The organism is Streptomyces sp. RPA4-2 (assembly GCF_012273515.2).
Lineage (GTDB): Bacteria > Actinomycetota > Actinomycetes > Streptomycetales > Streptomycetaceae > Streptomyces > Streptomyces kaempferi.
Genome location: NZ_CP050975.2, coordinates 2,236,158 through 2,293,828, shown reverse-complemented (window position 1 = coordinate 2,293,828; position 57,671 = coordinate 2,236,158). Strand labels below are relative to the sequence as shown.

General features: G+C 70.7%; 48 protein-coding genes, 3 rRNA genes and 1 pseudogene (2 of these 52 cut by a window edge). 38 read left to right on the top strand and 14 right to left on the bottom strand.

What is annotated here, in order from left to right:
• Positions 1 to 86: the start of a YbhB/YbcL family Raf kinase inhibitor-like protein gene (locus HEP85_RS09725; protein WP_168527420.1), read on the bottom strand. Its footprint begins 448 nt before the window's first position; only the first 86 of its 534 coding nucleotides appear in the window; its start codon is at positions 84 to 86; its stop codon lies off the left edge, out of view.
• 39 nt (positions 87 to 125) lie between these two features.
• Positions 126 to 911: a sporulation protein gene (locus HEP85_RS09720; protein ID WP_168527419.1), complete on the bottom strand. Its 786-nt coding sequence runs from the start codon at positions 909 to 911 to the stop codon at positions 126 to 128.
• Positions 912 to 1,096: 185 nt separating this feature from the next.
• Between HEP85_RS09720 and HEP85_RS09715 the strand changes: the two genes are divergently transcribed.
• The 6 genes from HEP85_RS09715 to HEP85_RS09690 all read left to right on the top strand — a co-directional run bounded on the left by HEP85_RS09715 (position 1,097) and on the right by HEP85_RS09690 (position 10,074).
• Positions 1,097 to 1,738, top strand: a complete 642-nt coding sequence (locus HEP85_RS09715) for a DNA-3-methyladenine glycosylase (RefSeq protein ID WP_168527418.1) — start codon at positions 1,097 to 1,099, stop codon at positions 1,736 to 1,738.
• Positions 1,739 to 2,369: 631 nt separating this feature from the next.
• Positions 2,370 to 3,894 (top strand): 16S ribosomal RNA (locus tag HEP85_RS09710).
• 315 nt (positions 3,895 to 4,209) lie between these two features.
• Positions 4,210 to 7,333 (top strand): 23S ribosomal RNA (locus HEP85_RS09705).
• 136 nt (positions 7,334 to 7,469) lie between these two features.
• Positions 7,470 to 7,586, top strand: a 5S ribosomal RNA gene (rrf, locus tag HEP85_RS09700).
• Together the 16S, 23S and 5S rRNA genes form the textbook arrangement of a ribosomal RNA operon.
• A gap of 179 nt (positions 7,587 to 7,765) precedes the next feature.
• Positions 7,766 to 9,250, top strand: coding sequence for a hypothetical protein (locus HEP85_RS09695; RefSeq protein ID WP_369658115.1), 1,485 nt, complete (start codon positions 7,766 to 7,768; stop codon positions 9,248 to 9,250).
• On the top strand, positions 9,142 to 10,074 hold the full coding sequence (locus HEP85_RS09690; protein WP_211118207.1) for a tetratricopeptide repeat protein: 933 nt from the start codon (positions 9,142 to 9,144) through the stop codon (positions 10,072 to 10,074). Before HEP85_RS09695 ends, HEP85_RS09690 begins: the two co-directional genes overlap by 109 nt.
• A 65-nt stretch (positions 10,075 to 10,139) precedes the next feature.
• Here the strand turns inward: HEP85_RS09690 and HEP85_RS09685 are convergent, their stop codons facing one another.
• Positions 10,140 to 11,432, bottom strand: a complete 1,293-nt coding sequence (locus HEP85_RS09685) for a DUF1015 family protein (RefSeq protein WP_168527416.1) — start codon at positions 11,430 to 11,432, stop codon at positions 10,140 to 10,142.
• An 86-nt stretch (positions 11,433 to 11,518) separates the two neighbouring features.
• On the opposite strand from HEP85_RS09685, the gene HEP85_RS09680 reads away from it, so the two are divergent.
• From HEP85_RS09680 to HEP85_RS09665, 4 genes are all read left to right on the top strand, one after another.
• A complete protein-coding gene (locus HEP85_RS09680; protein WP_329286804.1) occupies positions 11,519 to 12,547 on the top strand; it encodes an HAD hydrolase-like protein in 1,029 nt (342 codons plus the stop codon).
• Positions 12,548 to 12,710: 163 nt separating this feature from the next.
• Complete coding sequence (locus HEP85_RS09675; RefSeq protein ID WP_168527415.1) at positions 12,711 to 13,754, top strand: iron ABC transporter permease; 1,044 nt, start codon at positions 12,711 to 12,713, stop codon at positions 13,752 to 13,754.
• A complete protein-coding gene (locus HEP85_RS09670) occupies positions 13,751 to 14,794 on the top strand; it encodes an iron chelate uptake ABC transporter family permease subunit (RefSeq protein ID WP_168527414.1) in 1,044 nt (347 codons plus the stop codon). The genes HEP85_RS09675 and HEP85_RS09670 overlap by 4 nt, the downstream gene beginning before the upstream one ends.
• 11 nt (positions 14,795 to 14,805) lie before the next feature.
• Complete coding sequence (locus HEP85_RS09665; protein WP_168527413.1) at positions 14,806 to 15,669, top strand: ABC transporter ATP-binding protein; 864 nt, start codon at positions 14,806 to 14,808, stop codon at positions 15,667 to 15,669.
• Positions 15,670 to 15,673: 4 nt separating this feature from the next.
• On the opposite strand, the gene HEP85_RS09660 is transcribed toward HEP85_RS09665, so the two are convergent.
• Complete coding sequence (locus tag HEP85_RS09660; protein ID WP_168527412.1) at positions 15,674 to 16,021, bottom strand: SCP2 sterol-binding domain-containing protein; 348 nt, start codon at positions 16,019 to 16,021, stop codon at positions 15,674 to 15,676.
• Positions 16,022 to 16,063: 42 nt separating this feature from the next.
• Between HEP85_RS09660 and HEP85_RS09655 the strand changes: the two genes are divergently transcribed.
• The 6 genes and pseudogenes from HEP85_RS09655 to HEP85_RS09630 all read left to right on the top strand — a co-directional run bounded on the left by HEP85_RS09655 (position 16,064) and on the right by HEP85_RS09630 (position 23,040).
• A complete protein-coding gene (locus HEP85_RS09655) occupies positions 16,064 to 16,381 on the top strand; it encodes a hypothetical protein (protein ID WP_168527411.1) in 318 nt (105 codons plus the stop codon).
• A 55-nt stretch (positions 16,382 to 16,436) separates the two neighbouring features.
• Positions 16,437 to 17,252 carry a TlyA family RNA methyltransferase gene (locus HEP85_RS09650; protein WP_168527410.1) on the top strand — a complete coding sequence of 272 codons (816 nt, stop codon included), beginning with the start codon at positions 16,437 to 16,439 and terminating at the stop codon, positions 17,250 to 17,252.
• A complete protein-coding gene (locus HEP85_RS09645; protein WP_168527409.1) occupies positions 17,249 to 18,154 on the top strand; it encodes an NAD kinase in 906 nt (301 codons plus the stop codon). The genes HEP85_RS09650 and HEP85_RS09645 overlap by 4 nt, the downstream gene beginning before the upstream one ends.
• A 469-nt stretch (positions 18,155 to 18,623) precedes the next feature.
• Positions 18,624 to 20,342 carry a DNA repair protein RecN gene (gene recN / locus HEP85_RS09640; protein ID WP_329294771.1) on the top strand — a complete coding sequence of 573 codons (1,719 nt, stop codon included), beginning with the start codon at positions 18,624 to 18,626 and terminating at the stop codon, positions 20,340 to 20,342.
• A gap of 485 nt (positions 20,343 to 20,827) precedes the next feature.
• Positions 20,828 to 21,559: pseudogene (locus HEP85_RS09635) on the top strand (hypothetical protein); the annotation flags it as partial.
• A gap of 344 nt (positions 21,560 to 21,903) precedes the next feature.
• On the top strand, positions 21,904 to 23,040 hold the full coding sequence (locus HEP85_RS09630; RefSeq protein WP_369657663.1) for a glycosyltransferase family 4 protein: 1,137 nt from the start codon (positions 21,904 to 21,906) through the stop codon (positions 23,038 to 23,040).
• A 241-nt stretch (positions 23,041 to 23,281) separates the two neighbouring features.
• Here HEP85_RS09630 and HEP85_RS09625 read toward each other — a convergent pair whose 3' ends face one another.
• Together HEP85_RS09625 and HEP85_RS09620 are read right to left on the bottom strand one after the other, a co-directional pair.
• A complete protein-coding gene (locus HEP85_RS09625; protein ID WP_329286790.1) occupies positions 23,282 to 24,922 on the bottom strand; it encodes a PucR family transcriptional regulator in 1,641 nt (546 codons plus the stop codon).
• A 212-nt stretch (positions 24,923 to 25,134) separates the two neighbouring features.
• Positions 25,135 to 26,937: a glycoside hydrolase family 15 protein gene (locus tag HEP85_RS09620; RefSeq protein WP_168533484.1), complete on the bottom strand. Its 1,803-nt coding sequence runs from the start codon at positions 26,935 to 26,937 to the stop codon at positions 25,135 to 25,137.
• A gap of 496 nt (positions 26,938 to 27,433) precedes the next feature.
• Here HEP85_RS09620 and HEP85_RS09615 point away from each other — a divergent pair, with 496 nt between their 5' ends.
• The 12 genes from HEP85_RS09615 to HEP85_RS09560 all read left to right on the top strand — a co-directional run bounded on the left by HEP85_RS09615 (position 27,434) and on the right by HEP85_RS09560 (position 41,717).
• Positions 27,434 to 29,101 carry a CTP synthase gene (locus HEP85_RS09615; protein ID WP_168527408.1) on the top strand — a complete coding sequence of 556 codons (1,668 nt, stop codon included), beginning with the start codon at positions 27,434 to 27,436 and terminating at the stop codon, positions 29,099 to 29,101.
• A gap of 110 nt (positions 29,102 to 29,211) precedes the next feature.
• Positions 29,212 to 29,838, top strand: a complete 627-nt coding sequence (locus tag HEP85_RS09610; protein WP_168527407.1) for an NUDIX hydrolase — start codon at positions 29,212 to 29,214, stop codon at positions 29,836 to 29,838.
• Between the two features lie 237 nt (positions 29,839 to 30,075).
• Positions 30,076 to 32,157 carry a tetratricopeptide repeat protein gene (locus HEP85_RS09605; RefSeq protein ID WP_329286788.1) on the top strand — a complete coding sequence of 694 codons (2,082 nt, stop codon included), beginning with the start codon at positions 30,076 to 30,078 and terminating at the stop codon, positions 32,155 to 32,157.
• Positions 32,158 to 32,318: 161 nt separating this feature from the next.
• Positions 32,319 to 33,443: an alanine dehydrogenase gene (gene ald / locus HEP85_RS09600; RefSeq protein WP_211117891.1), complete on the top strand. Its 1,125-nt coding sequence runs from the start codon at positions 32,319 to 32,321 to the stop codon at positions 33,441 to 33,443.
• A 424-nt stretch (positions 33,444 to 33,867) separates the two neighbouring features.
• Complete coding sequence (locus HEP85_RS09595; RefSeq protein WP_168527405.1) at positions 33,868 to 34,995, top strand: ParA family protein; 1,128 nt, start codon at positions 33,868 to 33,870, stop codon at positions 34,993 to 34,995.
• Positions 34,980 to 35,561, top strand: coding sequence for a hypothetical protein (locus HEP85_RS09590; RefSeq protein ID WP_329286784.1), 582 nt, complete (start codon positions 34,980 to 34,982; stop codon positions 35,559 to 35,561). Before HEP85_RS09595 ends, HEP85_RS09590 begins: the two co-directional genes overlap by 16 nt.
• 18 nt (positions 35,562 to 35,579) lie before the next feature.
• Positions 35,580 to 36,857 (top strand): ScpA family protein, encoded by a 1,278-nt coding sequence (locus tag HEP85_RS09585; protein ID WP_211117884.1) that lies wholly within the window; start codon positions 35,580 to 35,582, stop codon positions 36,855 to 36,857.
• Positions 36,854 to 37,510: an SMC-Scp complex subunit ScpB gene (gene scpB / locus HEP85_RS09580; RefSeq protein WP_168527403.1), complete on the top strand. Its 657-nt coding sequence runs from the start codon at positions 36,854 to 36,856 to the stop codon at positions 37,508 to 37,510. Before HEP85_RS09585 ends, scpB begins: the two co-directional genes overlap by 4 nt.
• A complete protein-coding gene (locus HEP85_RS09575) occupies positions 37,479 to 38,708 on the top strand; it encodes a pseudouridine synthase (RefSeq protein ID WP_248001882.1) in 1,230 nt (409 codons plus the stop codon). The genes scpB and HEP85_RS09575 overlap by 32 nt, the downstream gene beginning before the upstream one ends.
• A gap of 445 nt (positions 38,709 to 39,153) precedes the next feature.
• Positions 39,154 to 39,915, top strand: a complete 762-nt coding sequence (locus tag HEP85_RS09570) for an NUDIX domain-containing protein (RefSeq protein ID WP_248001881.1) — start codon at positions 39,154 to 39,156, stop codon at positions 39,913 to 39,915.
• Complete coding sequence (locus HEP85_RS09565) at positions 39,915 to 40,940, top strand: ADP-ribosylglycohydrolase family protein (protein ID WP_168527402.1); 1,026 nt, start codon at positions 39,915 to 39,917, stop codon at positions 40,938 to 40,940. The genes HEP85_RS09570 and HEP85_RS09565 overlap by 1 nt, the downstream gene beginning before the upstream one ends.
• Before the next feature lie 6 nt (positions 40,941 to 40,946).
• Positions 40,947 to 41,717 carry a nucleotidyltransferase domain-containing protein gene (locus tag HEP85_RS09560; RefSeq protein WP_168533480.1) on the top strand — a complete coding sequence of 257 codons (771 nt, stop codon included), beginning with the start codon at positions 40,947 to 40,949 and terminating at the stop codon, positions 41,715 to 41,717.
• Here the strand turns inward: HEP85_RS09560 and HEP85_RS09555 are convergent.
• The 4 genes from HEP85_RS09555 to HEP85_RS09540 form a co-directional block, all read right to left on the bottom strand.
• On the bottom strand, positions 41,622 to 42,386 hold the full coding sequence (locus tag HEP85_RS09555; RefSeq protein WP_168527401.1) for a nucleotidyltransferase domain-containing protein: 765 nt from the start codon (positions 42,384 to 42,386) through the stop codon (positions 41,622 to 41,624). The genes HEP85_RS09560 and HEP85_RS09555 overlap by 96 nt on opposite strands.
• A 22-nt stretch (positions 42,387 to 42,408) precedes the next feature.
• A complete protein-coding gene (locus tag HEP85_RS09550; RefSeq protein WP_168527400.1) occupies positions 42,409 to 42,834 on the bottom strand; it encodes a Rieske (2Fe-2S) protein in 426 nt (141 codons plus the stop codon).
• Complete coding sequence (locus tag HEP85_RS09545) at positions 42,831 to 43,415, bottom strand: DUF6529 family protein (protein WP_168527399.1); 585 nt, start codon at positions 43,413 to 43,415, stop codon at positions 42,831 to 42,833. Before HEP85_RS09545 ends, HEP85_RS09550 begins: the two co-directional genes overlap by 4 nt.
• Positions 43,416 to 43,515: 100 nt before the next feature.
• Positions 43,516 to 44,190 (bottom strand): hypothetical protein, encoded by a 675-nt coding sequence (locus HEP85_RS09540; protein ID WP_168527398.1) that lies wholly within the window; start codon positions 44,188 to 44,190, stop codon positions 43,516 to 43,518.
• A gap of 177 nt (positions 44,191 to 44,367) precedes the next feature.
• Here HEP85_RS09540 and HEP85_RS09535 point away from each other — a divergent pair, with 177 nt between their 5' ends.
• The 6 genes from HEP85_RS09535 to der all read left to right on the top strand — a co-directional run bounded on the left by HEP85_RS09535 (position 44,368) and on the right by der (position 49,450).
• Positions 44,368 to 44,787 carry a YidB family protein gene (locus HEP85_RS09535; protein ID WP_168527397.1) on the top strand — a complete coding sequence of 140 codons (420 nt, stop codon included), beginning with the start codon at positions 44,368 to 44,370 and terminating at the stop codon, positions 44,785 to 44,787.
• 121 nt (positions 44,788 to 44,908) lie between these two features.
• Positions 44,909 to 45,271, top strand: coding sequence for a chorismate mutase (aroH, locus tag HEP85_RS09530; RefSeq protein WP_168527396.1), 363 nt, complete (start codon positions 44,909 to 44,911; stop codon positions 45,269 to 45,271).
• Positions 45,268 to 46,353 carry a prephenate dehydrogenase gene (locus HEP85_RS09525; protein WP_168527395.1) on the top strand — a complete coding sequence of 362 codons (1,086 nt, stop codon included), beginning with the start codon at positions 45,268 to 45,270 and terminating at the stop codon, positions 46,351 to 46,353. The genes aroH and HEP85_RS09525 overlap by 4 nt, the downstream gene beginning before the upstream one ends.
• A gap of 164 nt (positions 46,354 to 46,517) precedes the next feature.
• Complete coding sequence (gene cmk / locus HEP85_RS09520; RefSeq protein WP_168527394.1) at positions 46,518 to 47,213, top strand: (d)CMP kinase; 696 nt, start codon at positions 46,518 to 46,520, stop codon at positions 47,211 to 47,213.
• Positions 47,171 to 47,884, top strand: coding sequence for a 1-acyl-sn-glycerol-3-phosphate acyltransferase (locus tag HEP85_RS09515; protein WP_168527393.1), 714 nt, complete (start codon positions 47,171 to 47,173; stop codon positions 47,882 to 47,884). The genes cmk and HEP85_RS09515 overlap by 43 nt, the downstream gene beginning before the upstream one ends.
• Positions 47,885 to 47,962: 78 nt before the next feature.
• Positions 47,963 to 49,450, top strand: coding sequence for a ribosome biogenesis GTPase Der (der, locus tag HEP85_RS09510; RefSeq protein ID WP_168527392.1), 1,488 nt, complete (start codon positions 47,963 to 47,965; stop codon positions 49,448 to 49,450).
• A 77-nt stretch (positions 49,451 to 49,527) separates the two neighbouring features.
• Here the strand turns inward: der and HEP85_RS09505 are convergent, their stop codons facing one another.
• Together HEP85_RS09505 and HEP85_RS09500 are read right to left on the bottom strand one after the other, a co-directional pair.
• Positions 49,528 to 49,938, bottom strand: a complete 411-nt coding sequence (locus tag HEP85_RS09505) for a hypothetical protein (RefSeq protein WP_168527391.1) — start codon at positions 49,936 to 49,938, stop codon at positions 49,528 to 49,530.
• Positions 49,939 to 50,144: 206 nt separating this feature from the next.
• Entirely contained in the window at positions 50,145 to 50,918 is a 774-nt protein-coding gene (locus HEP85_RS09500; protein WP_329286767.1) for a hypothetical protein, read from the bottom strand.
• A 548-nt stretch (positions 50,919 to 51,466) separates the two neighbouring features.
• Here HEP85_RS09500 and HEP85_RS09495 point away from each other — a divergent pair.
• The 4 genes from HEP85_RS09495 to HEP85_RS09480 all read left to right on the top strand — a co-directional run bounded on the left by HEP85_RS09495 (position 51,467) and on the right by HEP85_RS09480 (position 55,073).
• A complete protein-coding gene (locus tag HEP85_RS09495; protein ID WP_168527390.1) occupies positions 51,467 to 52,168 on the top strand; it encodes a transglycosylase family protein in 702 nt (233 codons plus the stop codon).
• Positions 52,169 to 52,517: 349 nt separating this feature from the next.
• Positions 52,518 to 53,384, top strand: coding sequence for a hypothetical protein (locus HEP85_RS09490; protein WP_329294765.1), 867 nt, complete (start codon positions 52,518 to 52,520; stop codon positions 53,382 to 53,384).
• 103 nt (positions 53,385 to 53,487) lie between these two features.
• Positions 53,488 to 54,525 (top strand): YafY family protein, encoded by a 1,038-nt coding sequence (locus HEP85_RS09485; RefSeq protein WP_168533478.1) that lies wholly within the window; start codon positions 53,488 to 53,490, stop codon positions 54,523 to 54,525.
• A gap of 332 nt (positions 54,526 to 54,857) precedes the next feature.
• Positions 54,858 to 55,073 carry an I78 family peptidase inhibitor gene (locus HEP85_RS09480; protein ID WP_168527389.1) on the top strand — a complete coding sequence of 72 codons (216 nt, stop codon included), beginning with the start codon at positions 54,858 to 54,860 and terminating at the stop codon, positions 55,071 to 55,073.
• 315 nt (positions 55,074 to 55,388) lie between these two features.
• On the opposite strand, the gene HEP85_RS09475 is transcribed toward HEP85_RS09480, so the two are convergent.
• Complete coding sequence (locus HEP85_RS09475; protein WP_329286763.1) at positions 55,389 to 56,432, bottom strand: phosphatase PAP2 family protein; 1,044 nt, start codon at positions 56,430 to 56,432, stop codon at positions 55,389 to 55,391.
• Between the two features lie 240 nt (positions 56,433 to 56,672).
• Positions 56,673 to 57,671, bottom strand: partial view of a glycosyltransferase family 39 protein gene (locus HEP85_RS09470; RefSeq protein ID WP_248001880.1) — the 3' portion only. 171 nt of this gene lie beyond the right edge of the window; only the last 999 of its 1,170 coding nucleotides appear in the window; the start codon falls outside the window, past its right edge; it ends in the stop codon at positions 56,673 to 56,675.

Here is a 57,671-nt window from a genome sequence, read left to right as displayed (position 1 = left end):
GACGCCACGTCCTCACTGGTGACCGTGAAAGCCGGTACGGGCGGATGGAAGTCGTGCGGGAGCGGCGCCCTTTTGAGCTCGGTCACGTCAGTACCTCCTGAACGGCGGAATCTCTCGGTCCGAGCCTAGAACCAGCTGCGCTTGCTGCCGACCTCGGACAGCCACTGGTTCAGGTACGCGGCCCAGTCCGTGCCCTGGAAGTCGTGCAGGCCCACCTCGAAGGAGCGGTACGAGTCGCTGCCCTCACTGAAAAGGCCCGGCTTCTTGTCCATCTCCAGGATGACGTCCATCGCGCGGTCGTCCGCGACGAAGCTCAGCTCCACCTGGTTCAGCCCGCGGTACTGCGAGGGCGGGAAGAACTCGATCTCCTGGTAGAACGGCAGCTTCTGCCGGGTGCCCCTGATGTGGCCGCGCTCCATGTCCGCGTTCTTGAAGCGGAAGCCCAGCTGGATGAAGGCGTTCAGGATGGCCTGCTGCGCCGGGAGCGGGTGCACGTTGATGGGGTCGAGGTCCCCGGAGTCCACGGCACGCGCGATCTCCAGCTCCGTGGTGACACCGATGTGCATGCCGCGCAGGCTCTGCCCGTCGATCGTGGTGATCGGGGTCTCCCACGGAATGTCGAGCCCGAAGGGAACGGCGTGCACGGCACCGGCCTGCAGTTCGAAGGCCCCGCCGAGCCGCAGCTTCGCGAACTCGATGTCCTGCTTGTACTCCTGGTCGTCGTGCCCCTCGACCTCGACCTTGGCCTGGAGCCCCACCGACAGCCCCTCGATGGCCTGGTTCACGGATCCGCCCTGGATCCGCACCTCACCCTGCACGACACCGCCCGGAACGACGTTGACCTCGGTCAGCACCGTCTCGACCGAAGCCCCACCGGCTCCCAGGCTCGCAAGCAGCCGCTTGAACCCCATGTCTCAAACCTCCCCAGGCAACGCCTGTGCTCCGTAGTACTGCGTCTGGATTCCTGATCCCTACAAACGCGATCCGACCGCGGCCGGTTCCGCGTTCTCACCCTTACAAGGGGAACGCTCCTTGACCACCCGTCGGCACCCACACGTACCCACGTGTCCGTGTCGCTCGACTACGCTCGTACGCCATGATCGCGGCCCCTGACCGTACGCCCCTGACGCGTGAGTTCTTCGACCGCCCCGTACTGGAGGTCGCCCCCGACCTCCTGGGGCGGGTCCTCGTGCGCACCACACCGGATGGTCCGATCGAGCTCCGCCTCACGGAGGTCGAGGCGTACGACGGCCCGGACGATCCCGGCTCCCACGCGTATCGCGGACGCACGGCCCGCAACGGCGTGATGTTCGGTCCGCCCGGGCACGTGTATGTCTACTTCACCTACGGCATGTGGTTCTGCATGAACCTGGTGTGCGGTCCGGCGGGCAGGCCCAGCGGGGTCCTGCTGAGGGCCGGCGAGGTCGTCGAGGGCGCGGAGCTCGCTCGCAAACGTCGACTCTCGGCCCGGAACGACAAGGAACTGGCCAAAGGGCCCGCTCGCCTGGCGACGGCGCTGGACGTGGACCGGTCCCTCGACGGCACCGATGCCTGCGCCCCCGAGGGGGGTCCGCTGACCATGCTGACGGGGGCACCCGTCAGCTCCGACCAGGTACGCAGCGGTCCACGTACCGGGGTGTCCGGCGACGGGGGCGTCCACCCGTGGCGCTTCTGGGTCGCCAACGACCCCACCGTGAGCCCTTATCGGGCCCATACGCCCCGCCGCCGCTCAACTTGACTCGCCTCTGGGGGGTCCGTAATGTAGCCCGAGCCGCTTGACCCGGGTACGGCGTTCAGCCTGCAGCCGGAAGTGGCCAACCCACTACCTACGACCTCCCCTCAGCGGGGGCGAATTCGGCGTGTCCGCATGCCTGAATTCAATCTCGCGGTGCTCGATTATGAGTTGCGGAGGGAATCGGCTAGCGTAGTGAATGTCGAAAGGCCAAGAGACGAAAGAACTCAAAGCCGAAAGACAAACCCACCGACTGGGAATCAGGCCCGAAAGGATCTGATAGAGTCGGAACCGCCGGAAAGGGAAACGCGAGAGCGGAAACCTGGAAAGCACCGAGGAAATCGGATACGGAAACGGTCTGATAGAGTCGGAAACGCAAGACCGAAGGGAAGCGCCCGGAGGAAAGCCCGAGAGGGTGAGTACAAAGGAAGCGTCCGTTCCTTGAGAACTCAACAGCGTGCCAAAAATCAACGCCAGATATGTTGATACCCCGTCTCCGGCCGATCGGTCGGGGCGAGGTTCCTTTGAAAAAGTCCTGCCCCTTGGGGTAGGCGCACAGCGAGGACGCTGTGAACCGGGAGGATTATTCCTCTTCCTGGTTCCGCTCTCGTGGTGTCGTCCCGATTACGGGAAAACATTCACGGAGAGTTTGATCCTGGCTCAGGACGAACGCTGGCGGCGTGCTTAACACATGCAAGTCGAACGATGAAGCCCTTCGGGGTGGATTAGTGGCGAACGGGTGAGTAACACGTGGGCAATCTGCCCTTCACTCTGGGACAAGCCCTGGAAACGGGGTCTAATACCGGATAATACCTGCCTGGGCATCTGGGTGGGTTGAAAGCTCCGGCGGTGAAGGATGAGCCCGCGGCCTATCAGCTTGTTGGTGAGGTAGTGGCTCACCAAGGCGACGACGGGTAGCCGGCCTGAGAGGGCGACCGGCCACACTGGGACTGAGACACGGCCCAGACTCCTACGGGAGGCAGCAGTGGGGAATATTGCACAATGGGCGAAAGCCTGATGCAGCGACGCCGCGTGAGGGATGACGGCCTTCGGGTTGTAAACCTCTTTCAGCAGGGAAGAAGCGAAAGTGACGGTACCTGCAGAAGAAGCGCCGGCTAACTACGTGCCAGCAGCCGCGGTAATACGTAGGGCGCAAGCGTTGTCCGGAATTATTGGGCGTAAAGAGCTCGTAGGCGGCTTGTCACGTCGGTGTGAAAGCCCGGGGCTTAACCCCGGGTCTGCATTCGATACGGGCTAGCTAGAGTGTGGTAGGGGAGATCGGAATTCCTGGTGTAGCGGTGAAATGCGCAGATATCAGGAGGAACACCGGTGGCGAAGGCGGATCTCTGGGCCATTACTGACGCTGAGGAGCGAAAGCGTGGGGAGCGAACAGGATTAGATACCCTGGTAGTCCACGCCGTAAACGGTGGGAACTAGGTGTTGGCGACATTCCACGTCGTCGGTGCCGCAGCTAACGCATTAAGTTCCCCGCCTGGGGAGTACGGCCGCAAGGCTAAAACTCAAAGGAATTGACGGGGGCCCGCACAAGCAGCGGAGCATGTGGCTTAATTCGACGCAACGCGAAGAACCTTACCAAGGCTTGACATACACCGGAAACGGCCAGAGATGGTCGCCCCCTTGTGGTCGGTGTACAGGTGGTGCATGGCTGTCGTCAGCTCGTGTCGTGAGATGTTGGGTTAAGTCCCGCAACGAGCGCAACCCTTGTTCTGTGTTGCCAGCATGCCCTTCGGGGTGATGGGGACTCACAGGAGACTGCCGGGGTCAACTCGGAGGAAGGTGGGGACGACGTCAAGTCATCATGCCCCTTATGTCTTGGGCTGCACACGTGCTACAATGGCAGGTACAATGAGCTGCGAAGCCGTGAGGCGGAGCGAATCTCAAAAAGCCTGTCTCAGTTCGGATTGGGGTCTGCAACTCGACCCCATGAAGTCGGAGTTGCTAGTAATCGCAGATCAGCATTGCTGCGGTGAATACGTTCCCGGGCCTTGTACACACCGCCCGTCACGTCACGAAAGTCGGTAACACCCGAAGCCGGTGGCCCAACCCCTTGTGGGAGGGAGCTGTCGAAGGTGGGACTGGCGATTGGGACGAAGTCGTAACAAGGTAGCCGTACCGGAAGGTGCGGCTGGATCACCTCCTTTCTAAGGAGCATCTAGGCTGCCAGGCTTGCCTGGTGGTCCAGGGCCATTACGTCGGCAAATGTTCGACGGTGGTTGCTCATGGGTGGAACGTTGATTATTCGGCACACTTGATCGTCTTCTCCTTCGAGTACTGTCCTTCGGGGCGTGGAAAGAATGAGGGAAGCGGGGAGTGTGTCGGGCACGCTGTTGGGTGTCTGAAGGTACGGCCGATTGTTGGCTGCCTTCAGTGCCGGCCCCAGTGAACTCCGGTGTGAACCGGGGGTGATGGGTGGTTGGTCGTTGTTTGAGAACTGCACAGTGGACGCGAGCATCTGTGGCCAAGTTTTTAAGGGCGCACGGTGGATGCCTTGGCACCAGGAACCGATGAAGGACGTGGGAGGCCACGATAGTCCCCGGGGAGTCGTCAACCAGGCTTTGATCCGGGGGTTTCCGAATGGGGAAACCCGGCAGTCGTCATGGGCTGTCACCCTTGCCTGAACACATAGGGCAAGTGGAGGGAACGCGGGGAAGTGAAACATCTCAGTACCCGCAGGAAGAGAAAACAACCGTGATTCCGGGAGTAGTGGCGAGCGAAACTGGATGAGGCCAAACCATATACGTGTGAGACCCGGCAGGGGTTGCGTATGTGGGGTTGTGGGATTTCTCTTTCACGGTCTGCCGGCCGTGAGACGAGTCAGAAACCGTTGATGTAGGCGAAGGACATGCGAAAGGTCCGGCGTAGAGGGTAAGACCCCCGTAGTCGAAACATCAACGGCTCGTTTGAGAAACACCCAAGTAGCACGGGGCCCGAGAAATCCCGTGTGAATCTGGCGGGACCACCCGCTAAGCCTAAATATTCCCTGGTGACCGATAGCGGATAGTACCGTGAGGGAATGGTGAAAAGTACCGCGGGAGCGGAGTGAAATAGTACCTGAAACCGTGTGCCTACAAGCCGTGGGAGCGTCGCGCATTGAGTTTACTCAGTGCGTCGTGACTGCGTGCCTTTTGAAGAATGAGCCTGCGAGTTTGCGGTGTGTTGCGAGGTTAACCCGTGTGGGGAAGCCGTAGCGAAAGCGAGTCCGAATAGGGCGATTTAGTAGCGCGCTCAAGACCCGAAGCGGAGTGATCTAGCCATGGGCAGGTTGAAGCGGCTGTAAGAGGTCGTGGAGGACCGAACCCACCAGGGTTGAAAACCTGGGGGATGACCTGTGGTTAGGGGTGAAAGGCCAATCAAACTCCGTGATAGCTGGTTCTCCCCGAAATGCATTTAGGTGCAGCGTCGTGTGTTTCTTGCCGGAGGTAGAGCACTGGATAGGCGATGGGCCCTACCGGGTTACTGACCTTAGCCAAACTCCGAATGCCGGTAAGTGAGAGCGCGGCAGTGAGACTGTGGGGGATAAGCTCCATGGTCGAGAGGGAAACAGCCCAGAGCATCGACTAAGGCCCCTAAGCGTACGCTAAGTGGGAAAGGATGTGGAGTCGCACAGACAACCAGGAGGTTGGCTTAGAAGCAGCCACCCTTGAAAGAGTGCGTAATAGCTCACTGGTCTAGTGATTCCGCGCCGACAATGTAGCGGGGCTCAAGCGTACCGCCGAAGTCGTGTCATTGCAGCAATAGGGCCAACGCCCGCTGTGATGGGTAGGGGAGCGTCGTGTGCCGGGTGAAGCCGCGCCGGAAGGCAGTGGTGGACGGTTCACGAGTGAGAATGCAGGCATGAGTAGCGATACACACGTGAGAAACGTGTGCGCCGATTGACTAAGGGTTCCTGGGTCAAGCTGATCTGCCCAGGGTAAGTCGGGACCTAAGGCGAGGCCGACAGGCGTAGTCGATGGATAACCGGTTGATATTCCGGTACCCGCTGTGAAGCGTCAAACATTGAACCAGGCGATGCTAAGTCCGTGAAGCCGCCCCGGAGCCTTCGGGCAAAGGGGAGTGGTGGAGCCGACGGACCAGACCTGTAGTAGGTGAGTGATGGGGTGACGCAGGAAGGTAGTCCATCCCGGGCGGTGGTTGTCCCGGGGTAAGGGTGTAGGCCGTGTGATAGGTAAATCCGTCGCACATCAAGGCTGAGACCTGATGCCGAGCCGATTGTGGTGAAGTGGATGATCCTATGCTGTCGAGAAAAGCCTCTAGCGAGTTTCATGGCGGCCCGTACCCTAAACCGACTCAGGTGGTCAGGTAGAGAATACCGAGGCGTTCGGGTGAACTATGGTTAAGGAACTCGGCAAAATGCCCCCGTAACTTCGGGAGAAGGGGGGCCATCACTGGTGATCCGATTTACTCGGTGAGCTGGGGGTGGCCGCAGAGACCAGCGAGAAGCGACTGTTTACTAAAAACACAGGTCCGTGCGAAGCCGTAAGGCGATGTATACGGACTGACGCCTGCCCGGTGCTGGAACGTTAAGGGGACCGGTTAGTCACTCTTCGGGGTGGCGAAGCTGAGAACTTAAGCGCCAGTAAACGGCGGTGGTAACTATAACCATCCTAAGGTAGCGAAATTCCTTGTCGGGTAAGTTCCGACCTGCACGAATGGCGTAACGACTTCTCGACTGTCTCAACCATAGGCCCGGTGAAATTGCACTACGAGTAAAGATGCTCGTTTCGCGCAGCAGGACGGAAAGACCCCGGGACCTTTACTACAGTTTGATATTGGTGTTCGGTTCGGCTTGTGTAGGATAGCTGGGAGACTTTGAAGTCATGGCGCCAGCCATGGTGGAGTCGTCGTTGAAATACCAGTCTGGTCGTGCTGGATGTCTAACCTGGGTCCGTGATCCGGATCAGGGACAGTGTCTGATGGGTAGTTTAACTGGGGCGGTTGCCTCCTAAAGAGTAACGGAGGCGCCCAAAGGTTCCCTCAGCCTGGTTGGTAATCAGGTGTTGAGTGTAAGTGCACAAGGGAGCTTGACTGTGAGACCGACGGGTCGAGCAGGGACGAAAGTCGGGACTAGTGATCCGGCGGTGGCTTGTGGAAGCGCCGTCGCTCAACGGATAAAAGGTACCCCGGGGATAACAGGCTGATCTTCCCCAAGAGTCCATATCGACGGGATGGTTTGGCACCTCGATGTCGGCTCGTCGCATCCTGGGGCTGGAGTCGGTCCCAAGGGTTGGGCTGTTCGCCCATTAAAGCGGTACGCGAGCTGGGTTTAGAACGTCGTGAGACAGTTCGGTCCCTATCCGCTGTGCGCGTAGGAATATTGAGAAGGGCTGTCCCTAGTACGAGAGGACCGGGACGGACGAACCTCTGGTGTGCCAGTTGTCCTGCCAAGGGCATGGCTGGTTGGCTACGTTCGGGAGGGATAACCGCTGAAAGCATCTAAGCGGGAAGCCTGCTTCGAGATGAGTATTCCCACCCCCTTTGAGGGGTTAAGGCTCCCAGTAGACGACTGGGTTGATAGGCCGGATCTGGAAGGCGGGCAACCGCTGGAGGTGACCGGTACTAATAGGCCGAGGGCTTGTCCTCAGTTGCTCGCGTCCACTGTGTAGTTCCCAGACAACGAACGGTTGTGCTGGCTGAACAGTTTCACTAATGAATTGAATAGTGTGCTTGTTCGCTGCCCGTTCGAGGTCTCGTTGAAAAACGAGATGTCTGACAGGGTTTCGGTGGTCATAGCGTGAGGGAAACGCCCGGTTACATTCCGAACCCGGAAGCTAAGCCTCACAGCGCCGATGGTACTGCAGGGGGGACCCTGTGGGAGAGTAGGACGCCGCCGAACAATCTTTGAGGACCTCTGGTCCCAGCGACTCGCTGGGACCAGAGGTCCTTTTTTGTTTTTAGGAAGCGCGCCGGGTACCCGGCTGCGCGAGAATGACTTGCGGTACCGAAGACAGGAGTCACCCATGTCCACCAACTCTCCCGATGAGCGACCGGAGCGCGATCAGCGACGCCAGGACAGTGGTGACCGCGGCGGCTACCGCGGGGGCCCGCGCCGTGACAACGACCGGCGCGACAACGACCGCGGTGGCTCCGGCCGACGTGACGACCGCCGCGACGACCGCGGTGGGGATCGTGGCGGTGACCGTGGTGGGTTCCGTCGTGATGACAACCGTGGCGGCGCCGGCGATCGTGGTGGGTTCCGTCGTGATGACAACCGCGGTGGCGCCAGTGGTGGCCGTCCGCCGTTCCGGCGTGACGACCGCCCCACCGGTGGCCCGCGTCGTGACGACCGGCCGAGCGGCCCGCGCCGTGACGACCGCGGCGGTGGCTTCCGCCGGGACGGCGACCGTCCCTCCTTCAACCGCGACGACCGGCCGAGCGGCCCGCGTCGTGACGACGACCGTCGCGACGACCGCCGTGACGACCGCGGTGGTGATCGCGGTGGTGATCGCGGTGGGTTCCGACGTGATGACAACCGTGGCGGTGGCGGCGATCGCGGCGGCTTCCGCGGTCGTGACGACCGTCGTGATGACCGCGGCGGGGATCGCGGTGGTTTCCGTCGCGACGACAACCGTGGCGGCGCCGGCGGTGGTTTCCGTCGTGACGACAACCGTGGTGGTACCGGCGGTGGTTTCCGTCGTGACGACAACCGTGGTGGTACCGGCGGTGGTTTCCGTCGCGACGACCGCAACGACTTCCGGCGCGATGACAATCGTGGCGGCGCCGGCGATCGCGGTGGTTTCCGCCGTGACGACCGCCGTGACGACCGTGGTGGCGACCGTCGGGGCGATGACCGTGGCTTCCGTCGGGACGGGGACCGTCCCGCCTTCCGCCGTGACGACCGTCCGACGGGCGGCCCGCGTCGCGATGACGACCGCGGCGGTTTTCGTCGCGACGACCGTCGTGATGACCGCGGTGGGGATCGTGGCGGTGACCGCGGTGGGTTCCGTCGCGACGACAGCCGTGGTGGCAGTGACTTCCGTCGCGACGACCGTCGGGACGACCGCGGTGGCGACCGTGGTGGGTTCCGCCGTGACGACCGCAACGACTTCCGGCGTGACGACCGTGGGGACCGTCGCGAGGGAGACCGTCCCCCCTTCCGCCGTGACGACCGGGGTGGCGACAACAGGGGACCCCGGCGTGACGGAGACCGTCCTCCGTTCCGGCGTGATGAGCGTTCCGGTGCTCCGCGTCGTGATGACGACCGTGGTGGGTTCCGTCGCGACGACAACCGCGGCGGCGGCAGTGGTGGCGGCTTCCGTCGTGACGACCGGGGCGGCCGTCCCGGCGGCTTCCAGGGCCGTGACGACCGTCGGGGTGGCGACAGCCGGGGCGGCGGCTTCCGTGGCCGCGACGACCGTGACCGCGACCGGGACCGTGAGCCGATCAAGCGGCTGCCGATCCCGGACGACGTCACCGGCGACGAGATCGACAAGGACGTCCGGCAGGAGCTCCAGAGCCTGCCGAAGGGACTTGCCGAGGAGGTCTCGAGGAACCTGGTGATGGTCGCCCGGCTCATCGACGAGGACCCCGAGGGCGCGTACGCCTACTCCAGGATCGCGCTGCGTCTGGCGTCGCGGGTCGCCGCCGTGCGCGAGGCGGCCGGATTCGCCGCCTACGCGAGCCAGAAGTACAGCGAGGCGCTCGCGGAGTTCCGTGCGGCGCGTCGGATGACCGGCAACGTCGACCTGTGGCCCGTCATGGCGGACTGCGAGCGGGGTATGGGCCGGCCCGAGAAGGCGCTGGACATGGCTGGCGCGCCCGACGTGCAGAAGCTGGACAAGGCCGGTCAGGTCGAGATGCGGCTGGTCGCCGCCGGGGCGCGGCGGGACATGGGGCAGCTCGACGCCGCCATCGTGACCCTCCAGAGCCCCGAGCTGGCCTCGCACTCCGTGCAGCCCTGGACCCCGCGACTGCGCTACGCGTACGCTGACGCGCTTCTCGCCGCCGGTCGTGAGGACGAGGCGCGCGAGTGGTTCGCCAAGGCTGTCGAGTCCGACAAGGACGGCAGCACGGACGCCTCGGACCGGCTCGCGGAGCTGGACGGTGTCGAGTTCGTCGACGCCCTGGTCGAGGACGAGAGCGAGTCCGAGGCGGACTCCGGGACCGGGGCCGAGCCCACGTCCGTACGTGAGGCCGACCGGGTGATCCAGGCCGAGATCGATGAGGTCGATGAGGTCGACGAGATCGACGACGTCGATGACGAGGACCTCGCCGACGATGACCTCGATGACGCCGAGGACGAGCGCGACGAAGAGCGGAACGAAGAGCGCGAGGACGAAGGTGACGATGACGACGGCCACGACGAGGGCGCGCCTCGCGGCTGACGCCTGAACCACGCGGTGAGAACACGAGCGGCGGGACTCCGGAAGGGGTCCCGCCGCTCGGCGTCTCAGTCGGCGAGCGCCCGCAGTACCAGTCCCGACGCCGGCTTCGGGCCGAACGACGTCGACTTGCGGGGCATCGTGACGCCCTGACGGGCGAGGTCGCGTACGACCTCCTCGTGCACCGGGTGCAGGAGGACCGCCGTGCCGCCGTCGAGCTCCGCCTTGGCGACCGTGGCCTCGGTGTCGTGGATGTAGGCGATGTGGGCGGGCGAGTCCTCCGGGATGCCCCAGACGTGCGCGAGGAGCGTGGCGTGCAGGACGGTCGCGTCCAGGGTGCGCCAGGCCTCGGGATGGTCGGCCGGGATCGTACGGGTGAGGAGGTCCGGGTCCGGGCGGTCGACCAGGTGGAACGAGCCGTCGCCCGCGAGGAGGAAGGCGTTGCTCTCCGCGGCCGCCGAGGCGAGGGCCTCCAGGGCCTTCGCGAGGGGAACGTCGAGGTGGCGGACCCGGAACGAGTCCGTGAGCGCCGCCAGCGCCTCCGAGACCGGCAGCCCGTGCAGCAGACGGTGGATCGCGCGGACGCGCAGCGGATAGCGCGCGGTGTCCACCAGGAGGACGAGACCGAAGTCCCAGGGGCTGGGCGAAGGGTGCTCCGAGCGCAGACGCAGATAGGTCGCCCAGCGGTGGTGCCCGTCCGCGATGAGCGCCTGGTGGTGGCCCAGGTCCGTCTGGATCTCGGCCAGATCGGCGGCATCGGTGATCGCCCAGAGACGGTGGCTCAGACCGTCCTCCGTGGTGGTGGACAGCAGTGGCTCGCGCTCCGCCGTGCGCTCGATGACCGCGGCCGTGCCGACCCGGGAACCGGTGCCCCGGTAGGTCAGCAGAAGGGGTTCGAGGTTGGCGGAGGTCGCCCGCATCAGGGCCGCGCGGTCCGCGACGATGTGGGGCATGACGTCCTCGTGCGGAAGGACGACACCGTCGGCCGGCTCCGACAGGCGCAGGGTGCCGATGATGCCGCGCTGCAGCATGTCGTCGTCGCGCTGCTCGTAGACGTACAGGCCCGGCTCGGGGTCGGTGGTCAGGACACCCTTGGACAGCCAGGCGTGCAGGGTGTCCGCCGCCTGGCGGTTGCGGGCGTGGGGAGTCGCGTCCTGGGGGAGGATCAGCCGGACGATGTTGTGCGGATCGGCCGATTCGAGGTGCAGCAGACCGTCCGGCCGGACGATGACGTCGTACGGCGGGGATGTCACGGCGGCGAGGCTGCCGACCCGGTCGGGGTCATAGCGCACGCCCCGGAACGGGGCCAGTTCGAGGCCGCTGCGCACCGGGGTTTCCTCCGCGGGACCTGCAGTGTTCATTGACGCATCGTAAGTGTGATCGTCAGTACGTGCCGATGCCATGCGCGATGATCGAGGGAAAGAGCTAGAACGAGGAGCGATGTGCAATGAGCCAGACCGCCAGGACGCGCCCCGAGGGCAGCGAGCAGGCCCTGAGTGAGGCGTACGACACGGCGCTGCTCGATCTGGACGGGGTGGTGTACGCGGGCGGGAACGCGATCGCCCACGCCGTGGAGTCGCTCGGCACCGCCCGCTCCGGCGGGATGCACCTCGCGTATGTCACCAACAACGCGCTGCGGACGCCCGACGCCGTGGCCGAACACCTTGGCGAGCTGGGCATTCCGACGGACGCCGGTGACGTCATCACCTCCGCCCAGGCGGCGGCCCGGCTGATCAGCGAGCAGGTGCCGGCCGGCGCGCGTGTGCTGGTCATCGGCGGGGAGGGGCTGCGGGTCGCGCTGCGCGAGCGCGGGCTCGAACCGGTCGAGTCGGCCGACGACGATCCGGTGGCGGTGGTGCAGGGTTACGGGGGTCCCGACCTGCGGTGGGCACGGTTCGCGGAGGCCTGTTACGCCATCGCGCGGGGTGTGCCGTGGTTCGCGTCCAACACCGACCTGACCATTCCGAGCGCCCGCGGTATCGCGCCGGGCAACGGCGCCGCGGTGGAGGTCGTACGGATCGCCACCGGCGCCGAGCCGCAGGTGGCGGGCAAGCCGCTGCCCCCGATGCACCGCGAGACGATCCTGCGGACCGGGGCGAAGCGGCCGCTGGTGGTCGGCGACCGCCTGGACACGGACATCGAGGGCGCGTTCAACGGCGAGGTGGACTCGCTGCTCGTGCTCACCGGTGTGACGGACGGCGCGCAGCTCCTCGCCGCCCCGCCGCAGCACCGGCCGACGTATGTCGACGCCGATCTGCGAGGTCTGCTGACCGGTCAGCCCGCGATCGGCCAGGAGGGTGACGGGTTCCGGTGCGGAGGGTGGACGGCGACGGCCGGGAGCGAGCGGCTTGAACTGGCGGGCGAGGGTGAGGCGCTGGACGGGCTGCGGGCACTGTGCGCGGCGGCGTGGACGGCGGCCGGGGACGGGACGTGCGCGCTGGACGGCGCCAAGGCGCTGGCGCGGCTGGGACTCTGACGGCGCGTCCCGGGGCCGGCCGGCGGCTCACTCGGGCTCGGTGGCGGCGCCTGCGGGCTCGGGGGCGGTTCCCGCGAGGTCGTCGCGCGGATGCGAGGGCGTAGGGGGTGCTGAGCGGTGGCCGGGGAACCAAGTGGCAGCGAGGGTAGGCTAACCTAACCACGTGTTGGTCGACAGTCCCCCTCAACAGCGCGCGGAAACCGCCCCCGCGCCCCCGAACCGCTGGGCGATTCGTGCCGTCGGGCTCGTCGTGTCCGCGGCCGTCCTCGTGCTCGTCGCGCTGGCGAGCATCGCGATCGGTGCGAAAGCGCTGCCGTTGGACCAGGTCTGGCACGGCCTGTTCCACGACTCGGGGACCTACGCCGACGTCGTCGTGGGCGACCGGCTCTCGCGTACCGTCCTCGGACTGCTCGTCGGCGCCGCGCTCGGGCTGTCGGGTGCCGTCCTGCAGGCGCTCACCCGCAACCCGCTGGCCGATCCCGGACTGCTCGGGATCAACGCGGGCGCGTCCGCCGCGGTCGTCACCGCCATCACGTACTTCGGTGTCACCAGCCTGAGCGGATACGTCTGGTTCGCCTTCTTCGGCGCCGCCGCGGTCGGGGCCCTGGTCTGGTTCCTCGGCGGCAGCCGGGGAGCGACCCCGGTGCGGCTCGCGCTCGCCGGCACCGCGATCAGCGCCGCCCTCTACGGCTATCTCCAGGCCGTGATGATCATGGATGACGCGGCGCTGGGCAAGATGCGCTTCTGGACGGTCGGTTCGCTGGCCTCGGCGACGGACTCGACCATCAGGCAGGTGCTGCCGTTCCTGGTGGCCGGCACGGTGCTCGCGCTGGGCCTCGCCCGGCCGCTGAACGCCATGGCCATGGGCGACGACACCGCCCGCGCGCTCGGCGCCAACCTGAACCGCACCCGTGCGCTGTCCATGGCCGCCGCCACCGTGCTGTGCGGCGCCGCGACGGCCGCCTGCGGGCCGATCGTCTTCGTCGGGCTGATGGTCCCGCACGTCGTACGGTCCTTCACCGGCCCGGACCTGCGCTGGATCCTGCCGTACGCGACCGTGCTGTCGCCGGTGCTGCTGCTCGGCGCCGACGTGCTGGGGCGGATCATCGCCCGGCCCGCGGAACTCCAGGTCGGCATCGTCACCGCGGTCCTCGGCGGCCCGGTCTTCATCTACCTCGTACGACGGCGGAGGACGGCCCAGCTGTGAGCACGACACGTACCCGATCCCTACGCGCGCGCGGCGGTCTGTCGGTCCGGTTCGACGTGCGAGCGCTCGTCGTCGTCGTCCTGCTGCTGGTGGCCGCGCTCGCCGCGAGCGTGGTGCTCATCGGCACCGGCGACTTCCCGATCCCGGCCGCCGACGTCCTCAGGACGCTGGCCGGCGACGGGAACGCGGGCCAGGAGTTCATCGTCAACGAGCTGCGGCTGCCCCGGGTGCTCGTCGGCCTCCTGGTCGGGGCCTCGCTCGGGCTCGGCGGGGCGATCTTCCAGTCCGTCTCCCGCAACCCGCTGGGCAGTCCGGACGTCCTCGGCCTGGGGCAGGGGGCGACGGCCGGCGCGCTGATCATGATCGTGCTGTTCTCGGGGACCGCGAACCAGGTCGCTCTCGGGGCGTTCGTCGGCGGCCTGGTGACCGGAGTCGCCATCTATCTGCTCGCCTGGAAGCGCGGCGTGCACGGATACCGGCTGGTCCTGGTCGGGATCGGCGTCTCCGCGATCGTCACCGCGGTCAACGGCTACCTGCTGACCAAGGCGGACCTCGTCGACGCGGCCCGCGCGGTCGTCTGGATGACCGGCTCCCTCAACGGCCGTGACTGGGCGCAGGTGTGGCCGCTGCTGGCGATGTGCGCCGTGCTGGTGCCGCTCGTCCTCGGCAACGCGCGGGGGCTGCGCATGATGGAGATGGGTGACGACGTGTCGTACGCACTCGGTGTGCGGGTCGAGCGCGTCCGCCTGCTGCTGATGCTGTCCGCCGTCCTGCTCACCGCGGGCGCCACCGCCGCGGCCGGCCCGGTCGGCTTCGTGGCGCTCACCGCGCCGCAGCTCGCCCGGCGCCTGACCCGCTCACCGGGACCCAATCTGGTGCCGTCGATGTGCATGGGCGCCGCCCTGCTGATCGTCGCGGACTGGGCCTCGCAGCGCGCCTTCGGAGCCGACCAGCTGCCCGTGGGCGTCGTCACCGGAGTCCTCGGCGGCATCTATCTGCTGTGGCTGCTCGTCACCGAGCGCAAGGCGGGCCGGATATGAGCGGGTCGGACATGAGCGGGCCGAATATGAGCGCCCCCGCGAACGAGAAACCCCAGAGGAGCACTGTGAACCGCCTGTCCGCCGACAACGTCACCCTCGGCTACGACCAGCGTGTCATCGCGGAGAAGCTGTCGGTGGAGATCCCCGACCACTCCTTCACCGTGATCGTCGGCCCGAACGCGTGCGGCAAGTCGACCCTGCTGCGCGCCCTGTCCCGGATGCTCAAGCCCTCCGAGGGGCGGGTGCTGCTCGACGGGCAGGTCATCCAGTCGATGCCCGCGAAGAAGGTGGCCAGGACGCTCGGGCTGCTCCCGCAGTCGTCGATCGCGCCGGACGGGATCACGGTCGGCGATCTGGTCGGCCGTGGCCGCTATCCGCACCAGGGGCTGCTGCGCCAGTGGTCGACGCAGGACGAGCGGGTCGTCCGGGAGTCGATGGCCTCGACCGGCGTCGCCGAACTGGCCGACCGCTACGTCGACGAACTGTCGGGCGGCCAGCGGCAGCGCGTCTGGATCGCGATGGCCCTGGCCCAGCAGACGCCGCTGCTGCTGCTCGACGAGCCGACCACCTACCTCGACATCCAGCACCAGATCGACGTGCTCGACCTCTGCGCCGAACTCCACGAGGAGCGGGGGCGGACACTGGTCGCGGTCCTGCACGACCTCAATCACGCCGCGCGGTACGCCACCCACCTCATCGCCCTGCGCGAGGGCCGGGTCGTCGCCGAGGGCGCGCCCCGGGACATCGTGACGGCCGAGCTGGTCGAGGAGGTCTTCGGGCTGCGCTGCCAGGTCATCGACGACCCGGAGACCGGAACGCCGCTGGTGGTCCCGGCGGCCCGCAGGGCACGCGTCGCGGTGACGGAGGGCTCCTGAGGGCTCAGAGAAGGCTCCTGAGGCGGAACAGGTCCAGCAGGCCCGCCTCCAGTTTCACCCGGCCCGAACCCCACGCCTTCGCGAAGTGCAGATTCCCGTTCACCATCGCGACCAGGTCGTCGCCGCTCATGGTGAGACGGATCTGGGCCTTCTCGCGGGGCGGGCCCGCGACGGTGTCGAGCACCTCGATCCGGCCGTCCGCGAGACGCCCCACGAAGGTGATGTCGAGGTCGGTGATACGGCAGCTCAGCGAACGGTCCAGGGCCGCCGCGCTGCGTACGTCCCCTTCGGCACCCGCCAGGTTGTCCGAGAGCTTGTCGAGCGCCGCACGGCACTCCTCAGTCGTCGCCATCGTGATCGACCGTACCGCAGCGCTTCGAGGTAGCGTCGGGGCATGAACGAGTCAGTGCCGGAGTCCGGGGCCGTGCCGGAGGCAGAGGCGGGGGTGCTCCCGGAGGATGCGCGGGACGCGATCGAACTCTCGTACGACCCTGCCGCGCCGGCCCCGCTGGACGTGGAACGCGTCCCCACGGGAAGCGCCGAGGTCGACGCACAGCTCGACCGGCTGGGCGACGCCGACCACCTCGCCACGGACGGACACCTGGAGGTGTACGAGGATGTGCACCGGGGGCTGCGTGACGCGCTGACCGAGCTCGACGCCCGCCCGGGACCTCCGGTACCCACCCGTCACCCGACCACCGCCCCTCAATGAGACCCTTCGGGTCACACCTCTCATTGGCCGTACGACCGCAGGAGCTGAACCGAACGTGGCAGGAGTGGCACGCCGCCGCCTCGACGCCGAGCTGGTCCGCCGGAAACTCGCCCGCTCGCGCGAACACGCAGGCCAGCTGATCGCCGCGGGCCGGGTCACCGTCGGCAAGACCCTGGCGACCAAGCCCGCCACCCAGGTGGAGACCGCGGCCGCGATCGTGGTCACCCGGGACGACAACGACCCCGACTACGTCTCGCGCGGCGGGCACAAACTCGCGGGCGCCCTGGCGGCCTTCGTACCCCGGGGCCTGCGGGTCGAGGGGCGGCGGGCCCTGGACGCCGGAGCGTCCACCGGAGGCTTCACCGACGTCCTGCTGCGCGCGGGCGCCGCCCATGTCGTCGCCGTCGACGTCGGCTACGGTCAACTGGCCTGGTCTCTGCAGAGCGATGAACGCGTCACCGTCAAGGACCGTACGAACGTACGCGAGTTGACGTTGGAGGCGATCGATGGGGAGCCCGTGGACCTTGTTGTCGGGGATCTGTCCTTCATCCCGCTCGGACTGGTGCTGCCCGCCCTCGTGCGGTGCGCGGCGCCCGACGCCGATCTGGTGATGATGGTCAAGCCGCAGTTCGAGGTGGGGAAGGAACGGCTGGGCAGTGGTGGAGTCGTACGCAGTCCGGAACTGCGCGCCGAAGCGGTGCGCGGCGTGGCCGGACGGGCCGCGGAACTGGGGCTCGGGGTGGAGGGCGTGACCGCCAGTCCGCTGCCCGGACCCTCGGGCAATGTCGAGTACTTTCTGTGGCTGCGTGCCGGGTCGCCCGAACTCGACCCGGCCGACGTTGACCGTGCAGTGGCGGAGGGGCCGCGTTGACACAGACCCGAGCTCGTACTGTTTTCCTGCTCGCCCACACCGGGCGGCCCGCTGCGATCCGCAGCGCCGAACTCGTCGTCCAGGGGCTGCTGCGCTCCGGACTCGGAGTCCGGGTCCTGGAGGCGGAGGCGGCGGACCTGCCGCTGCCACCCGAGGTGGAACTCGTCAGGGAGGCCACCCCGCAGTGCCTCGACGGGTGCGAACTGCTGATCGTGCTCGGCGGTGACGGGACGCTGCTGCGCGGCGCCGAGTTCGCCCGCGCGTCCGGCGTCCCGATGCTCGGGGTCAACCTCGGCAGCGTCGGGTTCCTCGCCGAGGCCGAGCGGGACGACCTCGACAAGGTCGTCGACCGGGTGGTCACCCGGGCGTACGAGGTCGAGGAGCGGATGACCGTCGACGTCGTCGTGCACCGCAACGGCGACATCGTGCACACCGACTGGGCGTTGAACGAGGCCGCCGTGCAGAAGGTGTCCGCCGAGAAGCTCCTGGAGGTCATCCTGGAGATCGACGGCCGGCCGGTCACCGGCTTCGGCTGCGACGGCATCGTCTGCGCGACCCCCACCGGGTCCACGGCGTACGCCTTCTCCGCGGGCGGGCCCGTGGTGTGGCCGGAGGTCGAGGCACTGCTCATGGTGCCGATCAGCGCGCACGCGCTGTTCGCCAAGCCGCTGGTGACCTCGCCGGACTCCGTGCTCGCGGTGGAGGTGCTGCCGCACATCCCGCCCGGCGTGCTGTGGTGCGACGGGCGGCGCACGGTGGAACTGCCGCCGGGGGCGCGGGTCGAGGTACGGCGCGGTGCCGTTCCGGTACGGCTCGCACGGCTGCACCACGCGTCGTTCACCGACCGGCTGGTCGCGAAGTTCGCGCTGCCGGTGGCGGGGTGGCGCGGGGCGCCGCACTGAGCCGCGGGCCGGGCGGCGGGGCCGTCCGGCGGGCGCTCGAAGGAGAGCGGGGCGAGGGTTCGCCGCGAAGGCAGCGATGGCGGCGTTCGCCGCGACGGCAGCGCGCTCGCGGCGAACGCGGCGGACCCCGTGCGGGTTCCCCACGGCCGTCAGGATGCCCACGAAGGCCTACGGAGGCCCGTGACGGCCTGTGGGCCCCCGGTGGCCCGGGAAGCGCCGGAGGGCCCGTGCGGCCCGGGGAGAGCCCGGGAACCGGCGGGGGCGGGGGCGTACACGTCGGTCCCGGCCGCGCGGGCGCCCCGTCCGGGGCCTCGCACGGGCATGGCGGGGCCGTGGTCGGCAAACCCCACCCCAGCGGGTGACACACGTGCCCGGGTGACCCCCGCCACCTGCGCCTTCGCACAAGGAGGGCAGGGCCCGTCGCACATCGGGTCCCTGACCTCGTAAGGTCGTGTCCGTGTTGGAGGAGATGCGGATACGGTCGCTCGGAGTCATCGACGACGCAGTCGTCGAATTGTCGCCCGGCTTCACCGCCGTGACGGGTGAGACCGGTGCGGGCAAGACGATGGTGGTCACCAGCCTCGGGCTGCTGCTCGGCGGGCGCGCGGACCCCGCCCTCGTACGGATCGGCGCCAAGAACGCCGTCGTCGAGGGCCGGATCGCCGTACCCGCGGGAGGAACGGCGATCCGGCGGGCCGAGGAGGCGGGGGCCGAACTCGACGACGGCGCGCTGCTGATCAGCCGCACCGTGTCGGCCGAAGGGCGCTCGCGGGCGCACATCGGCGGACGCTCGGTACCCGTGGGAGTACTGGCCGAACTCGCCGACGAGCTGGTCGCCGTGCACGGACAGACCGATCAGCAGGGGCTGCTCAAACTGTCCCGGCAGCGGCAGGCACTCGACCGGTACGCCGGGGACGCGGTCGCCGCGCCGCTCGCCAAGTACGCCGGTGCCTACCGCCGGCTGCGGGCGATCACCACCGAGCTGGACGAGATCACCACCCGCGCGCGTGAGCGGGCCCAGGAAGCCGACCTGCTGCGCTTCGGGCTCGACGAGATCGCGGCGGTGGAGCCGCGCTCGGGCGAGGACGTGGAACTGTCGGCGGAGGCCGAGCGGCTCGGACACGCGGAGGCGCTGGCATCGGCCGCCACCGCCGCGCACGCCGCGCTCGCCGGCAATCCCGAGGACCCCGAGGGCATCGACGCGGCGACCCTCGTCGCGGGCGCCCACCGGGCGCTGGAGGCCGTCCGCGCGCACGACTCCGCGCTCGCCGGGCTGTCCGGACGGATCGGGGAGATCAACATCCTGCTGCGGGACGTGGCGGGGGAACTGGCCGGGTACGCCGACGACCTCGACGCCGATCCGCTACGGCTGGCGGCGGTCGAGGAGCGCCGGGCCGCACTCACCCAGCTCACCCGGAAGTACGGCGAGGACGTCGACGCCGTGCTGGCCTGGGCGGAGCAGGGCGCCGCGCGCCTCCTCGAACTCGAGGGCGACGACGAGCGGATCGGCGAACTGACCGCCGAGCGGGACGTGCTGCGGGCCGAACTGGGCGGGCTGGCCCAGGCGTTGACGGACGCCCGGACGGAGGCCGCGGAACGGTTCGCCGCGGCCGTGACCGCGGAGCTGGCCTCGCTCGCCATGCCGCACGCGCGCGTCTCGTTCGAGATCCGGCAGACCGACGACCCCGAGGGCGTGGAACTCGACGGGCGTACGGTCGCGTACGGGCCCGCGGGCGTCGACGAGGTCGAGCTGCTGCTCGCGCCGCACCCCGGCGCCCCGCCGAGGCCCATCGCCAAGGGGGCGTCCGGTGGCGAGCTCTCGCGGGTGATGCTCGCGGTGGAAGTGGTGTTCGCGGGAACCGATCCCGTACCGACGTATCTCTTCGACGAGGTCGACGCGGGGGTCGGCGGCAAGGCCGCGGTCGAGATCGGGCGGCGGCTGGCGCGGCTCGCCAGGAGCGCGCAGGTGGTCGTGGTGACGCACCTTCCGCAGGTGGCCGCGTTCGCGGACCGGCAGCTGCTGGTCGAGAAGACGAACGACGGGTCGGTGACCCGGTCCGGTGTGAAGGTGCTGGAGGGGGAGGACCGCATCAGGGAGCTGTCCCGGATGCTGGCGGGTCAGGAGGACTCGCAGACCGCTCGGGCCCACGCGGAGGAGTTGTTGGCCACCGCGCGGGCGGACGCGTAGCCGTCCGGCGGCGGTGCGCCGCCGCTTCGCGATTCGGCCGGGCCCTGTCAGCCTCCGCCCCGGCAGGGCTCTGGCCCCCGCGAGCCCACCGGGCCGTGCCGGCTCCCCGAGCCGACCGGGCTCGGGCTCTGATCCTCCGCGACCCCACCGGGCTCCGTCTCCTTCGCGTTCCGGTCGGGCTCCGGCCCTCCGCGTTCGGGCCGGGCTCCGACTATTTCGCGGTCCGGCCAGGGGCTGGCCCTCTCCGTTCCGGCCGGGTCCCGTCTGCTTCGCGGTCCGGCCAGGGTCTGGCGCTCTGCGGTCCGGCCGGGCTCCGGCCATCGCGGCCAGGCCCGACCGGTTCGCGGTCCGTGGCCTTGTCGCTCCGCGCGGAGCGACGGAGAGGCGGCTCTGCCCCTTGTCGCTCCGCGGCAGTTCCCCGCCCGTCCCTCTCGGCGCTTCGCGCCCCGTCCCGGCCCGCTTTGCGGGTCCCTGGAGTGGCCTGCATGATCTCCGTGTTCGGTACCGCCGCCGCGACCACCCGCGCGCTTCTCGCCGCCCTGCGGGCCAAACCCCCGGGCGGTCCCGGCCGCTGGGAGCGGGAGAACCACGCCGGCCGCGCCGTCGAGCTGTACGCGGGTCCCGCGGTGGCCGTGGGAGCGGCGCTCGGAGCCGGCCTGGCCCACCGTGGAGCCGGATTCGCCGTGCTGGCCGCCGGCGCGTGCGGCGCGTACGACGACATCGCCGGGGCCGGTGACCCACGTCGTGGGTTCCGGGCGCATCTCGGAGCACTGCGGGACGGCGAAGTCACCAGTGGCGCCGTCAAGTTGTTCGGGATCTCGGCCGCGGGGCTGGTGGCGGGGGCGCTGCTGAAGGAGCGGCCCCTGGACCGGCTGCTCGCGGGAGTGGTGATCGCCGGGAGCGCGCACTTCGTCAACCTCGTGGATGTGCGTCCCGGGCGGGCCGCCGGCGCGGTGCTGGTGCTGGGGGCGCCCGGACTGCTGCGGGGCGGGCGCGCCGGGCGGCTCGCGGCCGCCGCGACGGGAGCCGCGGCCGCCGTCTTCCCCGACGATCTCGGTGAGCGCGCGATGATCGGCGACACCGGGGCCCACGCGCTCGGCGCCGCGCTGGGTACCGCCGTCGTCGCGGGCAACGGGCGGGCCGGACTTCTCGCGCACGCCGTCGCGCTGGTGGCCGCGACGGTGTGCGGGGAGCAGGTCAGCGCGGCGGCGCGAGCCGGACGGCGCCCGCGCCCGACCCGGGCCTCCGCGCCCGCCGGGGCCTCCCGCGCCCCCCAGTACCTCCGCCCCTCGCCCCCTCGCCCCGGCGGGGGTCACGAAGGCCCGCCGAGCCCCGCCGACCCGGCCTGGGGAGGGGGGACCACTCACCCGTGTGGGTGACAGGTGCCGTCGCGTCGGCCGGTGTGCCGCGCAGCGCGCTCCGATGGCGGTCCCGGAACACCCGTACGGCCTGGCATCCTTGGCGTAGTACGCGGAGCACGACGTGCGGTACACCCCCCTCTGCAGACCTTTCTGTACGTTTCTCCGTGACCGTCCGACGCCGAACCAGGAGCCCCGGCCACGTGAGCCACGTGAGCAGCCACTCACCGCCCGGCCAGTCGCCGCTGCGCACCGTGCAGGTGCTCGGCGGCGGAAGCGCGGGCAGCAGCGCCCATGTGCGGTCGCTGGCCTCGGGCCTCGTCGCCCGTGGCGTGCGGGTCACCGTCTGTGCCCCCGCCGAGGCCGACCGCGCGTACGGATTCACGGGTGTGGGCGCCCAGCACGTCCCGGTGCCCCGCAGCGGTGACCCCGCCTCCGTGGCCGCGCTGCGGATCGCCTGCGCGGACGCCGACCTCGTACACGCGCACGGGCTGCACGCCGCGCTGCGGGCCACGCTCGCGCTCAGCGGGCTGCGCACCCCGCTCGTCGTCACCTGGCACACCCGCTCGCATGCCGAGGGGGCGCGGGCCCATCTGCTGCGTCTGCTGGAGCGGCGCGTCGCCAGGGCCGCCTCCGTCGTCCTCGCCACCTCCTCGGACCTGGTGGATCGTGCCCGCCGCCGCGGGGCCCGGGACGCCCGGCTCTCCGCCGTCGCGATCCCGGCGCCGCGCCAGGCCGTCGAGTACGGGGACCCCGACCGGTCGCGCCACAAGGCGCGGGCCGAACTGGGCGCCACCGAACGCCCGTTGCTCATGGTGGTGGGCGCCCTCGACCGGCACCGCGGATACGGCACCCTGCTGGACGCCGCGCGCGCGTGGCGGGACCTCGACCCCGTGCCGCTTCTCGTGATCGCCGGCGAGGGACCGCTGCGTACCGTCCTCCAGGGGCGTGTCGAGGACGAGGAACTGCCGGTCCGGCTGCTCGGCCGGCGCGACGACGTCTGCGAGTTGCTGCCCGCCGCCGACCTCGCACTGCTGCCGAGCGGTTGGGAATCCCGTTCCGTCCTCGCCCAGGAGGCCCTGCGCGCGGGCGTGCCGCTGGTGGCGAGCGCGGTCGGCGGCATCCCCGAACTGGTCGGTGACGCCGCCGAGCTCGTCCCGTACGCGGACGCGAAGGCGCTCGCCGCGGCCGTGGCGCGCCTTCTCGGCGATCCGGCGCGCCGGGAGCTGCTCCGCGAGAGGGGCGTACGGCAGGCCGCGAGCTGGCCGACCGAGGACGAGACGGTGGCGCAAGTGCTCAGCGTCTACGACGAGTTGACCCAGGCCTGGCCCCTCGTCTAGTGCCGTGGCACTAGGGCGTGTTGCGAAAGTCCCGCCTGCCTCGCGACGCCTGGCACGCACTCTCGCCGCACCGGGCGAAAACCCGAGCACGTCCAGTACGCGGGCTTCCGCCCGGCACTCCCCCAGCCTCCGGCCGGGGGGACCCCCAGAGCACGCACCGGACGCCGCGAGGCCCGCCCTCCGGGCGGACGACGGGACTTTCGCAACACGCCCTAGTCCGTGCGCGGCCCTGCGCGTGGGATCAGGACACATGCCTTCGTGCGCGCAGCGCCAGGCTCAACGCCAGTACCGTCTGCGGGTCGTCCAGGTCCGTACCCAGCAACTCCCCGATCCTGGCGAGGCGGTTGTAGAGGGTCTGCCGGTTGAGATGCAGCTCGCGGGCCGTCTCCGCCTTGCGGCCCGCGTGCGCCAGATACGTCTCCAGGGTGGGCAGCAGCGGAGGCCTGGAGCGGTGGTCGTGGTCGCGGAGGGGGCCGATGGCGCGGTCCACGAAGGCCGCGAGGTCCGGGTGGTCGCGCAGGCGCCACAGGAGGAGGTCGATGTCGAGGCGGCGGGCGTCGTACCAGGGGCGGTCCGACAGGCCCTGCGCGGCGGTCGCCGTCTCCGCCGCGTGCCGCAGGCCCGCCGAGGCCGCCGCCCAGCCGCCCGCGACGCCGACCACCACCACCGGCGGCAGCGCACCGGGCCGCTGCATCCCCGCGCGCTCCACGCCCGCCCGCAGCGCCAGTGCCACCCGGTCCGCGACCGCCTGGCGCTCGGACTCCGAACGCAGGCCGAGCAGGAGCGGGACACGGCCCTCGACGGGACGTACGCCGAGCAGGACCGGTACCCCCACCGAAGCGAGTTCCTCCGCGACGGCCCGCGCCAGGACCGCCCAGCCCCCGCCGGGGGACAGACCGTCGGCGAGCCGCATCACGACGGGCAGGAGCGGGCTCCTGCCCGGCTTGAAACCGAGCACCCGGGCCTGGGCGGGAGCGTCCTCCGCCTGGATACGGCCCTCCGCGAGGTCCGTCAGGAAGTCGCCGCGTCCGCGCGCGGCGAGCTCCTCCTCCTGGCGGGCCTGCATCAGGACGACGGCCAGGATGCCGGCGGCCCGCTCCGCCGCGATCCGGTGCACGGGGATGACCGGGGCGCCGACCGGCAGCAGGACCAGCCGGGCCCGTACCGCGCCGGTACCGGGGCCGCCGCCGGGCACGTCCACGAGCGTCGTCCCGGCGGGCGGCTGGTCCTTGTGCTGGCCGCGCATGCCCTCCCACACCTGGAGCGGATCGGCGCCCGCGGAGCCGGATCCGGCGGCGTACAGGAGCTGTCCGTCGGCGGTCTCCAGGAAGACCGGGTTGCCGCTGAAGTCGGCCAGGATGCGCAGGACCTGGGGGACACCGCCACCGCCGAGGAGGGCCTCGGTGCAGCGCCGGTGCACCTCCTCGGCCTGCTGGAGCAGCGCGTAGTGGCCGTTGACGATCTCTGTGTGGATCTCCTCCGTGACCGCCACGAAGGGCACTTCCCGGTGGAGCTGGACGAGGGGGAGGCCGGCCGAGCGGGCCGTCTCGACGAGGGCCGCGGGCAGTCGGGTGAAACGCGGGCCGAGTTCGACGACGAGCGCCGCGATGCCGCGTTCGGCCAGCGTCCGGACGAAGGCGCGCTGGTCGGCCGGGCGGGTGCCGAGGCCGTAGCCCGTGGTCAGGAGCAGTTCGCCGCCCTTGAGCAGTGAGGCGATGTTCGGGACCTCGCCCGCGTGCACCCAGCGCACGGTGCGCTGCAGCCGGTCGGCTCCCGCGAGGATCTCCGGCAGTCCGCTGCGCAGCCCGGGCAGCTCCAGCGCCCGCTGCACGGTGATTCCGGCGCCCTGGGTGTCGAAGCTGCTGTCCGTACGGCTGTCCATGCTGCGGACGCTACCCGTGCACCCCGTGCGCGGGCACCTCCGAGGCCGGTGCCGCCGGGTGCCCGCCGGCACGCGGTCCGGGCCGCGCCTGTCGGTGCCGCGCCCCTCGCGGGGCGCCCACGGTGGCCGCTGTCCGGCGGCCGCCGTAGGTCGCGTCGTCGTGCCGGGGCGGGTTGCGAGAGTCCCGCCCGCCTCGCGACGCCTGGCGTGCCCTAGCCGCCGTACGCCCCGCTCGCGGTCAGCCTCAGTGCCGTGTCGATCAGGGGCACGTGGCTGAAGGCCTGCGGGAAGTTGCCCACCTGGCGCTGCAGACGCGGGTCCCACTCCTCGGCCAGCAGGCCCAGGTCGTTGCGGAGCGCCAGCAGCCGCTCGAAGAGCTTGCGGGCCTCGTCGACCCGGCCGATCATCGCCAGGTCGTCCGCCATCCAGAACGAGCACGCGAGGAAGGCGCCCTCGTCGCCCTCCAGCCCGTCCACGCCCGCGTCCTCGCCGGAGGTCGGGTAGCGCAGGATGAAGCCGTCCGAGGTGGACAGCTCGCGCTGGATCGCCTCGATGGTGCCGATGACGCGCTTGTCGTCGGGCGGCAGGAAGCCCATCTGCGGGATGAGGAGCAGCGAGGCGTCCAGCTCCCTGGAGCCGTACGACTGCGTGAACGTGTTGCGCTCCTTGTCGTAGCCCTTCTCGCACACGTCCCGGTGGATGTCGTCGCGCAGTTCGCGCCACTTCTCCAGCGGGCCGTCCGCGTCGCCCGACTCGATGAGCTTGATGGTGCGGTCGACGGCGACCCAGGCCATCACCTTGGAGTGCACGAAGTGCCGGCGCGGACCGCGGACCTCCCAGATGCCCTCGTCCGGCTGGTCCCAGTGGTCCTCCAGATAGCGGATCAGCTTCAACTGGAGCAGCGAGGCGTAGTCGTTGCGGGACAGACCCGTCATGTGGGCCAGGTGCAGGGCCTCGGTGACCTCGCCGTACACATCCAGCTGGAGCTGGTGCGCGGCGCCGTTGCCGACCCGTACCGGGCCCGAATTCTCGTATCCGGGAAGCCAGTCGAGTTCCGCCTCGCCCAACTCCCGTTCGCCCGCGATGCCGTACATGATCTGGAGGTTCTCCGGGTCGCCCGCGACCGCGCGCAGCAGCCACTCGCGCCAGGCCCGTGCCTCCTCGCGGTAGCCGGTGCGCAGCAGGGAGGAGAGGGTGATCGCGGCGTCGCGCAGCCAGGTGTAGCGGTAGTCCCAGTTGCGTACGCCGCCGATCTCCTCCGGCAGGGAGGTGGTGGGCGCCGCGACGATGCCGCCCGTGGGCGCGTACGTCAGGGCCTTGAGGGTGATCAGCGAGCGGACGACGGCCTCGCGATAGGGGCCGTGGTACGTGCACTGGTCGACCCAGTCGCGCCAGAACTCCTCGGTGGCCTCCAGGGCCTGCTCGGGCTCGGGCAGCGCCGGGGGCCGCTTGTGCGAGGGCTCCCACGAGATGGTGAACGCGATCCGGTCACCCGGTGCCACCGTGAAGTCGGCGTACGTGGTCAACGCCTTGCCGTAGGTCTCGCAGGGGGTGTCGAACCACACCGAGTCCGGTCCGGCCACGGCGACCGTGCGCCCCTCGTGCTTGTGCACCCAGGGCACCACCCGCCCGTAGCTGAACCGCATCCGCAGCGCGGAGCGCATCGGGACGCGGCCCGTGACGCCTTCCACGATGCGGATGAGCTGCGGCGCGCCGTCACGGGGCGGCATGAAATCGGTCACCCGGACCGTGCCGCGGGGGGTGTCCCACTCGGATTCGAGGATCAGCGAGTCGCCGCGGTACGAGCGGCGTGCCGCCATCGGCGGTTCGGCGTCGGCCGCGTGGGCCGGGCCGAGCCGCCAGAATCCGTGTTCCTCCGTGCCGAGCAGTCCCGCGAAGATGGCATGGGAGTCGAAGCGGGGCAGGCACAGCCAGTCCACTGTGCCGTCCCGGCAGACCAGCGCTGCGGTCTGCATGTCTCCGATGAGTGCGTAGTCCTCGATGCGCCCGGCCACGTGCATCTCCAGTCGAACGGCCACGTCGCCCCCCGCGAGGGGCGGTCGCTCTGCGGTCAAGGGAACGTTCAAAACGTTAGAAGGTTGAATGTAAGAACGTTGGTGAAGCGTCGCTGCGGAACGTCAATTATTGGTCCGATTGTCGTTGCGAAACGAACTGACGAGCCCTCGTTGTTCCGGGATACGGGCGGGGATGGTGCCGTGTGTCGGCCGGGCTCGGCAGCGAGTGTCCGAGCAGGATACGACGCACGTGGAAGATCCGCGTGCCGCTCCCGGTATCCCGGGTGGGCCGATCGAGTGAGTGGCGTGCGGGGTTCGTGTCGACGTGTGTGCGGAGCGTGGCCGGAAGCGGCCTCGCCGGGTCGCTGATACCCTGGTAGCCCGTGGACCGGTGGGCAAGAAACCCCCGAACCGCAGCGACGGCACCTCCGAAGAATTCTCGGACACCACGCCGGTACGCACCCCAGACCGCGACCACGGGAGCCCCCTCTTGGCCATGCCGCCCGCTGCTTTCCGAAGCAGCACTGCCACGACGACCAAGCACATCTTCGTCACCGGGGGTGTCGCCTCCTCCCTCGGCAAGGGTCTGACCGCCTCCAGCCTGGGCGCCCTGCTCAAGGCGCGCGGGCTGCGGGTCACCATGCAGAAGCTCGACCCGTATCTGAACGTCGACCCCGGCACCATGAACCCGTTCCAGCACGGTGAGGTGTTCGTCACCAACGACGGCGCCGAGACCGACCTGGACATCGGACACTACGAGCGCTTCCTCGACGTCGACTTGGACGGCTCCGCCAATGTCACTACAGGACAGGTGTACTCGACGGTCATCGCCAAGGAGCGGCGCGGCGAGTACCTGGGCGACACGGTGCAGGTCATCCCGCACATCACCAACGAGATCAAGCACCGTATCCGCCGAATGGCCACGGACGACGTGGACGTCGTGATCACCGAGGTCGGCGGCACGGTGGGCGACATCGAGTCGCTGCCGTTCCTGGAGACCGTCCGCCAGGTCCGTCACGAGGTCGGCCGCGACAACGTGTTCGTCGTGCACATCTCGCTCCTCCCGTACATCGGCCCGTCCGGCGAGCTGAAGACGAAGCCGACCCAGCACTCGGTCGCGGCGCTGCGGAACATCGGTATCCAGCCGGACGCGATCGTGCTGCGCGCCGACCGCGAGGTGCCGACCGCCATCAAGCGCAAGATCTCGCTGATGTGCGACGTGGACGAGGCGGCCGTGGTCGCGGCCATCGACGCCAAGTCGATCTACGACATCCCGAAGGTCCTGCACACCGAGGGCCTGGACGCGTACGTCGTCCGCAAGCTGGACCTGCCGTTCCGTGACGTGGACTGGACGACCTGGGACGACCTGCTCGACCGCGTGCACAACCCCGAGCACGAGATCAACATGGCGCTGGTCGGCAAGTACATCGACCTGCCCGACGCCTATCTCTCGGTCACCGAGGCCCTTCGCGCGGGCGGCTTCGCGAACAAGGCCCGCGTGAAGATCAAGTGGGTCGCCTCGGACGACTGCAAGACCCCGGCGGGCGCCGCGAAGCAGCTCGGTGACGTCGACGCGATCTGCATCCCCGGCGGCTTCGGCGACCGCGGTGTGTCGGGCAAGGTCGGAGCGATCCAGTACGCCCGCGAGAACAGGATCCCGCTGCTCGGCCTCTGCCTCGGCCTGCAGTGCATCGTGATCGAGGCCGCGCGCAACCTGGCCGGCATCCAGGACGCCAACTCCACCGAGTTCGACTCCGCCACCGCCCACCCGGTCATCTCCACCATGGCCGAGCAGCTCGACATCGTGGCCGGCGAGGGCGACATGGGCGGGACGATGCGCCTGGGCATGTACCCGGCCAAGCTCGCCGAGGGTTCCATCGCGCGCGAGGTGTACGACGACAAGGAGTACGTCGAGGAGCGCCACCGGCACCGCTACGAGGTGAACAACGCCTACCGCGGCGAGCTGGAACAGAAGGCCGGTCTGCAGTTCTCCGGCACCTCCCCGGACGGCAAGCTCGTGGAGTACGTCGAGTACCCCCGCGAGGTGCACCCCTACCTGGTCGCGACCCAGGCGCACCCCGAGCTGCGCTCCCGTCCGACCCGCCCGCACCCGCTCTTCGCCGGGCTGGTGAAGGCCGCGGTGCAGCGCAAGACGGGCAAGTAGCACCAGGGTTGTACGGTGGCCGGGGTGTGTGCCTTGCGGGGCAGGCACCCCGGTCTCGGTCGTTTTCGGCACCGGGACCGGTTTCTTTTGCACGTGTGGGAGGACAGGGCATGACGATCAAGGACACCGCCGAGGAATGGGAGGTCAGGGCGACCGCGACCCCCTTCGTCGGCAACAAGACCTCCGTCCGTACCGACGACGTGGTCATGCCCGACGGATCGGTCGCCCGGCGCGACTACCAGGTCCATCCCGGCTCCGTGGCCGTCGTCGCCCTCGACGACCGGGACCGGGTGGTGGTGCTGCGCCAGTACCGGCACCCCGTGCGTCAGAAGCTCTGGGAGATCCCGGCCGGCCTGCTCGACGTCCCCGGCGAGAACCCGCTGCACGCCGCCCAGCGCGAGCTGTACGAGGAGGCGCACGTCAAGGCCGAGAACTGGCGCGTGCTCACCGACGTCTACACCACCCCCGGCGGCAGTTCCGAGGCCGTACGCGTCTTCCTCGCGCGTGACCTCTCCGAGGCGGAGGGGGAGCGCTTCGAGGTGGAGGACGAGGAGGCCGACATGGAGCTGGCACGGGTCCCCCTCGACGAGCTCGTCCGGGGGGTCCTCGGCGGCGACCTGCACAACGACTGCCTCGTGGTCGGCGTCCTCGCCCTGCTCGCCGCGCGCGCCGGGGACGGACTCGACGCGCTGCGTCCGGCCGAGGCGCCCTGGCCGGCGCGCCCCTTCGAGGCCTGACAGGCCCGCCGCGGCGCCCTGGACGCCCCTCCCTGGGCTCTTCGGCGCCCTCGGCGCCTTCCGCGGTCCTCCGGTGCCCCACAGCACGCCCATCCGGTCCTACGATCGGCTGATCCGATCGAGGGATGTCCCCGCCGTGCTCCGCACGGTTCGTCGCAGAGCGTGAACTAGGCTCTGGAAACGCCCGAACCGGAGTCCCGGCGGGCTTGCGCGTGCAGTGGGACGGGAGTGTGGCCCGTGACAGATCAGGCGGTGGACACGGACGGCGCGAAAGCGCCGTCGGCAGGGCGGCGTCCGGCTGCCGGGTCCGCTCCTACCAAGGGTCAGTTCCTCGGCCGTACAAGAGAGTTGAAGGAACTCCGGGCCGACATCGAACGGGCCGGACTGGACACCCTGGCGGGCCGCAAAGCCCCCCGTGCGCGGGTGCTGCTCATCGCCGGCAAGCCCGGCTCGGGCCGCACCGCGCTCGCCGAGGAACTCGTCCGGCAGGTCGCCGAGAGTTACCCGGACGGGGTGCTGCGGGCCCGGCTGGCCGAACCCGACGGCACCCCGGTGCCCACCGAGCGCACCGCGCGGGAACTCCTCACGGCCCTGGAACTGCCCGCGCCGCCCGGAGCCGACGCCGAGGACCTGAGCGCGGCGGTGCGCGACGCCCTCGCCACCCGGCGCGCCCTGCTCCTGCTCGACGACGCGGCCGACGCCGAGCAGGTCGACGTCCTGCTGCCCGACACCCCCGAATGCCTGGTGGTCGCCGTCTCCGGAGGGCCGCTGACCGGCATCGCGGACGTGCGCCCCTGCACCCTGGGCGGCCTCGACACCAAGTCCGCGCTGGAACTCCTGGAACGGTTCGCGGGCTCGGTCCGTATCACCGTCGACCCACTCGCCGCCGAGGGGCTGGTCGAGGAGTGCGCGGGCCAGCCCGGCGCCCTGGTGCTGGCGGGCGGCTGGCTCGCGGCCCGTCCCACCTCGGCCGTCGCCGACCTCGCCAAGCAGCTGCGCGCGGACGGCGAGGAGGGCTCGGCGTCCGCCCGGATCTTCCGGCTCACGTACACCGGGCTGCCCGCCGCCGCCGCGCGGACCCTGCGACTGCTCTCCCTCGCGCCGGCCGGGCTCGTCGACCCGCACACCGCGTCCGCGCTCGCCGGCTGCTCGGTCGGAGCCGCCCACGGCGCGCTGGACGACTTCGCCGCGCTCGGGCTCCTGCGGCCGGTCGAGTCGCCGCTGCCGCAGTACGAGGTCCCCGGCTTCCTGCTGCCGCTGCTGCGCACCCTCACCGAGAGCGAGGACCGCCCGGCCGAGCTGCAGCTGGCCCGCGCCCGGATGCTGGAGCGGACCGTGCGGCTGCTGGTGTCCTGCCGCGCGATCACCGAGACCGACAGCTCGCCGGCCCGCGAGAAGCTCGCCGGGATGCCCCGCGCGCTGCGCTTCCCGAACCCCAGGGCGGCCGAGGACTGGCTGCGGATCCGGCAGCCCGCGCTGCTGGCCGCCGCCCGGCTCGCGGTCGCCGACGGCGAGCTGGACACCCTGGCCCGCCGCCTGATGGCCGCCCTGGTGCGGGCGCTGGTCGTCCACTTCGGCACCCGGGCCGCGGCACCCGAGCTCTACGGCATCCACCGGCTCGTCCTCGACGTCGCCGAGCGCCGCAGGCTGCCGCGGGAGCGGGCCGCGGCCCTGCTGAACCTGGCCGACCTGGACGAACGCACCGGCCGCACCGTGGCGGCCCTGGCCCGCTACCGGGCCGCGCTCGACGCCGCGCGCGAGGCGAACGACCCGTACGCGATCGGCCGGGCGATGGAATCCGTAGGCGGCGCCCACCTGGAGCTCGGGGACTTCGACCGGGCCGCCGACTGGTACGGCCGGGCGCTCGCCCAGCGCCTGGCCCGCGACGAGCGGCTGGACGCCGCCCGGCTCTACGGCCGGATCGCCACCGCGCACACCTACGCGGGCCGCTACGGCGAGGCGCTGCGCAACTGGCGCGCCGCCGTCACCGGACATCGCAGGAACGGCGATGTGGCGTCCCAGGCACGGGCGTTGAGCGAGCTGGCGCGGGTGCAGGAGTACGCGGGACGGCCGGAGGAGTCGCTGCGCACCTGCCAGGACGCCGTCGAGTGGGCCCGCCGCGCCGAGGACCTGCGGCTGCAGGCCGCGCTGCAGCTCAGGCTGGCCGACACCCTGGACCGGCTCGGCGACCCCGCCGCGGCCCAGCTGCACCGCGGGGCGGCCGAGCGCATGCTGGGTGATGAGCTCCCGGAGAGCTCGATGGCCATGGAACAGGACGCTAACGCCTGCGAAATCCGCAGTACATCCGCAGAAGATTGATGCATTGAAAGGCTAGACAGAGAGAATCCCTTCATTAGACTGGCTCCGCTGCGTTCTTTCGTGGTGTCTCCCGGCGCGCCCGTGCATCCGGGTATGACATGCATCGCCCCGGCTTGCGTCGCCCGGCCGTGCATAGCCCAGAACCCTCTGAGTCAAGGACCGTGATCGACGTGAAGGTCGGTATCCCCCGCGAGGTCAAGAACAACGAGTTCCGGGTGGCCATCACCCCCGCCGGCGTCCACGAGCTGGTGCGCCACGGCCACCAGGTCTTCGTCGAGCAGAACGCCGGTGTCGGCTCCTCGATCACGGACGACGAGTACGTCTCCGCCGGTGCGCAGATCCTCCCCACCGCCGACCAGGTGTGGGCCACCGCCGACCTGCTGCTGAAGGTCAAGGAGCCCATCGCGGAGGAGTACCACCGCCTCCGCAAGGACCAGACGCTCTTCACGTACCTCCACCTGGCCGCCTCCAAGGAGTGCACGGACGCGCTCCTGGAGTCCGGCACCACGGCCATCGCGTACGAAACGGTCGAGCTGCCCAACCGCGCCCTGCCCCTGCTCGCCCCGATGTCCGAGGTCGCGGGCCGGCTCGCCCCGCAGGTCGGCGCCTACCAGCTGATGCGCGCCAACGGCGGCCGCGGGGTGCTGCCGGGCGGCGTTCCCGGCGTGCTGCCCGCCAAGGTCGTCGTCATCGGCGGCGGCGTCTCCGGCTGGAACGCCGCGCAGATCGCCATCGGCATGGGGTTCCAGGTGACCCTGCTCGACCGCGACATCAACAAGCTCAAGGAGGCGGACAAGATCTTCGGCACGAAGATCCAGACCGTCGTCTCCAACGCCTTCGAGCTGGAGAAGGCCTGCCTCGAGGCCGACCTCGTCATCGGCGCCGTCCTCATCCCGGGCGCCAAGGCCCCGAAGCTGGTCACCAACGAACTCGTGTCGCGGATGAAGCCGGGAAGTGTTCTTGTCGACATCGCGATCGACCAGGGCGGCTGCTTCGAGGACTCGCGTCCGACCACGCACGCCGAGCCGACCTTCCCGGTCCACAACTCGGTCTTCTACTGCGTCGCCAACATGCCCGGCGCCGTGCCGAACACCTCGACGTACGCGCTGACCAACGCGACGCTGCCGTACATCGTGGAGCTCGCCAACCGCGGCTGGGCCGAGGCCCTGCGCCGCGACCCCGCGCTGGCCAAGGGCCTCAACACGCATGAGGGCAAGGTCGTTTACCGCGAGGTCGCCGAGGCGCACGGTCTGGAGCACGTGGCGCTGGAGTCCCTGCTCGGCTGACCCCGCCCGGCCGGCCCGCCGACCAGCGGTCGCGGACCGGCCGCCGAGCAAAAGGCGATACGTCAACACAGGTCGTCAACGTCCCGCATCCGGCCGGACCTTGCCCAGCAAGGTCCGGCCGGATGTGTGTCGGGTCACTTTGCGACACTCGTTCAACTCGCCACGAACGTAACTCTTCGACCGATTCGCACACCGGTGAAACCTGCTGTGCGACGGCCTTACGCCCTTGACAGAGGGGTGTTCGGTTGCCGACACATCGGGTCGGGTCCGGCGGATTGTGTTGCTGCGGAGCGGTGACACGCCATAGAGTCGCCAACCGTCGGCATGGTGCCACGCTGACCTATCGAGAAGTTTCCTGGTCACCAAGGAGGTAAGACGACTTGTGAATGAGTCGACATTTACTCCCGGGGGTGGTCAACCAGGAATGCCGGCGCGGGGCCAGGGCCCCACGGGGCTCGAGGCTGTCGGCTCCGTCGCTGTCCGAACCTTCGCAGCCCATCAGAGTCCCCGGATGACTCAGACAGCACACCCGAGCATGGATGGCCATCACGTGAACGCCATGGCCGGCAACGGAAGTGGCGAGAACCGCACCCACTTCGCCGACTACGACGAACTGCCCGAGGGGCACTTCTACGACCCCGATGCCGAGTACGAGCCCGATCCGGAGTACGCGGCCACGCTCGCGCCCGACGCGGCCCGCCAGCGCCGTGAGCGCGTGGGCCCGACCGGACGCCCGCTGCCGTACTTCCCGATCCCGGGCCCGCTGACCGACCACGGCCCCGCGAAGATCATCGCGATGTGCAACCAGAAGGGCGGGGTCGGCAAGACGACGTCGACCATCAACCTGGGTGCCGCGCTCGCGGAGTACGGACGCCGGGTCCTGCTCGTCGACTTCGACCCGCAGGGCGCGCTCTCGGTCGGTCTCGGCGTCAACCCGATGGAGCTCGACCTCACCGTCTACAACCTGCTCATGGAGCGGGGCATGGCGGCCGACGAGGTGCTCCTGAAGACGGCGGTCCCGAACATGGACCTGCTGCCCAGCAACATCGACCTGTCCGCCGCCGAGGTGCAGCTCGTCTCCGAGGTCGCGCGCGAGTCCACGCTGCAGCGCGCCCTGAAGCCGCTGATGGCCGACTACGACTACATCGTGATCGACTGTCAGCCCTCGCTGGGCCTGCTCACCGTCAACGCCCTGACGGCGGCGCACAAGGTGATCGTGCCGCTCGAGTGCGAGTTCTTCGCGCTGCGTGGTGTCGCGCTGCTCACCGAGACCATCGAGAAGGTCCAGGAGCGGCTCAACCCCGAGCTGGAGCTCGACGGCATCCTCGCGACCATGTACGACTCCCGCACGGTGCACAGCCGTGAGGTGCTCGCCCGGGTGGTCGAGGCCTTCGACGATCACGTGTACCACACGGTGATCGGCCGGACCGTCCGCTTCCCGGAGACCACCGTCGCCGGTGAGCCGATCACCACGTACGCCTCCAACTCCGTCGGTGCCGCCGCCTATCGCCAGCTCGCCAGGGAGGTGCTCGCCCGGTGTCCCGCCGAGTGAGTCTGCCGGGGGCCGACGAACTGTTCCGCACCACCGGGGGCATGGCACTCCAGTCCTCCACTCCCACTCGCCGGACCAACGGTGAGGCCCGGGTGCCGGCTCCGGCCGGCGAGAGCGATCCGGCCGCCTCGGCGGAGGACGCGCCGCATTCGGTGCCCGTGCAGGGCGGCGACGGCGAGGGCGACGAACACGTCGCGGCCGGCTCCGACGCCGACACGGGGGAGTCGCGCAGCCGGGGCACGGCTCCGGAGCGTTCGGCGCGGCGCCAGGCGACGCAGGAAGGTTCTGGCAGCGGTTCCGCCGCCGCCCAGCAGCAGTCCCGCAAGCGTCAGCGCGCCGCCAACCGGCGGCCCAGCGGGCGGGAGCGGCACGACGAGAAGATCACGGTGTACGTGTCCGCCGAGGAGCTCATGGACCTCGAACACGCCCGTCTGGTGCTGCGCGGGGAGCACGGGCTCGCGGTCGACCGCGGGCGGATCGTCCGCGAGGCGGTCGCGGTCGTGCTCGCCGATCTCGAATCCCGTGGGGACGCGAGCATTCTCGTACGACGGCTCCGCGGGCGGTAGCGGTAGCCTGCGACGGCTATGACCTCGAACGACGCCCCCGCCGCCGGCTCCGCCGGTCGCCGACGTGCGCTCGGCCGAGGACCGGGGGCCGGTCCGGCTCCCGCCGCACCGCCCTCCGGGGAACCGGCCGACGAATCCGCCGAGGAGTCCGCCGAGCCGGGGATTCCCGCGGAGCCCGAGCCGCCGACCGGCCCGACGCCGCATCACGGCCCCGGGTCCGCTCCCGCTTCGGAGTCCTCTCCCGCTCCAGACGGCCCGGAAGCCGGAGCCGGATCGGAGATGTCGGTCACACCTGGGGCATCCGCCGGACTCGGAACTCCCGCCGGGACCGGGTCGCCCGCCGGTCCGGAAGCCACGACCGCCGTCGAGCCGGGCATTCTCGCCGAAGCCGAAGCCGAAGCCGAAGCCGAAGCCGAAGCCGAAGCCGAAGCCGAAGCCGAAGCCGAAGCCGAAGCCGAAGCCGAAGCCGGTGACGGGGTCTTCAAGGTGCGGCTGGCCAACTTCGAGGGCCCCTTCGACCTGCTGCTCCAGTTGATCTCGAAGCACAAGATGGACGTCACGGAAGTGGCGCTGTCACGGGTGACCGACGAGTTCATGGCGCACATCAGGGCCATGGGACCGGACTGGGACCTCGACCAGACGACCGAGTTCCTGGTCGTCGCGGCGACCCTGCTCGATCTCAAGGCCGCGCGGCTGCTGCCCGCCGCGGAGGTCGAGGACGAGGCCGACCTGGCCCTGCTGGAGGCCCGGGACCTCCTCTTCGCCCGGCTGCTGCAGTACCGCGCGTACAAACGGATCGCGGACATCTTCAACGCCCGCCTCGACGAGGAGGCCCGCCGCTACCCCCGTACCGTCGGTCTCGAACCCCACCACGCCGAACTGCTGCCCGAGGTCGTCATCAGCATCGGGGCGGAGGGATTCGCCCGGCTCGCGGTGAAGGCGATGCAGCCCAGGCCCAAGCCGCAGGTGTACGTCGACCACATCCATGCCCCGCTGGTCAGCGTGCGGGAACAGGCGGAGATCGTGGTGGCGCTGCTGCGCGAACACGGGGAAGCCAGCTTCCGCGACCTCGTCGCGGACACCACCGACACCCTCACCGTCGTGGCCCGTTTCCTGGCCCTGCTGGAGCTCTACCGGGAGAAGGCGGTCGCCCTCGACCAGGAGGAGGCGCTGGGGGACCTGCTGGTGCGCTGGACGGGTGGGGACAGTGCCGAGGAGCCCAGGGTGACGGACGAATTCGACCGGCCGCCCGAGACAGCGACAGCGAAGGAAGACGCCAGGAAGGAGAAGGCGTGAGCGAGCAGACCAGCGGGATCCCGGCGGACCAGGGCACCGTCGCCGACCTCGATCTCCGGCCCGCCCTGGAGGCCGTCCTCATGGTCGTGGACGAACCCGCGACCGAGGAGCACCTCGCGAAGATCCTCGAGCGGCCGAAACGGCAGGTCAGGGACGCGCTGCGGGAGCTGGCCGACGAGTACACCGTCCAGGGCCGCGGCTTCGAGCTCCGGCTCATCGCCGGCGGCTGGCGCTTCTACTCCCGGCCCGCGTACGCGGCGGCCGTGGAACGCTTCGTCCTGGACGGCCAGCAGGCCCGTCTCACCCAGGCCGCGCTGGAGACCCTGGCGGTCGTCGCGTACCGCCAGCCGGTCAGCCGTTCCAGGGTCTCGGCGGTCCGCGGAGTGAACTGTGACGGGGTGATGCGCACCCTCTTGCAGCGCGGTCTGGTCGAGGAGGCGGGCACGGAACCCGAAACAGGTGCGATCCTGTACACGACGACGAACTACTTCCTGGAGCGAATGGGCCTGCGCGGTCTGGACGAGCTCCCGGAGCTCGCGCCCTTCCTCCCCGAGGCGGACGCGATCGAAGCCGAGACGCTGGAAGGGGTCCCGTCGTTCCATCCGGATGCACCGGACGCAGATGCAGACGACACGACGACGACGGAACTTTGATGCGAAGCAGTGGCAGTGGCAGGAACAGCGGACGCGGCAACCCCCGGGGGACCGGCGGGGGCGGCTCTCAGCCCCGGAGTGGCGGGGGCGGTCCCCAGCCCCGGAGCGGCGGAGGCGGCTCTCAGCCCCGGAGTGGCGGGGGCGGTTCCCAGTCGAGGAGCGGCGGGGGCGGCTCCCAGCCCCGGAGCGGCGGAGGGAGCGGCGACGACAGGCCGAAGCGCGCTTAAGCAAGCCCCGTCCCGAGGAGCGCCGCTACGACGTAGGCCCCGGCGCCACCCACGAGGGACCGAAGTCCGGGCGCGGCAACGCGGCCCGCGGCGGCGCCAAGGGCGGCCCCAAGCAGGGCCAGCAGCGCGGCGGCCGTACGGAGCCCGCGCGCTCCCGTGAGTACGAGACGCGGGCCGAGGAGCGCAACCGGGACCGGTACGCGGGCAAGCCCGAGGTCAAGCTGCCCAAGACCTTCCCGGGCGCCGAGCAGGAGGGCGAGCGTCTGCAGAAGGTTCTCGCGCGGGCGGGCTACGGCTCCCGTCGTGCCTGTGAGGAGCTCGTCGAGCAGGCCCGGGTCGAGGTCAACGGCCAGATCGTCACCGAACAGGGGCTGCGCGTCGACCCCGAGAAGGACGAGATCCGGGTCGACGGTCTGACCGTCGCCACGCAGTCGTACCAGTTCTTCTCGCTGAACAAGCCCGCCGGTGTCGTCTCCACCATGGAGGACACCGAGGGCCGGCAGTGCCTCGGGGACTACGTGACGAACCGCGAGACGCGGCTCTTCCACGTCGGGCGGCTCGACACCGAGACCGAGGGCGTCATCCTGCTCACCAACCACGGCGAGCTGGCGCACCGGCTGACCCACCCGAAGTACGGCGTGAAGAAGGTCTACCTCGCGCACATCGTCGGCCCGATCCCGCGTGACCTGGGCAAGCGGCTCAAGGACGGCATCCAGCTGGAGGACGGGTACGCGAAGGCGGACCACTTCCGCGTCGTCGAGCAGACCGGCAAGAACTACCTGGTCGAGGTGACCCTCCACGAGGGCCGCAAGCACATCGTGCGCCGCATGCTCGCCGAGGCCGGCTTCCCGGTGGACAAGCTCGTACGCGTCGCCTTCGGCCCGATCACCCTCGGCGACCAGAAGTCGGGCTGGCTGCGCCGACTGTCGAACACCGAGGTCGGCATGCTCATGAACGAGGTCGACCTCTAGAGCGTCCGTCGTTCGCGACACCCGCCGGTTCGCGACACCCTTCGTTCGCGATCTCCGTCGTTTCGGCCGGTCCCGGGAGTGCCCCGGGGCCGGCCGACGCGTTTCCGCCGCCGGGCAGCGGTCCGGCGGCCGTGCGGGCGCGGCTGTGGTCGCCCTCACGGCTCCGGAGAGGCGCGCGGCCACCATTCCTCATCCCCCGGCTCCACGGCCGTCAGCGGGGCCCCAGGGACCGCCACGGCGACGTCGCGGACGCGCGCCGTCGTGCGTCCGGCTCGGAACGGGCGGGGTTCCGGCGTCCGGAGGGTTGTGGCCGTCCCCCGCGCTCTTTATAGTCTCAGTGACTATTACTCATGGCCGCGCCGACGACCTCCCGTGGTGATCCCCGCTCCCGGTGATCCCTCGATCGGGTCGGCCGCGAGCCGTGCGGACGTGGAGGCGGATCCGGGTGGGTGTGCGCGTGCGGCAGGACCGCTCGTCCGGCGGCAGTGCGCCCGAGGGCTACGACAAGTACGCGTTCGAACCCTTCGCCGTGACCGTGGACCTGGCCGTCCTGACGATCCGCGCAGACGTGCTGGAGGTGCTGCTCGTCGAGCGGGGGCAGGAGCCGTACGCGGGCCACTGGGCGCTGCCCGGCGGGTTCGTGCTGCCGGCCGAGTCCGCGGAGACGGCCGCCCGGCGCGAACTCGCCGAGGAGACCGGTCTGTCGGACGTCTCGCGCCTGCACCTGGAGCAGTTGCGGACCTACAGCGACCCCGACCGCGACCCGAGGATGCGGGTCGTCTCCGTCGCGTTCGCCGCGCTGCTCCCCGACCCTCCCGAGCCGCACGGCGGCGGCGACGCGGCGCAGGCCCGGTGGCAGCCGTACCGCACACCCGGCCCGCTCGCCTTCGACCACGACCGCATCCTCGCCGACGCCCACGAACGCGTCGGCGCCAAGCTCGAGTACACCTGTCTCGCCACCTCCTTCTGCCCGCCCGAGTTCACCCTCGGCGAGTTGCAGCGGGTCTACGAGACGGTGTGGGGCACCGAGCTCGACCGGCCCAACTTCCGGCGCAAGGTCCTCGCCACGCCGGGCTTCGTCGAACCGGTTCCCGGGGCCGCTCGCCTCACCGGAGGCCGCGGCAAACCCGCCGCGCTCTACCGCGCGGGCGGCGCCACCGCCCTGCATCCGCCCCTGTTGCGTCCCCCTTCGGAAGGACGGCCCTGATGACCACCACCCCGACGCTCGCGAAGCACGCCGCCACCGGGTCCCTGCTGGGCCTCGCCCTCGGCGACGCGCTGGGATTCCCGACCGAGTTCAACGACATACCGGCGATCCTCGCCAAGTGCGGCCCCTGGCGGGAGATGGCACTGCCCAGGCCCGCGATCGTCACCGACGACACCCAGATGACACTGGCGCTGGGGCGGGGCCTGCGCACGGCCATGGACCGCGGTCTGCTCGGACCGCTGCGGATGGAACGGCCGGTGCGCGAGGAGTTCGTGGACTGGTACCTGTCGCCGGACAACAACCGCGCGCCCGGCCGCACCTGCCTGGTCGCCTGCAACCTCCTGAAGGACGAGAGCCGCCCCTGGCAGGACGCCAGCCAGATCGGCTCCAAGGGATGCGGCGCCAACATGCGGGTGGCGCCGGTGGGTCTCGTACAGGGACTGAGCGACGAACAGCGGGCGGGCGCGGCGCAGTTGCAGGCGGCGCTCACCCACGGACATCCCACCGCGCTCGCCGCCTCCGACCTCACCGCCCACGCCGTCCGGCTCCTCGTACAGGGTGCCGAGCCCGCGGAACTGGTCGGGCTGCTGCGCGCGTACGCCGAGGAGAACCGCGGCCAGTACCACTCCCGTTGGCTCGGCGACCTGTGGACCCGCAGCCAGGACCCCACGCCGGAGCACTTCATCCAGCGCGGCTGGGACGAGTGCCTGGGCGCGCTGGACCGGCTCAGGGACGCCCTGCGCGCCCCCTCTCCCGAGACCGACCCCTGCCTCGCCACCGGAGCGGGCTGGATCGCCGAGGAGGCGCTCACCACCGGCCTGCTCTGCTTCCTGCTCTTCGTCGACGAGCCCGTCACCGCGCTGCGCCGGGCGGCCTGCACCTCCGGCGACTCCGACTCCATCGCCTGCCTGACGGGCGCGTTCGCGGGTGCCCACCACGGCTCGGACGTCTGGCCGACCGAGTGGGCCGACCGCATCGAATACCAGAGCGACCTCATGTCGCTGGGGGCGCTCTGGGATGCTTGACCGATGATCGACGACGTCCTGGACATCGACCTCTCGGGGGTGGTGGCCGAGCAGCCCGACCCGGTGCTGTTCGCCACCATCTCCGGGGCACACCTGTACGGCTTCCCCTCGCGCGACTCCGACGTCGACCTGCGGGGCGTTCACCTGCTGCCGACGGCCGAGCTGGTCGGGCTGCGCGAACCGGAGGAGACCCGGTCGCGGATGTGGGACCGGGACGGTGTCGAGATGGACCTCGTCACCCACGACCTGCGCAAGTTCGTACGCCTGATGCTGCGGCGCAACGGCTACGTGCTGGAGCAGCTGCTCTCGCCCCTGGTCGTGCACACCGGTGAGGCCCACCGCGAGCTGGTCTCGCTCGCGCCGGGGACTCTCACCCGTCATCACGCCCACCACTACCGGGGGTTCGCCACGACGCAGTGGCGGCTCTTCGGGAAGACCGGTGAACTCAAGCCGCTGCTCTACACGTTCCGGGTGCTGCTCACCGGCATCCACCTGATGCGCAGCGGCGAGGTGCAGGCCGATCTGCGCGCGCTCGTCGAGGAGGCGGGCGCTCCCTCGTACCTGCCGGATCTGATGGCGGCGAAGACGGAGCGGGAGCACGGGGCCGCGGACGTCGACCACGCGTGGGTGGCGGACGACGTGGCGCGGCTGCACGCCCTGCTGGACGCGGCCCAGCAGGCCTCAGCGCTGCCGGACGCCCCGTCCGTGCACGACGCCCTGCACGCGCTCGTCGTCCGGGTGCGTCTGGCGGACGCCGGGGTCGGCGCGACGGGCTGAGGCGCGGCGCGCACCGACCAGGAAGTCCTCGACGCGGGCGTGGTCCGGCTCGGCCGGCAGCGGACTGCGCGCGTCGGCCTCGTCGGTCTCCGCGGCCAGGCGGCTCATCCACGCCTCCACCCGGCTCCACGGGACCTCGCCCCGCTTGACGGCGAGCAGCGGTTCGCGCTGCTCGCCGACGTCGAGGGTCAGGGCGCCGGTGCGCAGCAGGTCGCGGGAGGACATGAGGAGGCGGAGCAGGTGCATCGCGTGCTTCCAGCGTGGGGCGCCGTACCGGCGGACGTCGGCTTCCAGCTTCTTGCGCTGGCCCTGCGCGTAGCGGGCGAACGTCTCGTGGACCCGGCGGGAGAGGAAGGCCTCGCGCAGGGCGAGCAGCGCGCGGCCCGTGTCGTCGGCGTACTCGACGAGGGGGGAGTGGAGGCACTCCAGGATGTTCGGATTGGCGCGCAGCGCGAGGACGCAGAACCGCTCCAGCTCCCAGCTGAACTGCTCCTCGGCCGGGCCCTCGACGTGTGTCGGCGGCTTCTCGAAGCGCCAGAACAGGGGGGCCGGGGCGAGGAACACGCCCCGGCGGTCCGTGTCGCTGTCGTCGGTGGCCAGGCCGAAGGCGCGCGACCCCATCACGCAGGAGTAGATCGTGTGGTCGCGCACCAGGGCCTCGGATCGCATGTCCGGGAGCCTACGGGGTGGTTCAGGCCAGGCGAATCGAGTTTCCCTCCACGGTGATCCGCTCGGCGGGCAGGGGCCTCGGAGCGGGGCCCGCCACCACCGAGGCGTCGGTGATGCGGTACTTGCTGCCGTGGCAGGGGCAGTCGATCGTGCCGTTGGCGACGGTGCTCACGGTGCAGCCCTGATGGGTGCAGACCGCCGAGAAGGCCTTGAACTCGTCCTTCGTGGGCTGGGTGACCACGATCTTGCGGTCCTTGAAGATCTTGCCCCCGCCGACCGGGATGTCGCTCTTGGTGGCGAGCTCGGCGCCGCCGGCCGCGCCGGACGCGGGCGGTGAGGCGGGCGCCTGCGAACTGCCCCCGCTGTCCCCGTATTTGCTGCACCCCACGAGCAGGGCGGCGGCCGCGCCCGTGCCGAGAACGGTGCGCCGCGCCGGGGGGTTGGTCATGTCGTCACTCCGAACGTACGGAAGAACCAGAGAGCCGACGTCAGCCAGATGGAGGTGAGGACCACGAAGACGAGTCCTCCGGCCACGGGCAGCAGCCAGCCGGGCAGTCGCTCCGAGCGGAGCAGGAGCATTTTGGCACTGAATGCCCCGAAGAAGAAGCATCCCAGGAGCGAGTGCCACAGCACGCGCGGCTCGTACGTCTGGAAACCCAGCGCGTAGAGACAGTGCACCGCGACGGGGACCGCGACCAGGAAAGCGACCCGCCCGGACCAGCGGTGCAGGGCCGCTGCCCAGCTCGGCCCCGGCAGTCTCCCGTACACCATGAACGCCGAGACCAACTGGACGAGCGCGAAGGCGAACGCCGTGCTGGCCAGCCACGACTTCACCGCGCTCGTACTGCTGAACCCCGCGAGATTGAAGGCGGTCCCGGTCGGGTCGTGCGTCCTGCCGTACGCGCCGAGGCCGACCGCGACGGCCGCGGCCACCAGGGCCGGGACGAGATATCGGGCCGGATGCGGGCGGCGGTGGGCGGGCGGGTCGGCGGGGTAGCCCTGCGTGGCGGCGTTCGGATCCGCGGTCATATCGGCTCCCTGGTCGGGAATGGGCCGGGAAAGGGCCGGGGAAGGGTTCCTGGTCGGGAAGGGCCGGGGAAAGGGCGTCGAGCGGGTAGGGGCGAGCGGGTCACGGAGTGACGGGGCGTGCGGTGAGCTTCTGCCCGTCGACCGTGACGGCGCCGGTCTCCGGGTCGATCACGGGTGCCGCGGACGGTTCGCCGTCGCGGTCGAGGACGCCGACCTGCCTGCCGCCGGGCAGCACGATCCAGCCGCCGTCCAGCTCGGCGCCGCGCACCGTGGCCGTCGCGCGGTAGAGCCCGGACGGCTTGACCGCCTTGTCGGCGGTGAAGGCGTAGTGCCGGCCGCCGAATTCGACGGTGCCGCGGATCCGCCTGCCGTCCCGCAGCGTGCCGTCGAGTCCCGCGCCGTTCTTTCCGGTGAGCCGCAGGGTGCCGTCGTCCCTGACGTCGCCCTTGAGCCATGACTCCTTGTCATGGCCGTCGCAGAAGTAGGCGATCGCGCGGCCGTCGCGCAGCGAGACGGCGACGGCCGAGGAGTCGTCGTCGGTGCGGCCCGCGTAGTCGGCGTTCGGAACGGGGCTCGCGGACGGCGACGCGGACGGTGACGGGCTCGGCGGTGACGTGGACTTCCCGGGTGTCGCGCTCGCCGGCGGCGCGGTGCCCGGCGTCCGCGGGCGGGACGACGACGCGTTCCTCACCCCCGTCGTCGCGTTGAGCGACAGCATGAACACGGCGAGAAGCAGTCCGGCGAGCAGAGTGAGCAAGGGTCCTGGGCGCTTCATGCGGGCCTCCCCCGAGGCGGTCTTCTGCCATCAGAGCGGACCGGCGCCCCGGCGTCCAGAGGCGCACGGGGTGCATTCTCACTACAAGTGGCGGAATGGGGTGATTCAAGTGACATTGGCTAGGTCTCGGGCCGGGGGTGACCCACCCCGGCCCCACTCTTCGAAAGGCGTCGCCCCATGGCGGACAACGATCTCGGCAGCCTGCTCGGCGGTCTCCTCGGCGGCGGGCAGGGCGGTGCCTCCGGCGGGGGCGACATCCTGGGCTCGCTCCTCCGGTCCCTGACCAACGGCCAGGGCGGCGGCGGCAACCCGCTGGGCGGGCTGATGGACATGCTCACGAAGTCGGGGCTGGCGGACCAGGCGCAGTCGTGGATCGGCACCGGCGAGAACAAGCCCGTCTCCGCCGAACAGGTCGCGCAGGCACTGCCCGCCGACACCCTCCAGGAGGTCGCCGCCCAGACCGGGGTCAGCTCGGAGAAGGCCGCGGACCAGATCGCCCGGCACCTGCCGCAGGCGGTCGACAAACTGACCCCGGGCGGCGAGCTGCCGCGGTCCGGCGCCTCCCTGGAGGACCTCATCAGACAGCAGTCGCTCTGACCGTGGCAGGTGGCCGGAGCGCGGTGCCCGTCTCGTCAGGCGGGCGCCGCGCACCGGCGCGCCCGCGGGCTGACTACGCTGGTGTGGCAGACGTGTACGCAGATCAGCGAGGAGCATTGCCGTGGCGGTACGAGCGGTCCGGGGCGCCGTCCAACTGGAGCGGGACGAGGCCGGTCACATGGAGGAGCGGGTCGGCGAGCTGCTCACCGCCGTCCTGGAGCGGAACGGTCTCACCACGGACGACCTGATCAGCGTCTGGTTCACCGCGACGCCCGATCTGCACAGCGACTTCCCGGCGGCCGCGGCCCGCAAGCTGGGCATCGTCGACGTACCGCTGATCTGCGCGCAGGAGCTGGACATCGAGGGCGCGATGCCCCGCGTCGTACGGATCCTCGCGCACATCGAGTCCGACCGGCCCCGTGCCGACATCGCGCACGTCTACCTGGGCGCCGCGGGCGCCCTGCGCAAGGACATCGCCCAGTGAGAACCGCACTCGTCATCGGAACCGGCCTGATCGGCACCTCGGCGGCGCTCGCGCTCGCCCAGCGGGGCGTCGTCGTCCACCTCACCGACCACGACCCGGAGCAGGCCCGCACGGCGGCCGCGCTCGGCGCCGGCACCGAGGAGCCGCCCACCGGGCCCGTGGACCTCGCGATCATCGCGGCCCCGCCCGCGCACGTGGCGGCGACCCTCGCGGACGCCATGCGGCGCGGGGCCGCGCGCGGCTATCTCGACGTGGCGAGCGTCAAGGGCGGCCCGCGCCGTGAACTGGAGGCCCTCGGCCTCGACCTCTCCGCGTACATCGGCTCGCACCCCATGTCGGGGCGCGAGAAGTCGGGCCCGCTGGCCGCGACGGGTGACCTCTTCGAGGGCCGCCCCTGGGTCCTGACGCCCACCCGGGACACGGACACCGAGGTCCTGAACCTCGCGCTGGAACTGGTCTCGCACTGCCGCGCGCTCCCCGTCGTCATGGACGCCGACGCCCACGACCGGGCGGTCGCGCTCGTCTCGCACATGCCGCACCTGGTGTCCAGCATGGTCGCCGCGCGTCTGCAGCACGCGGAGGAGGCGGCGGTACGGCTCTGCGGGCAGGGCATCCGCGACGTGACCAGGATCGCGGCCTCGGACCCCCGGATGTGGATCGACATCCTCTCCGCGAACCCGGGACCGGTCGCCGACCTCCTCGCGGACGTCTCCGCCGACCTCGACGAGACGGTCCTGGCGCTGCGTGCCCTCCAGTCCTCCGACGAGGCCAAGCGCCGCGAGGGCGCCGGCGGCATCGAGGAGATGCTGCGGCGCGGCAACGCGGGCCAGGTACGGGTCCCCGGCAAGCACGGCGCCGCTCCGTTGACGTACGAGACGGTCGCCGTCCTCATCGACGACCAGCCGGGCCAGCTGGCCCGCATCTTCGCCGACGCCGGGGCGGCCGGCGTCAACGTCGAGGACGTACGGATCGAGCACGCGACGGGCCGGCAGGCCGGTCTGGTCCAGCTGATGGTCGAGCCGAAGGCCGTGCCCGTGCTGAGTGCGGCGCTGCGGGACCGGGGCTGGGCGCTGCGCCAGTAGGGCGACCGGGGGTGCGGGGCCCTCGCCGCGCGGGCCGGGAAGAGCCGGTGCGGGGGAGCGGCGACAAGGCCAGTAATACGGGGCCTGGGGAACCAGTAACCTTGTGCGGGGCGCGTTCGCGTCCCGCACAGACCTCCACCCCGCACCAGGAAGGTGTCTCCACCGTGGAAAACGGCGCCGCCCGGACCGCCCCGGCAGTGATTGTCGCCATCGACGGCCCCTCCGGCACGGGCAAGTCGAGCACCTCCAAGGCGGTGGCCGCGCAGCTGGGCCTCAGCTACCTGGACACGGGCGCGCAGTACCGGGCGATCACCTGGTGGATGGTGAGCAACGGCATCGACATCACGGACCCGACGGCGATCGCCGCCGTCGCGGGCAAGCCGGAGATCGTCTCCGGCACCGACCCGTCCGCGCCGGCCATCTCGGTCGACGGGACCGACGTCGCGGGCCCGATCCGCACCCAGGAGGTCACCTCCAAGGTCAGCGCGGTCAGCGCGGTGCCCGAGGTGCGCGCCCGGATCACCGAGCTGCAGCGTTCGATCGCCGCGGGCGCGGAGGACGGCATCGTCGTCGAAGGACGGGACATCGGCACCACGGTGCTGCCCGACGCCGACCTGAAGATCTTCCTCACCGCCTCCCCGGAGGCGCGTGCCGCCCGCCGCAGCGGTGAGCTGAAGGGCGCCGACGTCCGGGCGACGCGCGAGGCCCTGCTGAAGCGGGACGCGGCCGACTCCAGCCGCAAGACCTCTCCGCTCGCCAAGGCGGACGACGCGGTCGAGGTGGACACCTCCGACCTCACGCTCCAGCAGGTCATAGAGTGCGTCGTCACCCTCGTCGAGGAGAAGCGGGCCGCCAAGTGACCCCACCCTCCGAGAGAGGCGCCGAGATCGGGCGCCGTATCGGCGTCGGACTGATGTACGGCTTGTGGAAGCCGCGCGTGCTCGGCGCCTGGAAGGTCCCCGCGACCGGCCCGGCGATCCTCGCCGTGAACCACTCGCACAACATCGACGGTCCGATGGTCATGGGCGTGGCACCCCGGCCCACACACTTCCTGATCAAGAAGGAAGCGTTCATCGGCCCTCTCGACCCCTTCCTGCTCGGTATCGGGCAGGTCAAGGTCGACCGGACGACCACCGACCGCACGGCGATCACCCAGGCCCTCGGCGTCCTGTCGGCCGGCGGGGTGCTCGGCATCTTCCCGGAGGGCACCCGGGGCGAGGGCGACTTCGCCTCGCTGCGCGCCGGGCTCGCCTATTTCGCGGTCCGCAGCGGCGCCCCGATCGTCCCGGTGGCGGTACTGGGAAGTTCCGGGAAGGGCAGCCGGCTGACCAAGGGGCTCCCCCCGCTGCGCAGCCGGGTCGACGTCGTCTTCGGAGACCCCTTCGAGGCGGGCGACGGCAGCGGGCGACGTACGCGCAAGGCGCTGGACGAGGCGACCACGCGCATCCAGAAACAGCTGAGCGCCCACCTGGACCATGCCAGGCGTCTGACCGGACGCCCGGAAACCGCCGGGCGCCCCACCGGGCACTAGGCGACACTTGAGTAGTGGATCACCCGATGTGCGGGCGGTCCACCGATCACCACGAATGAACGACGAGGTACGGACTTCATGAACGACCACATCCAGCCCGACGGCTCGGCCGGCCCCGCCGAGCACGAGCACGGGGCGCTTGGCGATGCCGAGTACGCGGACTTCATGGAGCTCGCCGCGGAAGAGGGCTTCGACATCGAGGACGTCGAGGGCGCGATCGACGAGGCGGGCCACGGCCCGCTGCCCGTCCTCGCCGTCGTCGGCCGCCCGAACGTCGGCAAGTCGACCCTGGTGAACCGGATCATCGGCCGCCGCGAGGCCGTCGTCGAGGACAAGCCCGGTGTCACCCGCGACCGCGTCACCTACGAGGCCGAGTGGGCGGGCCGCCGCTTCAAGCTCGTCGACACCGGCGGCTGGGAGCAGGACGTCCTCGGCATCGACGCGTCCGTCGCCGCGCAGGCCGAGTACGCGATCGAGGCCGCCGACGCGGTCGTCTTCGTCGTCGACGCCAAGGTCGGCGCGACCGACACCGACGAGGCGGTCGTACGGCTGCTGCGCAAGGCCGGCAAGCCCGTCGTCCTGTGCGCCAACAAGGTCGACGGCATGAGCGGCGAGGCCGACGCCTCGTACCTGTGGGCCCTCGGTCTCGGCGAGCCGCACCCGGTCTCCGCGCTGCACGGCCGCGGCACCGGCGACATGCTCGACGCCGTCCTGGAGGCGCTGCCCGAGGCCCCGGCGCAGACCTTCGGCACCGCGGTGGGCGGCCCCCGCCGCATCGCCCTCATCGGCCGCCCGAACGTCGGCAAGTCCTCCCTGCTGAACAAGGTGGCGGGCGAGGACCGCGTGGTCGTCAACGAGGTCGCGGGCACCACCCGTGACCCGGTCGACGAGCTCATCGAACTCGGCGGCATCACCTGGAAGTTCGTCGACACGGCGGGCATCCGCAAGCGCGTCCACCTCCAGCAGGGCGCGGACTACTACGCCTCGCTGCGCACCGCCGCCGCCGTCGAGAAGGCCGAGGTCGCGGTCATCCTGATCGACGCGTCCGAGACCATCTCCGTGCAGGACCAGCGGATCGTCACCATGGCGGTCGACGCGGGCCGCGCGATCGTCCTCGCCTTCAACAAGTGGGACACCCTCGACGAGGAGCGCCGCTACTACCTGGAGCGGGAGATCGAGACCGAGCTCGCCCAGGTGGCCTGGGCGCCCCGGGTGAACGTCTCGGCCCGTACCGGCCGGCACATGGAGAAGCTCGTCCCGGCGATCGAGACGGCCCTGGACGGCTGGGAGACCCGTGTCCCGACCGGCCGCCTGAACGCCTTCCTGGGCGAGCTGGTCGCCGCCCACCCGCACCCGGTCCGCGGCGGCAAGCAGCCCCGCATCCTGTTCGGCACGCAGGCGGGCACCAAGCCGCCGCGGTTCGTGCTCTTCGCCTCCGGCTTCATCGAGCACGGCTACCGGCGCTTCATCGAGCGCCGGCTGCGCGAGGAGTTCAGCTTCGAGGGCACGCCGATCCACATCTCGGTCCGGGTGCGCGAGAAGCGCGGCGTCAACAAGAAGAAGTAGTCGCGAGAGCGGCGGCAACGGGTGAGGGGCGGCTCCCATGGGAGCCGCCCCTCACCCGTTCGACCGATCGTTTCCGCTCAGAGCCCCCGGCGTGGCGCGGGCGGCAGGGCGGCCGGGACGTGGTGCATGCCCGTGCCCTGCTGCCGCCCGCCCGGCTGCCAGACGGCCGTCGCCGTCGTGGTGTGCCCCGGCGTCACACCGCCGTGGCGCGCGGAGTAGGCCCCCGCGCTGTAGGAGCTGAACGACGAGGTGTACGAGGACGATCCGTACCCGCCCGTGCCGTGCGCCAGATTCCCGAAAGCCGTGAAGCCGAGCTCCTCCTCGCCGTGCCGGTCGCCGGGCAGCGCCCTGAAGCATCTGGCCCACTCGGCGTAGAGCGCGTCGTAGATCGGCGTGGCCGAGGGGTCGCCCTGGTGATCCTGGGCCGGTCGCGCGGGCGGGACCGGCTGGAGGGACTGGCGGCGGCGGGGGGCGTCGTAGGTGTGCACGTATGTGCCAACGACCCCATCGCCCAACGGATGCGGCCGCCGCGTCGCTTTCGCAGGTCAGCGGGGACCCGGATCCGGCGTCCGGGGGACGCTCGACGCCCTCGGGGGTGCGGACGACCGTGCGCTCGGTCAGGGACGGCCGGGGTCGGCCGGGTGACCGGAGCGGTCGGCACGAGCGCGGTGGCCCGCGCCCCCGGGGAGAGCGCTCACGTACCGGCGAGCGGCATCGCCGCGGCCACCAGCTTTCCGTTGGCCGCGGCCTTGTCCAGCGCGTCGCGCAGCAGGTCCTCACGGGGCTGCCGGCCGATCGAGCCGACCGGAGCGGCGAACAGCAGCACCTGCTGGTGCTTGTTGGCGGCCGCCCGCCAGCTCTCGGCGACCTGGAGCGCCTGGTGCGCCTGCCACCAGGCGACGGGCGAGCCGCCGCCGGTCCCCGGCTGGAGCACGGCGTGCAGCTGGCCCATGGCGAGCAGGACCGACCAGCCGTGCAGCACGGGCGGCACCGAGTGCAGCTGGGTCACCGGCATGAAGCCCTGCTCGATCAGGAGCGGCAGGAAGTCGTCGCCGATGTCCGTCGAACCGGGGCGCACGATGGGGCCGGTCGGTTCGACGACGAGCGCCGGGTGCAACTCGCCGCCCAGCAGGACGAGTCCGCTGGTGACGCCGAGCACGGCCTGCTCCGGGGCGGACTGGCCGGGCGCGCCGTCGGGGTTGATCGAGCGGACGGCGCCCTGCAGTTGCTCCTCGGTGACCTGTACGACCTGTGAGGGCAGGCAGGTGGCGTGGGCGAAGGCGAGGACGGCGGTCTCGTCGCCGATGAACAGGACGGTGCTGGTGCGCTCCTGTTCCGAGTCGCCCGGTGTGCGGCAGGACGTGCAGTCGTAACTGCCCGGGGCGTTCTCTCCGGCGAGCAGCCGGTCGGCTTCTTCGTCGCCGATCTCGGCGCGTACGTCGTCGCTGACGTCGAGCATGCGCGGCACGGGTGGCTCCTCGGGATGCGGTGCGTGGCGATGCCGGGTGGCTCCCGGCCCATGACGCCGGGGGCCCCGGCTCATGAAGATGACAACGGACGATCTGTGGCCGGAGTCACGCCCGGAAGCGAACGGAATCGAACCATCCGACGCGCAGGGTGAACTCGGGTGCGGAATCCGTCACTCCCAGCCAACTTGGCTGAGCCCCATGGAAGTTGATCCGGTGAGGTGGGTCACAGAGCGGGAGGAGGGCTGGTCGACATATCCGGAAATCAGGCAATGAAATGGGTGGCTGAAAGTCGCCGATACCCGCGGTAACCATGAACTGGCCTCGAATGACAAGGAGTTGGTTGATATCGGGGCGACCAGCTCCCTAGATTCCACCTCCGAGTGCAACGAGCACCACTCGGGCACGTCCGCCGGCAGCACCGCACAGTCAGCACAGTCAGCTTCGAGCACCACCGCCGGCGGACGGGGAGGAGTGCGACGACCGCGTCCTACGCGCAGGCAGTCGCACCCCGCCTTGGGGGACCCCGGGTGTTTCGAGAGGGAAATACATGTCCGCATGTGCCGACAACACTCGTAAGGCCCGTACGACGACTCGTACGACGGCGGTCCTCGCCGGGGCGGCTCTGCTCGCCCCGCTCGGACTGCTCGCGGCGACCGGCAACGCCGCCGCGGCCGACAACGGAGTGTGGGACCGCATCGCCAAGTGCGAGAGCGGCGGGAACTGGCACATCAACACCGGCAACGGCTACTACGGAGGACTCCAGTTCTCCGCCGGCACCTGGCGCGCGTACGGCGGCACGGCCTACGGGTCGACCGCCGACAAGGCCTCCAAGGGTGCCCAGATCGCCATTGCCGCCAAGGTCCAGAACGCACAGGGATGGGGCGCCTGGCCCACCTGTTCGGCCCGGGCCGGAGCCTACGGAAGCGCGCCCGCGTCCTCGGGTGCCGGGTCGGGAGGGTCGGCCGCCACGAAGTCGACACCCAAGTCGGTGTCCAGGCAGGCGCCTTCGGCCCCCGCGTCCAAGGCGGCCCCGTCGAAGCGGGCGACGGCGCCCGCTCGCGCGTCGGGCCACACGAACCGCGACCTGTCGCGCGGCGGCCACGGCGACTACACGGTCCGCGGCGGCGACACCCTCAGCGGCATCGCGTCCCGGCACGCGACCACCTGGCGGGAGATCTACGCGGCCAACCGGGCGGTCATCGGCGGTGATCCCGACCTGATCGTGCCCGGGCAGCGGCTCGACCTCTGAGCACCGCCTGACCCGACCCCGGGCACAGGGTCCCGTCCGGTCGTCCGACCGGACGGGACCCCGCCGGGGCGCGGCGCGGCTCAGAGGCCGGAGGGGCCCGGACGGGGCCCGACGCCAGGCCACCCGGAAGCGGGAGGCCTGGCCGTCCTGTTCCCGGGCGCCACCGGGTCCGGGGCCACGGGAGTCCCACGCGTGGGGCTTTCGGGGGAGGGCGACATGAGCGACGGCTGCTTCTCGTGATGCCGCGGCTGTTCCACGAGCCCTGATGTGCCGGTGGGAGGCAACCAATCGGCCGGGTCCGCGGTCTCATCACCCAAGAGGTCCACGCGAGCAAGGGACGCCCCGCATGATGACGCCGGTCCCGCGGGCCGCGCGACGGCGCGCCGACGCGGACACCGCCGTGCCCCCGTGCGCCGACTGCATCGCCGACTCCGCGGGCGGGCTGACCTTCGACGTCACCGACACCGGCGAGCCGGGTGCCGCGCTCCTCGTGCTGCGCCGCCGCGGGGCTCACGAGGAGGTCAGGCTGCCGCTGACCCCCGCCGGGGACGGTCGGCTGCGTGCCGCCCTGCCCAGCAGCGTCCCCCTGCCCGAGGGCCGTTGGGACGCGTTCGCACAGGTGGCGGGCGGAGAACCGCGCCGCCTCGCCCCCGGCGTCAACGACCTGCGCTCACTCGTCGCCCGGGTCCCCAGTGGCGCGCTCGGTCACGTCGCCGTCCGCATCCCGTACGCCGCCGGGTTCCCGGCTCCGCCCGGACAGGAGAGACCCTCGCCCCGGCCCGGCCGCCTCACCGTCCGCAGCTGGCTGCGCGCCCCGCACGCGGAGGCGGTCGAACTGGGCCGCGGGGAGCGGGGCCTGGGGATACGCGGTCGTGTGTACGGTGTCGGGCTCGCACCGGACGCGTATGCCGAGGTGTGCCACCGGGACGTGCCCGGTGCCCTGGTGCGTGCCGAAGTGGCCGTGGACCAGACCGAGTTCGGCTTCACGGTGGCGTACGACGCCCTGCGGCCCGGCGTCTGGGACCTCTGGCTGCGGCCGGCGGGGGAGAGCGGGCCCCGGGTGCGCGTCGCGCGGCTGCTCGACGACATCGCCGACAAGAAGACCGTCCTCCTCCACCCCAGGACCACCGTGCGGACGCCGCACGGCCCGCTGACGGCCGGCCCCTACTACACGCGCGACAACGACCTCTCCGTGACGGTCACCCCGGCGGACTGAACTCCTCCCGCACAGGCCACCGGCTCCCGTACGCCACCAACTCCCGTCCCCGGCATCGCCCCACGGACAGTGGCTGTCCGTGACGGCTGGCAGACTCGACGCCATGCTGGAGACATCGGCACGACTGCTGCGGCTGCTCTCGCTGCTGCAGGCCCACCGCGACTGGTCGGGTGCCGACCTGGCGGACCGCCTCGGCGTGACGCCCCGCACGGTGCGCCGTGACGTGGACCGGCTGCGCGAACTGGGATACCCCGTGAACGCCAGCCCCGGAACCGGAGGCGGCTATCAGCTGGGCGCGGGCGCCGAACTGCCGCCGCTGCTCCTGGACGACGACGAGGCGGTGGCCGTCGCGGTCGGACTGCGCACGGCCGCCGGACAGGGCATCGAGGGCATCGGCGAGACGTCCGTACGGGCCCTCGCCAAGCTCGAACAGGTGCTGCCGAACCGGCTGCGCCGCAGGGTGAGCGCCCTCAACGCCTTCACCGTGCCGATGCTGCGCGGCCCGGGGCCCTCCGCGGTCGACCCGGCCGTGCTCACGGAACTCGCCAACGCCTGCCGGGACTCCGAGCGGCTGCGCTTCGAGTACCTCGACCACGGCGGCTCCCCGACCCGCCGCACCGTCGAACCGCACCGCCTGGTGTGCACCGAACACCGCTGGTACCTCGTCGCCTGGGACGTCGACCGTGACGACTGGCGTACGTTCCGGGTGGACCGCATCACGCCCAGGCCGCCGCACGGACCGCGCTGCCCACCGCGTACCCCGCCCGCGGACGACCTGGCCGCCTATGTCTCCCGGGGAGTCTCCACGGGCGCGTACGCCGCACAGGCGGTGGTGCGGCTGCTCGTTCCCCTGGCGGAGGCGGCCGGGCGGATCTCACCTTCGGCGGGGACGCTGGAGGCCGAGGGCGAGGACAGCTGCGTCCTGCGTACCGGAGCCGCGAGCCTCGACGTGATGGTGATCCACGTGATGCTCATGGGCTTCGAGTTCGAGGTGCTCGAACCGGCCGCGTTGACCGAGGCGATCGGAGCGGCGCACGGCCGACTGGCCCGGGCACTGGAGCGGACTCCCGGGGAATCGCCCCGGACGGGGGACGGCACGGGCCGAACACCGGGGACCGGAGGCGGATCAGGGATGGTGTGACGGACCGAGGATGTGCGGGGGTTCTGTGCCGGAACCGTGCATTTCCTATGCGCCACCGGCTTCCGTGACACGCGCCGGAATCGGAATGCAAAGTGCGGTTCCGGCGCTGGTGCGCGCGCTTTCCCCCTCGTTATTCGGAACGGGGTCGGGAAGGTTCCGAATTACGTTCGAAGGCGTGCGGCTCATCCACCGAACCGCTCGTTCGTGTGACGGAGTTCGGCCGAAACGCGTGTTGTGATCCTGTGACAGAAGTGTGACCGGAGGGGCACGGGTGACACAGGGTCCCCGGTTCGGACTTCCCCGGCCGGGACGGGCCGCCTAACGTGGCGGTCATGGCACCCATTCCCACCCCGCCCGCGGAACCCGAGGACAGCCCGGAGACCTATGTCGGGATGGAGGCGAGCAGCGCCGAGCGCCGCGCCCGTGAGCGGGGCTGGTCCTCGGTGCGCTCGCTTCCGCCCGGCGCGATCATCACCATGGAGTACCGCGTGGGGCGGCTGAACTTCGAGGTCGGTCACGGCCGGGTGACCCGCTGTTGGAAGGGCTGAGACCGGGTCCGTTCCGGCTCCTTCGCCGCGGGCGTCACGTTTCCGGAGGATCAGGGGCCCGGGAATCCGGGGTTCCGGGTCCCGGGTTCCGGGACTTTGGGGCCCTGGGCCGGCAGGTCCGGAATCCGAGCCTCGAGGCCTGAGGGGATGAAGGACCCAAAAAGGGTCAAATGGGACTTGAGGGATCGACAGGACCGGGGATTCCAACGGCCGAAGCGCCCGGGAACCGGATCGCGCGAAGGCCCCCGGCTCGTGTGAGCCGGGGGCCTTCGCGTGCGGGGAGGTCGTGCGTACCGGCCCCGCCGTGTTCCGGGTCTAGCCGCCCGTGGCGGGCCGGGCCGACGCCGTGGTGGCCGCGGAGCGTGCCGCGCGGTCCGCGTGCGGCGGCCGGCGGCTGCCGGCCGGGGTGACCGGGGTGCGCTCCGAGCGGGCCAAGTGCGGTCCGGGGGCCAGGTGGACGGGTCCCCGGGCCGAGCGCGCGGCGGCCACGGTCTCGCGGGCCGGCACCTCTTCGTCCACGGGGCCGTGCTGCTTGACCAGGACGGGCGCGCCGACCGGGGCGCCGACGGGAACGTCGGCCGGAGCGGGCGCCACGCGGCCGCGACGGGAACGCCAGGCGTCGCGCAGCGTGAAGATCCCGGTCTCGGCGTGGGCGATCAGCGGCTCGCACCAGGGCAGCGCCAGCAGGATCAGCAGGCCGGCGGCCCAGCCCAGCAGTACATCGCTCAGCCAGTGCGTACCGAGGTAGACGGTGGTGAGGCCGACCCCCAGCGAGGTCACGGCGGACACCGCGGACAGCCAGCGCCGCGCGCCCGGGGTCGAGGCCAGATACGCCAGAATCCCCCAGGTCACCACGGCGTTCGCGGTATGACCCGAAGGAAATATATCGCCGCCCAGGCCCATCTCGTTCGAGCCGATCGTGATGGCGTAGTGCGGACCGAGACGGCCCATGCCGAGCTTGGCGGCGCCGACCGTGATGTTCAGCAGCAGCAGTGACGCGCCCAGCGTCAGCAGCGGGCGGAGGGTGTGCTGCCGCCACGAGCGCCAGCCGAGCCAGGCCGCCACCATCACGGCGGTGGGGCCGCGTTGGCCGAGCACCACGTAGTAGTCGAGGAACGCGTGGATCTCCGGCCACTGTTGGTACGGCCGGAAGAACATGACCTGCCAGTCGAACCGGACCAGCCATGAAGTGATCGCCACGGCCCACACGATGGCCACGTAGAAGGCCAGGGTGGCTCCGAAGAGCACGACCCTGTGCCTGCTCATCTTCGGCACATCGATGTGGGCCGGTCGTTCCGGCTCACGGTCCAGCCGGGCGAAGACCCGGTCCAGACGGGTGAGGTTTCGTTCGGTACGCACCCAATCGACGCTACAGCGAGTGAGCTGCGTTCCAGGCCGAATCACTCGCTTTGTGATGACGATGTGATGTGGGATTCCTCTCAGGGCGATGTTTATTTCTAATGATTCGCTAATCCTCGAGGGGGGTGGTCCCGTAATTCCATTGATCGGTTCTGGGCACGCTTATATGGCGCTTATTAATTCGTTCACCGAAAGCTTGACTGGAATTCTCCGGCTGCTCACCGACCGTGCGGGGGCCGGTCATGGCGGTCCGGAGCCGTTCAGCCAGAAGGCCCCGTAGACCGCCGACGCCGCGGCCACGGCGCCGAGAACCGCCGCTGACCTGGCCGTACGCAGCCTGGCCAGAGCCACCGCCAGGGGCAGCAGCAGGGGGAAGGCGGGCAGCAGAAGGCGTGGTTTCGAGCCGAAGTAGCCCGAAGCGCACAGGGCGAGTGCGGTGACGATCCCCGAGTACACCAGCAGCGGGAGGGGCTGCCCCTGTCGCACACAGCTGACGTACAGCCAGATCACCAGGGCGACCCCGGCGATCAGCCCGACACCGGCGAGGGCCGACGGGAATGACGTGAACTTGGCGCCCACGAAGCGCGCGAACGCGTATCCGCCGTCGAATCCGTTGCCCCACTGCCCCTGGATGTCGAGATAGCCCAGCGGACCCCGGCCCGTACGGTGGCCGACCCACAGGACGTATCCGGCGGCGCCGAGCGGCGCGAGGAGCATGCCGAGGGCGCGTCGCCATCGGGAGGCGCCCCGCGCGGAAGGCGTGCTCCGCTCCCGCACGAACGAGGTGATCGCCGCCACCCAGAGCGCCGCGACCACCGCCGCCCCCACCGGACGGGTCAGCCCGGCGAGCGAGGCGAGCAGGCCCGCCGTCACCCAGCGGCCGGTCAGTACCGCGTAGAGCGACCAGGCGGCCAGCGCCGTGAACAAGGACTCGCTGTACGCCATCGACTGCACGATGCCGACGGGCAGTACCGCCCAGACGAGCGCGGCGCAGACACCGGCCCGCCGTCCGTACACGTGGTCCGCGACCGCGAAGATCCCCCAGGCCGCGGCCAACGAGGCGAGCGTGCCCACCAGCAGGCCCGCGTCCGCGTACGACAAGGGGGACAGAGCCGCGACGAGCCGCTCCAGCCAGGGCAGCAGCGGGAAGAACGCGAGGTTGGAGTGCACGTCGCCGTTGGGCAGCCGGACCTGCCAGCCGTAGCCGAACGAGGCGACCCGGGTGTACCAGAGCGAGTC

Coding starts and splice junctions, on each gene's coding strand:
- HEP85_RS09720 (WP_168527419.1), bottom strand. CDS start 911: ATGGGGTTCAAGCGGCTGCTTGCGAGCCTGGGAGCCGGTGGGGCTTCG.
- HEP85_RS09715 (WP_168527418.1), top strand. CDS start 1,097: ATGATCGCGGCCCCTGACCGTACGCCCCTGACGCGTGAGTTCTTCGAC.
- HEP85_RS09685 (WP_168527416.1), bottom strand. CDS start 11,432: ATGAACACTGCAGGTCCCGCGGAGGAAACCCCGGTGCGCAGCGGCCTC.
- HEP85_RS09680 (WP_329286804.1), top strand. CDS start 11,519: ATGAGCCAGACCGCCAGGACGCGCCCCGAGGGCAGCGAGCAGGCCCTG.
- HEP85_RS09665 (WP_168527413.1), top strand. CDS start 14,806: ATGAGCGGGCCGAATATGAGCGCCCCCGCGAACGAGAAACCCCAGAGG.
- HEP85_RS09660 (WP_168527412.1), bottom strand. CDS start 16,021: ATGGCGACGACTGAGGAGTGCCGTGCGGCGCTCGACAAGCTCTCGGAC.
- HEP85_RS09655 (WP_168527411.1), top strand. CDS start 16,064: ATGAACGAGTCAGTGCCGGAGTCCGGGGCCGTGCCGGAGGCAGAGGCG.
- recN (WP_329294771.1), top strand. CDS start 18,624: ATGCGGATACGGTCGCTCGGAGTCATCGACGACGCAGTCGTCGAATTG.
- HEP85_RS09625 (WP_329286790.1), bottom strand. CDS start 24,922: ATGGACAGCCGTACGGACAGCAGCTTCGACACCCAGGGCGCCGGAATC.
- HEP85_RS09615 (WP_168527408.1), top strand. CDS start 27,434: ATGCCGCCCGCTGCTTTCCGAAGCAGCACTGCCACGACGACCAAGCAC.
- HEP85_RS09610 (WP_168527407.1), top strand. CDS start 29,212: ATGACGATCAAGGACACCGCCGAGGAATGGGAGGTCAGGGCGACCGCG.
- HEP85_RS09595 (WP_168527405.1), top strand. CDS start 33,868: ATGCCGGCGCGGGGCCAGGGCCCCACGGGGCTCGAGGCTGTCGGCTCC.
- HEP85_RS09585 (WP_211117884.1), top strand. CDS start 35,580: ATGACCTCGAACGACGCCCCCGCCGCCGGCTCCGCCGGTCGCCGACGT.
- HEP85_RS09575 (WP_248001882.1), top strand. CDS start 37,479: ATGCAGACGACACGACGACGACGGAACTTTGATGCGAAGCAGTGGCAG.
- HEP85_RS09565 (WP_168527402.1), top strand. CDS start 39,915: ATGACCACCACCCCGACGCTCGCGAAGCACGCCGCCACCGGGTCCCTG.
- HEP85_RS09555 (WP_168527401.1), bottom strand. CDS start 42,386: ATGCGATCCGAGGCCCTGGTGCGCGACCACACGATCTACTCCTGCGTG.
- HEP85_RS09550 (WP_168527400.1), bottom strand. CDS start 42,834: ATGACCAACCCCCCGGCGCGGCGCACCGTTCTCGGCACGGGCGCGGCC.
- HEP85_RS09545 (WP_168527399.1), bottom strand. CDS start 43,415: ATGACCGCGGATCCGAACGCCGCCACGCAGGGCTACCCCGCCGACCCG.
- HEP85_RS09540 (WP_168527398.1), bottom strand. CDS start 44,190: ATGAAGCGCCCAGGACCCTTGCTCACTCTGCTCGCCGGACTGCTTCTC.
- HEP85_RS09535 (WP_168527397.1), top strand. CDS start 44,368: ATGGCGGACAACGATCTCGGCAGCCTGCTCGGCGGTCTCCTCGGCGGC.
- der (WP_168527392.1), top strand. CDS start 47,963: ATGAACGACCACATCCAGCCCGACGGCTCGGCCGGCCCCGCCGAGCAC.
- HEP85_RS09495 (WP_168527390.1), top strand. CDS start 51,467: ATGTCCGCATGTGCCGACAACACTCGTAAGGCCCGTACGACGACTCGT.
- HEP85_RS09490 (WP_329294765.1), top strand. CDS start 52,518: ATGACGCCGGTCCCGCGGGCCGCGCGACGGCGCGCCGACGCGGACACC.
- HEP85_RS09485 (WP_168533478.1), top strand. CDS start 53,488: ATGCTGGAGACATCGGCACGACTGCTGCGGCTGCTCTCGCTGCTGCAG.
- HEP85_RS09480 (WP_168527389.1), top strand. CDS start 54,858: ATGGCACCCATTCCCACCCCGCCCGCGGAACCCGAGGACAGCCCGGAG.